Consider the following 50,519-nt stretch of genomic DNA (forward strand, 5'->3'; position numbering starts at 1 on the left):
TCGCAATGACTGATCTCAATGAGACTGTACTCCGTTACAGCGCAAAGCGCTGTAATATTGAAACAATGCAGTACTCAAGTAGCGATCGCCTCCACTCGCTTGAATCACCACAATCATCTGGCCTTGATGTTCTGGACGTTGGGCGACTTGCAGCGCAGCATAAACCGCCGCTCCCGTGGAAATACCGCTGAGAATTCCCTCTTCTTTGGCTAAACGGCGACCCATCTCATAGGCTTGCTCCTCAGAGATGCCCATGACCTCATCAATCAGATCTACCCGCAGCACATCAGGGATAAAGCCCGCACCAATGCCTTGGAGATTATGGATACTGGCTTTTTCTCCACTTAAAACCGCACTGGTTTTCGGCTCGATCGCCACAATTTTAAGCCCTGGTTTCTTTTTTTTCAAATATCGACCCGCTCCCGTTAGGGTTCCTCCTGTGCCCACTCCCACCACCAAGACATCCAGCTTACCTTCAGTATCTGACCACAGTTCCGGCCCTGTGGTTTGGTAGTGGATTTTCGGGTTCGCAGGATTACTAAACTGTTGAGGAGAAAAAGAATTAGGCGTACTCGCCAGTAATTCATTCGCCCGTTGAATGGCTCCAGCCATATCCAAATGATCCGGAGTCAAGACCACCTCTGCACCATAAGCCTTGACCATCTGTTGACGCTCCCGGCTCATATGGTCTGGCATTGTCAAAACTAAGCGATAGTTTTTCGCTGCGCAAACCATGGCTAACCCAATCCCCGTATTGCCAGAGGTCGCCTCAATAATAGTAGACACGCCAGGGGTAATTAATCCCGCTTGCTCGGCTTCGGCGATCATACTCAAGGCAATTCGGTCTTTCACCGATTTAGCCGGATTCATCCCCTCTAGTTTCAGCACAATCTCGGCGTGACCATGCAATTGTTTGGGGAGATGCTGTAATTGGACAAGGGGAGTTGTGCCAATGAGTTCAGTAATGTTTTGATAAATCTGCATGTGAGGGAATAGGGAAATAAGAGAAGAAACGACTGTCAGCTTTTATAAAAGAAGTTGAAAAAAGATGGCAACGAAGCCTGCCATCAATAACAGATGGGGTAGGTTGCTCCAGAACGGACGTTGGGTAATTTTTAACAGGGGATAGAGACTAAAGGCGATCGCCCCCAACAGGGCCAGTCCTTGCAAAAAGACCGCCACATCCGAACTCCAGGTCAGCACAGGCCAACCCTCACCAGAAAAGCCAAACGTACGAGCTGTTACCGGTAACAGTTGGCCCGCTTCCGTCATCGCGGCTGGAATATAATAGGCTAAATTCACCCCCAACGTCATCGGCAAATAGGCATAAATCGTCACCAAATAGGGAGGCATTTCCCGGTCAAAGAGCCGGGCGATCGCATGAACCCCATAGGTTAAACCCCAAGGAATACTCAACAACAGTGCCACCACAGGCAAGGCCATAAACCAAGGTTGCCCCGTAATTAAAGTGCTATCCAGGCCAAAAAAGCTCAACACTTTGTTGGCAGAATGCATAAACACCCCACCAAACAAGAGTAGTAGTAGTGCCACTTCTGCCCAAAAGGGTTGGTGATTTTCCAATAAATCCGTCGCCACGAACCGCACATTTAACTGTACTGAGCGGTTGGGGCAAGCCTTTAAGCAGCTCATGCACAACACGCAATCCCGGTTGTCCCGCAGTTGGGCAGGATGAGAATAGAGGGGACAGCCTTCTGTTGCTTGTCCCTCATTCGGTAGGGAATCCGCAAAGGTAACCGGAGTCGGATCGCTGCCTTTATAACAGCCAAACGTGCTACATTGACTTCCACAAATTTGCTGAGTCGATCGCAGCTCAATCAAGGCCAGTTTGGCAAACATTCCATTCATGCCACCAATGGGACAGAGATACCGACACCACAAACGCCGCTCATAAATCAGGCTACAAATCACTGCACCAGCAGTAATGATCAGCAATAAATCAGAGGACAGATAGGGCGTATGGGGCAGATCGGCAAGTTTCTCCCAGAGATAAATAGCCACAAAACTGCCCCAGAGCAGCCATCTTCCCCAACGATTCATCCATTTTGTGGGCCAAGGGAGCAGTTTACGGGGCCAAATCCATAGGGAGAGGGTTCCGATCCATTCTCCGGTAACCATAAATGGACAAACAGCACACCACAACCGACCAATAAAGGGGAAGAGAAACAGATAAAAGGGCCACCACCAGGCCCAAAAGAGATTCAGAGTCATGTTAGAGTCACGAGTTTGGGGGCCCAGATAACCCATGAGGGTGACGGGGATAAACAGGAGCATGACGACAACCCAGAATCGTTTCGGCCACCAATCACTCAGCAAAAATCGACGCAACCCGGGCAGTTGATTGAGTAAATCGACGCGAAAGGCATTTTTTGGGGATTGAACGGACCAGAGGACTTGTTCGGGAACGATCGCTTGTCCGGGGGGAGTCATCACCACCGCCCGTTTAAGGATGCTTTGCAGTTCGGCCACATTGGCGGGATAGTCGTAGCTGATCAGACGGCGTAAATCTGCTTGATTGAGGCTTAAGGGCGATCGCTGAGTTTCTTGGCAGTATTTGTCTAGAAAATAGCGGGCAAATCCAGGAATATCCAGTTTACGCTGTTTCAGGGACGGAAGTTTGAGGGTATGACAGGGGAACTTACCCAACGAGACGGAGGAAGGACTGCTGAGGATCAGACGCACCCAGGACTGGATCGGGGTGCCCTCTGGGTTGGGGGTGAGGAGGTTAGTGTGCAGATAGCTCAACAGGCGATCGCGGTCTTTTTGGCTTAGAAGCTGACAATTTTCAATTAACAGGGTTCCTCGCTCTAGGAGTTCAATCACTCCCAGTTGTTGACCTGCGCGACCAAAGAGATTATCCGTATTGAGGACTCCACTCTCCTCACGGGGAAGTAGGGCACAGTCGAGTTCAGCCCAGGGATGGTCTTTAATTCCTGAATGGTGATGAATATAGCCAGCCAGAAAGGTTTTTCCCGCTCCCGGAGGGGATTGGAGTTGGATAGGTTTTAAGTCTAGGGTTGCTTGTTCAATCTGTGAGGCGAGTTTTTGGCCGATTTTGCTTTTGCCAATAATCAACCGATCGGTAGGAATCGGTCGGATAAAGGCTTGTAGTCCTTGGATGCGGATTTGTTCAGTCGCGATGCGATCGGCAAAATGCTCTAAGTCTTGCGCTAGAAAGGTATTAAAGGCTTTTTCAATTTGTGGATATTGGGTGGTGAGCTGCTCAAAGTCCGTTTGGCTCAGAAACCAGAATTCACTTTTGGCGATCGCCACGGCATTGGTGCGATAGGTCGCCATCGGTTGGTGGAGGGCTAAGGGAGTATAACCAAAAAGTTCTCCAGCGCTGTAATAGCGAATGTGGGTTTTGCCCACCAGGGAAGAGCGATAAATCTCCACCGAACCCCATTTGATCAGGTATAACCCAATCGGTTCTATGCCTTGGTGATAGATGTCTTGGTTGGGTTCCACTTTCAGCAAACGTAGAGATTGAGCGATCGCCTCAATTACGTTGTCGCTTAATTGTCCCCATACTCGATGAAAGCTTAACCAGTCAATACCGTCTGTAATCTCGGTTTCTTCCAGGGATACCTCTTGCTCTGGATGGGGCCGTAACGGAAGGAGTGAACTAGGAATCATGCTATCTGTGCCCGATGTAGCTCATCTATTATTTTAATATAGTTATGCAGTTATTGAAATTTTGTCTCCCGGTCAAGGTACTGAATTTATCATTTCGATTCCCATTTAATTGTTAATTGATATAACATGAACAGCGATCCCTACAACACCTACTGCCGTGACACGACTAAAATGAGGCAATAGGATTTTGCTTAAATTCACAAATTTCAAGAACCCTAGCGATTTTCTAATGCACTATTTTAGCTGTGTCACGGCACTACTGTGAGATACGCTGTTACCCAAGCATCTATAACAGTTTCATGAAATTTGAAATTCCTACGCCGCTTGGATTTACAGTTAGAACCTCTGAAGAATACTGGCAACGGCTAATCATCAAGCACCCTGATATTGAGGAGTTGGAGAATCTCATCCAATTCGCTCTTTCTGCACCGGATGAGGTTCGACGCAGTAGCCGGGATGCAGAAGTATTATTGTTTTATCGGGTACGGCGAGAAGAACGTTGGGTTGTTGCAGTTGCGCGACGCTTAAATGGAGATGGATTTTTGATCACAGCCTACCAAACGGATGCGATTAAGGAAGGGGAAACAGTATGGCTCAAATAAAGGTGTTTTATGAACCAGAAACGGAGCTATTGAGCGTGTTCTGGCAAGTTCCACGAATGAATCAAATTGCTACTGAGCTTGGAGATGGGGTGATTTTGATCAAGGATGGGATCAGTGGTGAGCCAATTGGCATAGAAGTGCTGTCCTACCGTCCTGGTGACGACCGCTTTGATGCCGTAAGTGTTGAATTAGGGAAAATGAGTTCGATGCAGCTAACCGGGTAACTAGACCATTATATAACGGGGAGTAGGGGCGAAAAATTTTTCGCCCCTACTTAGATTTGGTCTTCAGGAGATCCTGTAGTAGTATTTGCTAATTGTTCCCCGATCGCGAAAGGACAGACCTAGGGTGAAACCTCGCTCAAGCTATTACGATTTAATTCCCTATCTTCGCCAAGAGTGGCAAACGATCGCCCAAGCACTGGTGTGTACTCTTCTATTTACAGGCTTTTGGCCGATTTTAGCCCAACTGGCTGGGGAGATTGCCGAGTTGATAGGTCAAGGTTTGGTGGCGGAAATTGCCCAACTTGCGGCGATCGCGGCTGGGGTTTTTCTCTTGCGAGGCTTGGCACAATATGGACAAGATGCCTTAATGGCCAAAGCAGCTTTTCTCATTGCTCGCGAGCTACGCCAAGAAGTCTATAGCCATTTGCATCGCTTGAGTTTAGATTACTTTGAAACCGCCAAAACAGGGGATTTATCCTATCGCCTCACTGAAGATGTGGACCGCATTGGGGAAGCCATTAACAAGATTTTTCACCAATTTCTTCCCAGTATTCTCCAGTTAATTGTAGTCATTGGTTATATGGTCTACATTAACTGGCAACTGACCCTAGCCGTAGCGATTGTTGCCCCTTTAATGGCCCTCTTGGTGGGATGGTTTGGGGAAAAATTGCTTCAGTATTCTCGCCGCAGTCAAAATCGAGTCTCAGATTTAGCCTCTTTGATTTCTGAGGTTTTGGGAGGTATTCGCCTAGTAAAAGCCTTTGGTGCAGGGGATTATGAAGTCGATCGCTTTAGTGTAGAAGCCGAACGCAATCGCCGCGCCAAGTATAACGCCGAACGATTAAAGGCCATTCAGTTTCCCGTGGTCGGTTTTCTAGAAGCCATGAGCATTATCTTCCTCTTATTCCTGGGAGGATGGCAAATTCAACAAGGAAATTTGACCGGCAATGGATTTTTACGCTATGTAGTCGCCACAGCCATGCTCATCGATCCCATTTCCTTTGCCACGAGTAATTTTAACGAATTTAAGCAAGCTGAAGCTTCTGTAGACCGGGTATTTGAGTTAATGAAAATTGCGCCCCAGGTCGTCGAGAGTGCAGAGGCGATCGCCTTACCCAGGGTTGAAGGAACGGTAGACTATAACCACGTTTATTTTGCTTATGACAGCCAGAAACCCGTCTTACAAGGCTTAAGTTTTCAGGTTAACCCCGGCCAAGTCATTGCCTTAGTGGGGCCTTCAGGAGCAGGGAAAACGACACTGGTTAATCTGCTTTTACGGTTTTACGACGTGCAGAGCGGTGCAATTCTCATTGATGGAGTGGATATCCGCAAAGTTACCTTAAATTCTCTACGGCAACAAATTGGCATCGTGCCCCAAGAAACTATCCTATTTTCCGGCACAGTCGCCCAAAATATTGCCTTTGGTCAAAAAGAATTCAATCTTCAGCAAGTCGAAGCAGCGGCTAAAATTGCCAATGCTCACCCGTTTATCGAGCAACTGCCCGAAGGATATCAGACTTGGATGGGAGAGCGAGGAATGACCTTATCCGGAGGACAACGACAGCGAGTGGCGATCTCCCGTGCCGTCTATCTTAATCCTCGAATCTTAATTCTCGATGAAGCCACATCTGCCTTAGACTCAGAATCAGAGAGTCTAGTACAAGAAGCCCTAGAGCGGGTGATGCACAATCGTACCGTCTTTATTATTGCCCACCGTTTAGCCACCGTGCGCCGAGCCGATCGCATCCTAGTCGTTGAACAAGGTCAAATTGTGGAGTCAGGAACCCATCAGGAACTCTTGGATAAAGGAGATCGGTATGCTCTGTTTCACGCTCGCCAATTCAATTAATGTAGGTAATGGGTAATGGTTTATTCAAGGCTTAGATTTTCAAGATCTGCTAGATCTTGGGTTCGCCCAGAGGCCCGTTTATTTTTCTTCAGATTTTCTAGGTCGATAAATTTGACAGTTATACTATCAATCTCAAGCTCCAACCGCTCTTGATAACAGGTTTTGAAATCAATACCGTCAGGGGTTGTCAGGAGATCAATGCGATTTGGCGGATAACCCAACTGGATGATTTGGTCTGGTTCCAGAAAATCTTCTGGTTTTAGACCGAGTGACCCAAAACCGAAATCGCTTAAGGATTGAATAAGCTTCTGGGCGTTTTCCAGTTCCATTTCAATCCAAATATCAATATCTTTGGTGTAGCGAGGATAACCGTGAGCAGCAACAGCATAGCCTCCAACGATAAGATATCGCACATCATTACTGTTTAATGATTCGATAAACTCTCTGAAGTCGGGGTTGAGCATTGTATTTCCATTGATTATATTCTTGACGGATTTGTTCGAGGGTCGCCAGGCGTTCAGTAGGATGGCGTGTTTGCCAGTAGGTCAAGTCTTTGGGTTGCTGCTTTTGGTTGACTTTGGTATAAGTCATGGAAATGGTGCGTTTTGCTGGTGGGGTCATGGGGATAATTAACAATGAGTGCTGAGGGACTAATTGTAACGTAGTTCGACGGACTTGATTCAAATCATTCCAGTCGCACCATTGCCTTTTGCCTCTTGCCTTACCTACTACAGAGACTCTAAGTAACTCAACAAATCTGCCATCACTTCCGGACTCGGCTGAAACTGGGGCATTGGTGGAGTTCTACCCGTGATGACTTGTTCGATTAAACGGCGCTTAGACCGATGTTCCGATACTCCTTTCAAACTCGGTCCCACTCGGCCATTGGCTTCCAGACCATGGCATCCAGCGCAATTCATTTGGAAAATTGCATGGCCCTGAACCCGATCTCCTTCCAAAGCCAATACTTCCCTCAAGTAGGGGTCGGGCCGATCTAAGTACTGGAGAGCGAAGCCCAGAAGCCCCAGCACCACGACAACCAAGACAACGATGCTCCACCAGCGTTTACTCAAGAGGGAGTCAGAGCTAGGATGATCTAATGTTTTATCACTAAACTGCTTAACCAATGGGTTTAAATAAAGAAGACGGTTTTTGGAGAAATATGAAAATTTAATAACTTACTAATAACATAACTTAAAATTTCGCAACTTCCAAACAGGTCGGGCTTACTCCATTCTGGGTCTTCCCCTGAAAATATTAGAGAAACCTGCCCAGGGAACCGATCTGGTCAAAGTGAAGAGAACACGCTAGGTTATATCTGTCTCTGACGCGATCCGAAAGCACAATTGCCTCCAGGATTACCTCTAAGCCGTGATGATTTCCCAACAAGAGTTTGTATCCAACCCGATCAAAGTCTACGTCCCTAGGGGGTCTTGCTCTATTGATTAAGAGTGGGTTCCGCCAGCGGGCTATTAATGTTTAAGATGAACATATAACGCTGAACCAGCGCAATTTCGCTTATGGAAGGATCATTTCAAATCACTCTCTTAATTATCCTCACGGTTATGGCCGGGATTAGTGCCCAAGTGCTGGCAGATTTTCTGCGCGTACCGGCGATCGTCTTCCTATTGCCCTTTGGTATTTTGTTAGGTCCAGATGGGTTGGGATTGATCGATCCTCAACTACTCGGCATTGGGATTGAAGTGATTGTAGCGCTCTCTGTTGCCCTGATTTTGTTTGAAGGAGGACTGAATCTAGAGCTTCGAGATTTGGGAAAAGTGTCTGGAAGTTTGCGAAATTTAGTGACAATTGGCACATTAATGACGTTGGTGGGTGGGGGGATCTGTGCCCATTATTTGGGCGAGTTTCCTTGGGGAATTGCCTTTCTATATGCCTCGTTAGTAGTCGTGACGGGGCCGACTGTGATTTCTCCTTTACTCAAGCATGTGAAAGTCCAGCGACCCGTCGCTACACTCTTAGAAGGAGAAGGGGTCTTAATCGATCCGGTGGGGGCGATTTTGGCGGTGGTGGTTTTGGATATTATCCTCAATGGAGATGCCGATCCAATCTCCATTATCAGCGGATTGTTACTGCGCCTAGGTATTGGTGGGGCGATCGGTGCTTTGGGGGGCTGGGGGCTGGGTTGGTTTCTCAAGCGCAGTAAGTTTTTATCAGAAGACTTAAAAAATTTAGTGGTTTTGGCAGGGTTGTTAGGCTTGTTTGGTATTGCCCAAACCATCCGCTCGGAGGCTGGATTAATGGCCACCGTTGTCTCTGGGATTGTGCTGCGGGGGTCTTCGCTACCAGAGGAGCGCTTATTACGACGGTTTAAGGGCCAACTAACGATGTTGGCGGTTTCGGTCTTATTTATTTTATTAGCCGCAGATTTATCGATCGCCAGTATTTTCGCCTTGGGTTGGGGCAGTGTCTGGACGGTCTTGATGTTAATGTTCGTCATCCGCCCCCTGAATATTTGGGTCTGTACCTGGACAAGCGATCTAAATTGGCGACAAAAGTTATTTTTAGGTTGGATCGGCCCCAGAGGGATTGTTTCTGCCTCTGTTGCGTCCTTATTTTCGATTTTATTAACTCAACGAGGTATTAACGGGGGAGATTCGATTAAAGCCTTGGTGTTTTTAACCATTATTATGACCGTGTTATGTCAAGGTCTAACGGCAGGATGGTTCGCCAACTGGCTACACATCACCTCAACCAAAGCCACAGGAGCAGTCATTGTGGGGATTAGCCCCTTGAGTCGATTAATGGCTCGCTTGTTTGAGGAACAAGGAGAGTCCGTGGTTCTGATCGATACAAACACGGAAGCGTGCCGTCAAGCAGAAGCGGAAGGACTGCGGGTATTTGTCAGTAGTGCCTTAAATACCGCAGTTTTGGAAGAAGCGGGATTGGCTTCGATGGGGACATTTTTGGCCATGACGAATAATGGCGAGGTCAATTTTGTCTTAGCGCAACGGGCAGTAGAAGAGTTCGATCCACCCAGGGTATATGCCGTTTTTCCCCGTGATTCGCAAGGACAACAACATTCTGCTAGTCCCCAGAAGATTGCCCAGGCGTTTAGTCCAGATTTACCGATTAAGGTTTGGAATCAGTATGTGGATGAGGGTAAGGTGAAGTTGGGGGTAACCACGCTGAAGCCGGAAGGACTAGGGTTTCAACAGGCCCATTTGCAAGCCCTAATTCGCGCTGGAGAGTTGGTTCCTATTTTACTCTCAAGAGATAGCCGCCTAGAAGTGATGCCGGCTTCGGAAGAATGGCGCAGTGGAGATCGAATTATTTATTTGCTCCACGATCCAAGACCTGTTCTGTTAAAGCGTTTGTCAGGCGCTTCTCAAGCAACTCGGTTATCCGTAGAGCGACTCCCGGAAGTAGAAGAAATCCCACTGACGAAAGGACAACCAGGAAAGATATTAGATGTAGTCCCCACTGAATCGAAACCAGATAAGGTATCGGATAAACAGGCTAAGGTCGGATAGGGAGATGGGGAATGGGGATAAATTACCAATTCCCCATTACCGAGCAAAGTGCGGTATCAATGTCAAGAATCATGACAGTTTTATTGATGAATTATTAAATATTTTTTCAAGAATACACCGCCTCTAAGAAGGTTGGGGTTCAATGGAAGGAGTAAGGAATTTACACGAACAAAGGATTGGGCCCATTGCACGTAAGGACTTAAGGCTATGAAACGACCTTCACAACTCACGCGGTTGATTTGGGATTTTTATCGGGAAAATCAACGAGAATTAAGGTCTTTGCTACCTTTGTCTCGATGTCAGGTGTTTAGACGGTGGGGGGTGTTACATATTCGCTGTTTGAATCGAGAGATGGCAGAAGCGATCGCTAAGGTCTATGCTTTGATTCGTGAGCCGGTAATCCAATTGAGGTTAGCCCACACGATTAAAATTCAAGTGGATCAGCGATCGATCGCGGTAGTTGATGTCCCATCTGGAGAATTAATGGCTTGATCTCTCCTGTGGTCTTCCTCAACCTGAAGATGCCTGAACAGATAAAGATGAGAATTTTTCTTGGCGATCGCTAAAACAAATTCTCATCTTTTGAGTATTGACAAAAATTACTGCATCTCATTACGTTAGATTAAACTCTGCTCATCACTCCCCTTTACCGAACTTCACGGTATGTTATTCACTAGCTTTACCTTCCTAGTTTTTGTTCTGATTACCTTTATCCTTTATTACTTACCCATATTCAAGGGGATACAGGTTCTAATTCTCGTTATTGCTAGTTTTATCTTTTATGCCTGGAGCTTCCCGGCTCTCCTGTTGTTACTGATTGTCTCCATTGGCATTAATGTTTTAACCAGCTTCAAAATTTGCCATACAGAAAATCGACAAGTTAGAATTCTCTGGGCAATTTTAGGTGTAGCAGCAAATTTAGCTGTGTTGGGATTATTTAAGTATGGGGCTTTACTCACCAACCTATTTACTAACTTCTTCAATATTAATCCCACTCCAGAAGATGCTCTCATACAAACCCTTTTACATCTACCTCTGCCCATCGGCATCTCCTTCTACACCTTCCAAGGCATTAGTTTAGTTGTCGATGTCCTGCGTCAACAAGATAGTGAATGGGAAGTAAAGAAACATCAAGAGAAATATTTTGTCCATCTCACCCCCATCCGCTATTTACTCAATACGTCTTTTTTTCTGTCCTTCTTCCCTCAACTAGTTGCCGGCCCCATTGTGAGAGCCAATGATTTTTATCCGCAAATTGCGAGAAAATATTTTCAAGATATCTCTTGGGAATTAGTTTTTCGTTCCTTGGTTTCTGGATATTTCTTGAAAATGGCGATCGCGGATAACTTAAAAGACTATACGTTCTGGATTGCCTATCCCTATTATCAAAGTCAAGGAACCTTGACTAACTTGATTTTACTCTTCGGCTATTCCATGCAAATCTTTGCCGACTTTGCCGGATATTCGTTAATTGCGATCGGTTTAGCTGCCTCTTTTGGCTATACCCTCCCACAGAATTTTAATTTTCCCTATATTTCTCGCTCCATTGCGGAATTTTGGAGACGATGGCATATCTCTTTATCCACTTGGTTAAAATATTATTTGTACATTCCCCTAGGAGGAAATCGCCAGAGCAAAGTTAGAACCTATATTAATTTAATGATTGTCATGACTCTAGGAGGACTATGGCATGGAGCGGCTTGGAGTTATGCTGTATGGGGGATATTTCACGGCATGGGATTAGCAATAGAACGCTTTTTCGGCTCAAATAACCTTTTTGTCTCTCCGAAAAATGAACGTCCAGAATGGCAACAGATTTTACTCGATAGTATTCGCATATTGGGAGTCTTTATCTTTGTTACTCTGGGTTGGCTACTGTTTAAACTTCCTGAGTTCAGCCAAGCTATTGATTTTATGGTTACTCTGGTTAATAATATTTCCGTTAAACCCGTCCTGATTCGGATTATTCCTGTTTTGATTTTCTCCACTCCGATTATCCTGTACCATCTGCCTCACTTTCCAGGATTTAGCCGTAGATGGGAGGGATTGATTAGTTCTCGCACGGGTAAAATGACAGAACTACTGAGTTTTACCTTAATGTTGGCCATGATTATTCTCAATAAAGGAAGCTCGAATGCGTTTATCTACTTTCAATTCTAAAGTAATAAAAACAATAAAGATGAACTTTGTTGTGCAGTCGTTTGTTTTGTGCTGCACATTAATGATTGGATATCAAGCCTTTATTTTTGCTGGATTAATTCCTCCCAGTAAAGGAATTCATCAAGCACAAGCCAATATGATTAATGCTGAAAACTATATCTATAAGCAGTCTGTAAATACTGAAATGGTAATGGTTGGTAGTTCTCTGACAGCTACCCTAGATGAAGAGCTTATGGGTTCTAATGTTGTGAATTTATCGATGCGGGGAGGGTGTACTCAAACGGGTTTAGAAGTTGTTAAGGAACAGTCATCACCGCCTAAAATATTACTGGTAGAAATAAATGAAACAATTCAAAGAGAAATGGATCGAGATTTAATTGATTCTCTATATAATCCTTTTCTCTATTTTCTGCGTATGAATTTCCCCATATTTCGACAAGAATACCGGCCGGTGAGTACCTTTGTATATGCTTTAAAACAGTGGTCAAAAGGAAATAGGCAATCCGGACAATCAACGGATTCACCTTTAAGAGAAGCACAAATACAACGAGTTAAGGTTCAATGGGCAATGCCGTTATCTGATGAAAAAAAAGAGTTAATTATTGAACAGGCGAAAATTATTCAAAATCAATTGTCAGAAATTAGCTCTAATGGTTCCCGGATTATCTTGTTCAATATGCCTGGAGAACCTGAATTAGATAATACAGTTCAGAAAAAACAAGTTCGGGAGCTAATGGAAAAGCTTTTTCCGAGCGATCGCTTTGAGTGGTTATCGAATCCTCAGAGAAGTTGGAAAACTAGCGATGGGCTGCATTTAACGGCTGACTATGCTCAAGAGTATGCACTTTATTTGAAAAAACAATTACTCGATTCGATGTCAAGTTAAACCATGCACTCAAGCTCAACTCTCTATTTTATGGGTTATGAATAAAAAGTTAGTGCAATTTTTAGGTCTATTCTGCATTGCCTGCATTACCTGGAGTTGTATGAGTCATTGGGGTTTTCCTTCCCAAGCAGACTACTCTTCAGCTTGTAGGACGCTCCAGATTACCCGTTATCCAGCACTGACTGAAGTTCCGGAAAATAGTGCTCAACTATACCTGAATGGGGTCTGGGATTTTCAACCGGCGATCGCGACCTCTACCACTCCCCCCCAAAGTAATTGGGGCAAAATTCGCGTTCCCGGTGACTGGCGGCTGGAAAATGCCAAATTAGTCCCCAGTTTGCTCTCCCGTGGCACTGGAGCAGTGTGGGAAGGGTATAACGGCAAAACCTTAGATCGGGCTTGGTATCAACACCGAATTGATATTCCTCAAGAGTGGGAGGGACGCAGAATTCTTGTTAGTTTAGAACGAGTGAGTACAGACGCAAAGTTATATGTCAATCAGCAAGCTTGTGGTGAAGTGAATTGGCCCTATGGTACTGTGGATATCACTTCATTAGTTAATCCTGGAGAAGAGAATAACTTGACCCTTTTAGTCAATGCCACTCCAGAACCTGAAAATAATGCTAAAGAAGAAAGTCGTTTAGCCTCTCGTGGATTAATTGGAGAAGTACGGTTGCTCAGTATTCCCCAAGGCGGGTTTATCAGCGATGTCTTTGTCAAACCTTCAACTCGTAAAAAACAGGTACAAGTAGAATTTGAACTCACTGATATTACTCAATCAGGTTCAGTGGAAATTGCGGCAATAATGGTCGACGAACAAGGTAAGATAGAACAAGAGTTTACAGCAAAAAAGAATATTAAAGGACAAGCTGTTCAAACCCTTAATTTAGTCTGGAATTGGCAAAATCCTCGATTGTGGGATGTAGAAAGACCGAATTTATACACTCTACAGTTAAAAGTTAAAGGAACAGGGATTGAAGATACCTACGATCAATCCTTTGGCTTTCGAGAATTCTGGATTGAAGGAGGTAAATTTTACTTAAATGGGACAGAAATACGTCTTCGTCCAATTTACCATGAAGATATGTGGAATGCTTGGCAAGTGGGTATTCCTAAAGTCATGGATCGGATGATTGAGGGGTATCAATGGGCAGGATATAATATAGCTGAACTGTGGCCCTGGAATCATGATAAACGAGGAAGATGGCATTTCCGCGAGTTGTTTTCTGAACGGGCAGATCTAAAAGGATTTCCTATTATGGCTCCTGCTTTGGATGCTGGGAGAAAAGGATATCTTTTTCGATGGCCTTATGCTAAGGGAAAAGTGAAATGGGAACCACGGATGGTTAATGAGTTGCGGCGATATCGCAATCATCCTTCAATTTTGATGTGGGCAACTACCCCTAATTTTTTTGCCCCAAAGGGAGACGATCAGAACCCTCTAAGAATTGGAAAAAAAGAAGTGACAGGAACATTAGGAGAAGTTTGGGATAAACGCTGGCGATCGCGGAAAAAGCCAGGAGAAGATATGGTGGCTACTATTAAGTTTTATGATCCGACTCGGCCGGTTCTAGTCCATAATGGAGGGGCGATCGGTGATGTGTATGCCCTTAATTCTTATCTCAATTTAATTCCTCTCCAAGAGCGGGAAGAATGGATTTCTCACTGGGCAGAACAGGGTGATATGCCTTATATGGTGGTAGAATTTGGAACTCCTCTGCATGGGGCGATGATGCGGGGAAAATATGGCTTACTGGAAGGCTCCCGATTTGAACCCTTGATGACTGAATATACAGCGATTTATTTAGGAGAAGAAGCTTACCAATTAGAAACGCCAGAATATCGATCCAAAATTCCCCAAATGCTCCTGAAAGACCAAGAGTATGAAAGCTGGCATTCTGCTCCAGAGTTGGATTTTGCTCCCGCTTTTCAACAACTGCAATCTCTGTTTAGTCGGCAAACTTGGCGCAGTTGGCGAACTTGGGGCATCACAGGAGGGATGATTCCCTGGAATGATGGTCATGGATGGCAAGAGTCTGAGGAGGGAGAAAAACCAGTTGCTTTGGGTTCATTTACCCTGGGGCTGCGAGGGGTTTATTTAGAGCAAGTTCCGCGAAGATTTCTGAATTATTTACAAGCTCCAGAGTTTACGATTTATCCTGGAGCAGAAGCGCTGTTGGAGAATAACGGGCCCACTTTAGCTTGGATCGCTGGAGAATCGGGTGATTGGGTAGCAAAAGATCGCAGTTATTGGCAGGAAGAAACTCTAAAGAAACAGGTGGTATTGATTAATGATATGCGCCAGAGTCAAGAGTTTTCGGTTCAGTGGGAGGTAAAAATTGAGGGAGCGATCGCAGCAACAGGACATCAAGAAGGACAAATTGACTCCGCAAAGACGCTCTTTTTTCCTATAGATGTTTCTTTGCCTTCTGTCAATCAAAAAGTTGAGGGAGAGATCGCTCTGACGGCAAAGATTGGAGAATATCAACATCAAGATTCCTTTGATTTTCGCGTGTTTCCCTATCCAACTCGGAAGAATTTACCAGCAATCGCCATCCTCGATCCGGTTGGCAAAACCACCGCACTGCTGGAAAAACTGGGTTATCCGGTTATCCCTTGGGATGGATCACAGACGGATGGTTTAGTGGCGATCGCCAGAGAAACCTTATCCAAAAAACGAGGATGGAGAGACAGAACCTTGAAACAACGATTAGCTCAGTTAGAAACCTTTGTTAAAAATGGAGGTAGAGCGTTCATTTTCGCACAAGATCCAGAGTGGATACATGGAACTCTGGGGTTTCGAGTGGCTCCCCATCTCAGTCGTCGAGTATTTCCCGTCAACTCTAAACATCCTGTTGTTCAGGGACTTGATGAGTTAGATCTGCGCGACTGGAGAGGGGAAAGTACCCTCACAGCGGCTTATCCAGACACCACTAGAGGTGAGGTGAAACGCAGTCCTCCCCGTGAGTTGCCGTGGTATGGATGGCATTGGGGGAACCGTGGAGTCGTTAGTAGTGCCCCCATCGAAAAACCCCATCGCAGTTCTTGGCGACCAATTTTGCAATCGGAGTTTGATTTAGCCTATACTCCCTTGATGGAGTTGGATTATGGTCAAGGTCGGTTAATTATAACGACGTTGGATTTTGAGGAGCGCGGAAAGTCCGATCCAGCCGCTAGAATCATCTTAGATCGGGCGATCGCCTATGCCGCTACAGTTCCCTTGTCTGCCAAAGCAAAGAACGTGATTTTTATCGGGAGTGATGCTGAAGCTGCTCAGTTAGATAAATTGGGAGTCATATATCGGCGATCGCAGAAATTAACTTCAGAAACAGAGTTAGCCATTATCGGTTCTCAAGTCCATCTTGAAGATGGAGCGATCCGAGAGTATCTCCATCAAGGGGGACGGTTATTTTTTCTCTCCAGAACAGAAGCCTCACCAACAGTTTTAGGTGTTAAATTCAGTCATGAACAGCAATTCTCTGGATCGTTACAAGTGCCTTCCTGGGAAGAGACACGAGGTGTAAGTGCGTCAGATTTGCGATCGCGAACCAACTACTCAACCCCCTTGATTGTATCAGGGGGAGACATCGGTAGTAACGGTTTATTCAGTCGAATTCAAGTCGGGAAAGGGGTAGCCCTATTTTCTCAATTGAATCCCGCAGGTCTAGATGCCGATAAATTCACCTATTTTCGCTATACACGCTGGCGGCAAACCAGAGCCACGAGCCAAATTTTAGCTAATTTAGGGGCTAGTTTCTGGAGCGATCGTTTAATTTTTGAAAATCTCCAGAAACCCCCACAAAAAACTCATTTATCAGAGCCTGTCCTGAATGAATTTTATCACCCGGACTATCGCACCGATTTTGAGTTAGGTGATGACCCTTATCGCTATTCCTTATGGTGACTTTGGAGAATATCTTCAAAAAGATGAAGATAATTATGACCCACTTGCTCTAAGGTAAATTCCCGCTCTGCTTTTTCCCGACAATAACCTCGTAATTTTTTGTGGCGCTCTTGATTTTCTAGCACCCAGGAAATGCCAGTGGCTAAATCTTCAATCTCATAAGCTTGTGCTAAATAGCCCGTTTTTTGATGTTCGACAATATCTTTTAATCCAGTATCGCTAAAAGCAACTACTGGAGTACCACAAGCCAGAGATTCAGAAGCCGTCTGCCCAAAAGCTTCCTGAAGTGAGGGTACAATCATCACATCAGCAGCACTATAAGCAGTGACTAGAGAAATATCATCATGTAGGCGACCAAGATAGTGAGATTTAAATCCCACATCAACGGGATTATCAGGTCGGGATGCACCAAAAATAACCAATTCTATCTGGTCTTTCCAACTCGACTGACTGAGACGTTGCAAAGCCGGTTGTAGGAGATGAAACCCTTTACGGCGATCGCTATTAGGATACAATGCCCCAAACAAAACCAATTGTTTGTCTTGGGGTAAATTCAGTAATTGCCGGGCTACCTTTTGATCAATCGGTTTATAGATTTGTGTATCCAGACCGTAAGGAATTACCTCTATGCGTCGCTCTTTAAACAGAGAACTTAAGCGAGCGCAATCAGCTAACCAAGTTGATGGCGTTACGATAGTCAGATCGAGATTTTTCCAGGCTTGTGCTTTACGCTTCCACACCCAATGAGATAAATCATCTTGCTGCTTACTGTGTAGAAACAAACATTCTCCACAAGAGTCTTTGTAGCGATCGCAAGTTTGAGTGTAGTTGCATCCTCCTGTAAATGCCCACATATCGTCAAGTGTCCATACTACAGGTTGTTTAAACTGCGCTAAGGTTTCAATTTTAAGAAAGCCTTTACAAATCCAGTGGAGATTAATGATATCAGGGTCAAATGCTTCGACTTTTGGTATTATGCCATCAATCATCCACTGTGCTGAAAAATCTGTGCGATCGCGTTCAGGATACCGTTTCAATGGCACGGCATCTAACTGTTCCTTCACCTTCAACTTGGAAAGTACCTTACCTATTATTCCGCCATCAGTTTTTACTGAAGAATCATCATTGACCTTATATTGCACCAACAACTGAGAGTCTACCCTCAAACGACGTAAGGCTTGATGCGATCGATAAGTCGCCCGACCTGCTCCACCCCCATCAGAATTAGCCAAATGCAAGACTTTTACCATAAAACTTTACCTAACTTAGTGCCAATTTGAATATAATAATATTGTACCAAACTCTTCTAACTCTCCTTTATCAGCACTATGTCGAACTCTCCAGATATTTCTATTATTATTCCAACCTTCAACCGTCATCAACTCTTAATTCAAACCCTGGCATCGGTTCAAAAACAAACTTTTACAAATTGGGAAGTTTGGGTGATTGATGATGCCTCAACAGATGCCACAAAAAGTTATGTAACGGCTTTAGCCAATCGAGACCCAAGAATTCATTACTCCCAATTAGAACCCTCACGTTCTGGTGCTCCTGCTGGTCGGAATCAAGGTGTTGAACTTTCTCACGGAAATTACATTATTTTTCTCGATTCAGATGATTGTCTTGCCCCTAGTACCCTAGGAAATCGTTTTACCAAAATGCAACAACACCCAGAATTAGATTTTGGTATTTTTGGCTGTATCTTATTTCAAGATACACCTGGAGATTTAACCTTATTGTGGAACGGAGATACTGGTGAAGATGACATCAATCGCTTTCTTTCTCAAGATCTGCCTTGGCAAACCACCAGTCCAATTTGGAGAAGAGAAGCACTAAAAAAATTAGGCCCATGGGATGAGACCCTGATTACCGGACAAGATTGGGATCAGCATTTGCGAGCCTTAATTCTTAACCTGAATTATAAGCGATTTCAGCCCCCGGATTGCTATTGGCGGAAACCTCACGGCAAAACTATTGGTTCTCAATCTGTTGCTGGAGAATATCTCGTTTGCAGAGAAAAACTGCTAGAGTTAGCTCATGAAAGGCTAAAAGCATCTCAGTTACTCACTTCTGAGCGAAAAATGATTCTTAGAAAACGCTATTTTGGATTAGCAGATGGCTATATTTATGCTGAGGAAAATAGCGAGGCCTTTCAAGTCTGGAAACGGTGCTATGAACGGAACTTATCAGATCACTCTTTATATCTTCAAGGATTACGCTATCTAAAAATTATTGCAGCTTTACCATCAGGGCTAAAGCGAATCGGACGAAAAGTAATTCGAGAACTAGGAAATTCAGAGGTCATTTTTCGTTGGCCAAAAGGATTTCGCAATACACCATTTACAATTTTACCGCCTGATCAATAGCTTTTTGATTTTTTAATTCTAGCTCGTATACATTTATAGTGGATAAACGATCTAAAATATACTCTTGTTGTTGCCGATCAAATAGTTCATAAAATTTCTTACCATTGGCATTTTTAATAGGAGCAGCTACCGCCATTTTCCAAGTTTCATCAGGTCGCACTACTTGTTTAGCTGTTTCCCCATAAGCAGTTAACATAACCGGATCAAATTCTAACCCTAAGAATTGGCATAAGTGGATTAAAGTCTGCTCTGAATCATTCACCAATTTTTCATAGCGAATTAGAACATGATTAGACTTATGTAAATGAGAACTAGAAAACTTCACCGAATCAATCCAAGTCCCAACACATTTATCAATATCCCAAGGATCTCCCCAAATATCTTGACGCTGATGTTTACGAGAAACATCATATAAGGAAGCTACGACATCGGCACCATTACGAATTAAATGAATAAATTTAGCGCCAGGAAGTAAATGTTCAAACAGTTGGATATAGCGAATATTTTCTGGAGACTTCTCTAACCAAATAGATTTTCCTTGTTCCTGAGTGGCTCGATCAAGTGCGTTCTTAAAGACGGTAACATATTGACTGATAAACCAGGGTTGTGAAGGTAGTTTTGATTGAAATTCAGATTGTCCAATTTCTTCTAAAAACCAGTTTAATTGAGCCTTACCATTTGATGAAGCTAGACCTAGTAAACGACTCCAGTAAGGAATGCGTAATTTCCGGAATAAATGGGATTCAGGAAAAGATGCAATTTTTGGATGAGTTCCCAGGAGACTTTGGAGAAGAGTTGTTCCAGAACGAGGACAACCTCCCAAAAAAACAGATCGAGTAGGGGACATATCCATCAGATCGCTCCTCATTATTTCTATGATTAATTGATAGCAATAACTGGCACTTAACTAAAAAAAAGCCTAAACTATTTAAGTTTACCATATTAAATCAATATCGACCAAAACATTTTTGTTGGTCAATCATCCATTTTATTAGATTTAAAAGATCTAGTCAAATCCAGAATTTGTTTGAATAATTTAGGGCACAATATTCGTATAGCCAGAGTATACGTAATAGGTGCAATAATTAAACAAATTGCTAAAATTGAATAGTGATTTAAATAAGGATATAGAGTTACTTTACTAACCAGAATAATGATTACCATAATTAGTGTAGCAACCCATGGACCTATCAGTTGATTCAAGTAAGTTTTCATGTCGATATTAAGTAACTTTTTAACCATCAAAATCAAGGTGGGTAAAGGAATTAGATACCCACGAACTACAAAAGCTGTTGCAACAGCGACAATCCCCCATGGAACAACAATGGTAAATGCAGTAACATTAGTTACTGCATTGAGGAAGTTAACTTTTAAAGCCCAGTTTGGTTTTCCCAAAGCTAGGATAATATTAGTGTTAATACTGCCTAAAGCATGAACAATACCAATAAGCATTAAAATTTGCATGACGGGTATACTTGCTGTCCATTGGAAACCAAACATGACAGGTATGAGTTCTGGTGCTAAACTAGATAGTCCACAAAATATAGGAAAAGAAATAAGAGCTGTAAATTGGGTCCCTTTATATAAACCTTGACGTAGCTTTTCTGGTTCTGATTGAAGCTTGGAAAAAGCAGGAAGCGCCACTTGGGTCATAGTCGTGATCAGAATAGTTACAGTACGCAACAGACGATAGGCGATTGCATAATATCCTAAAGTCACTGGGCCCAAAAAATATCCAATCAAAAAATCATCTGCTCGTTTATTAAAAAATCCTAGAACTTTAACCCCTAAAATATTCACTCCAAAACTAAATAGCTCTTGAAAGTGTCGTTTAGAAACTTTTAAGCCAGGTTTCCAATCACTCACCCACCATAACACTAAAACTCCAACTATTTGATTAACTAATCGCTGTCCAACTAAGCTCCATACTCCCCAGCCCATGATTGCCATGGTTACCCCTATTATTCCACCAGCTACTTGAGCAACTAAAGAGCGTAAAGATAGCTCTTTAAACAAAAAATTACGAGTAAAGATTGCCTGCTGAATGCTGTTAAGAGCTGACAACATAAATGCAATAGACAGCCAACGAATAATCGGTGCTATATCCGGTTGTTGGAAAGTCACAGCAATCCAATCAGCTCCAGCAAAACTTAACCCTGTAAGACTAATACTAATTCCTAAATTAATCCAAAAAGCTGTATCCAGATGTTCGGAATCTAGGGTTTTACATTGCACAATAGCTTGAGTAAAACCTTGATCCGTAAAAACTTGCATAAATGCTAGAAAAACATCCGCTAACGCAATTAAACCAAAAGATTCAGGTTCTAGCAAACGAGCTAGGGCAAAAAATACAATAAATGAAACAACTTGGTTGCCCAATTTTTCAATGGCTGACCATATAACCCCTTTAATAGTTTGTTTTTTTAGGTTCATGAGTTATTGAAAATTTTTATGGCGATCTAGTTTGCGTAAATTAATAATCTACAATCTTAACATAGCTCTTGAATTTTAACTATTATACTCTCTATTTTCTTCCAACAGGAAGAAAATAGATGTCACCAGTATACAGTTTTTTTGTTTCCAAAATAATTTATCAAGGAAGGTTACCTTAACTTTAAAAAGCTTAATATATTTGCCAAGATATAATGATTTCGAGTATACTTAATAGTAACCCATTGTATACCATATTTCTAAAGATGACTAACAAAACTCTTGAACACACTTCTGAGAGCGTGCTTTTTTTTCTGCATATTCCCAAGACGGCAGGTAGTACATTGCATAAAATCATAGAAAAACAATATTCTGCCAATGAAGTTTTTACCATTCATGGTGTCAACCCTCAAAAACATATTGATGGATTCAAAAATTGGTCTACTTTAGAGAAAAAAAGAATACAAGTTGTTAAAGGACATATGAACTTTGGCTTGCATGAGTCCATTGGAAAACCAGCTACATATATTACTATGTTGCGGCATCCAATTGATCGTGCAATATCTACTTATTATTTTGTTCTGCGCGATCCTCGTCACCATCTTCATGAATACGTTAATTCTAACCAGATTAGTCTTAAAGATTTTGTTTGTGATGGTTTATTTACTGATATGGATAATGGTCAAACGCGGCGGCTATCTGGAGTCTCTGTTGGTAGATTATCTGGCTATAAAGAAGTGAATTTTGGGGAGTGTTACCCTGAGTTGTTAGAACAAGCAAAACATAATATCGATCAATATTTTGCAGTTATTGGTATTCAAGAAAAGTTTGATGAATCATTATTAATAATGAAGAAAAAAATGAATTGGAAAAAATGTTACTATGTTAAACGAAATGTTTCTAATATAAGACTTGATCGGCAAGAAATTAGTGATGATTGCTATTCTGCGATCGCGCAATTCAACGACTTAGATATGAAACTTTATGAATTTGTAAGGGGAAAAATTGAACAAGAGATAATTGATGAAGAATATTCATTTAAAAAAGATTTAAGTGAATTTCAATCTTACAACAAAATCTATGGAAACATAGTTCAGTGTATTTCTATTCCTCGGGATTGCTTAAGAAATCTTAAAAATAAATTAGTTGGATATTAAGTAATTTATTTTAGGGATCGTAATGTTTTTGAACAACATTTATTAGTAGCTTAGGACAAGCATCTGTTCCGTTATAGCCATCGTTTATTTTCTCTCTCTGAAGAGACAAATTTTAATTCTGATTTCCAAGGTCTCGGCTGACTCTAACGTTAATTACTACATAAATAAACCACATCAAGCTAGGTGTAAAAAGACTACTTACTGTGATATTTGGAATGATTATCCAGGTTAGAATCAGTGGAGGTAAAAGTGCTTCAGGCACAGGACTAGAAATCATATATTGAACAGTCATAGATATGGTCACCAAAAAAGAAAAAAGAAATAATAGCAGTCCCACGAATCCAAAATCTAAGAATAGTTCTAAAAAACCATTGTGAGCATGGGGAGGAACCCATCCATTATCAGAGACAATACCATAGGCTGGGTTATCTTCTCCGCGCCAGTCTTGCCAGAAACTGTGATTTCCATGTCCAAAAAACGGTCGATCCATTCCCCGTTCAATAATTTGTGGCCAAACAATCGTTCGACCCGTTAATGTTGGATCTTTATCTAGAGAAACCAAAAGATTATTCCAATTTTCAAGAATAATAAACGCTAAACAAGTGCCTACTAGCATAAAACTTAACACGCCGACAAAAGCCTGTTTATATGGCAGTGTTCTTAAAACTTTTAATGCTCCAAGTAACATCATTAAGAGGATAATGACAATTAAACTGGTTTGAGAATTGGTATTTTCTCGCACATAGAGAGAGAGACCAATAATACCCACTGCGATTGCTCGCTGATTCTTATGATGCATGGCATGAAACAACCAAAGGGTTATATTAAGTGCCAGGACAACACCCAATCTATTTGGGTGTGACATTACTCCTTTCCATCCCTTAAACATTACTCCGATTGAAGGCTGAGTTAAGGCATAAAAGCAACTAAGGGCTGATATTATGCTGGTACTCCATCGTAAGAGACTGATAATTTCGGACCAACTGTATTCTGTTGCAATTTGAGCTGCAAGAAGGGTTATCTGCATCATCATTAATGAATATTTCAATGCATAAACAGGTGTTTCAGACCAAACTATTGACAGCAATGAAATACACAAAAATATTCCCAGAAATATATTATTGAACAATGATATAATTGCAATATCTATTTTTTTAAACCAATGCCTAAGGAATAATACAGAAAAGCTATAATAAGATAAATTAATAAGTAGCTGAATGGGCCCTAAGTCCTTGTTCATAAGCTGAACAGGCCGCAAAATTGAAAGGGGATAAAGAGTGAAGTCACACAATACAAGAATCAATATCACGCTAAACAAATAAATGATTTTTTTTTGAAAAAAGGAGTAGTCAGTCCAGTACAAAAATAATACAAAATAAATTGTAAAGCATACAAAAATTGGCAAAAGCAAAAGAGGATCTAGAATGAGTTCTTTCATTTTTTACATAATAACTTTCTGTTGAGCTATAATTATAATCAATAATATAGACGGTATCGACCCTAATTCAGTAAAAAATTATGATCATCATAGGATACTATACAAAAAAAATAGTACAATTATTCAAATACGGTGGATACTCTCTTCTTCTCATTTTACAACCGGTCATGATTGCTCAAGCACAGGTTAATCAATTTTGGTCTCATCGCCACTCGGAGGGATATAGAGCAGAGGAACTTGAACAATTCTTCCAACCCCTAGCTCAATCATCTTCCCCATTTACTACATATGAACCCATTTATCGTTTGGGAGTTGGCGATCGCATTCAAATTGATATCTTAGAATTTCCCGAATACGGTGGAGAATACCTGATCGGGCCTGATGGCACTATAGATCTCCCGTGGGTGAAAGCAATTTCTGTACTTAATCTTAGTCTAGAACAACTTCGAGAAAAAATAGAAGACCTATATACGCCTATACTCAAGTATCCTCTGACCACTGTGACTTTGACGCAAGTTCGGCCAGTTGCTATCACTGCTACAGGAGAAGTAAACAATCCCGGCATTTATCCCATTGACCTAGATCTCGGTCGAGGAGCAATCCCCCGATTTCGCTATCCTACTATCCCAGAGGTATTGCAGGCTGCAGGAGGGATCACTCTAGCTGCTGATATTAGCCAAATTCAGGTGCATCGCCTCCTTCCCAATAACCAAAAACAGATCATCAAAATCAATGTCCTAGATTGGCTGGATAATGTTGGAAGTAACGCAAATGTTATCCTCCAAGATGGAGACAAAATATTTGTTCCCACTCAAAACGAAACTGACCTCTCAGAAATTCTCCAACTCGCAACCGTTAGCTTTGCCACTCCCTCTGACCAGCCTCGGAACGTTAGCATTCTGGGAGAAGTGGTAAACCCCGGAGAATATGTTCTGATTGGGGGTGACACTCGTGCTCAACTGCGACCAGGTGGTTTACCCACTGTGAGTTGGGCTATTCGACGAGCAGGAGGAATTAAACGAACGGCAGATTTGCGACGAATTCAAATTTACCGACAAACCAAAAGGGGGTCACCCCTGATCCTCAATATCGATCTTTGGGCGTTTTTACAAGGAGAGAAAATCTATCAAAACACGATTCTCCAGAACGGAGACATTATTAGAATTCCATCTGTAGAAACCGTGGATTTAGAGGACGCGATCGCCCTAGGTCAGAGTAGTTTAGCTCCCAGCAAGATACGAGTCTTTATTGTCGGTGAAAAATTTTCAAGAATTGGCATTACTAGAGAGCTAGAAGTTCCGTTAAATACTCCTATGAATCAAGCTTTACTCTCGTCAGATAGCTTTATTGACCGTCGCGTACGCCAGACCTCAGTTGACTTAGTGAGTGTTAATCCGGATGGAAGCATCATCAAACGGCAAATTCCAGTAGATTTAGGAGCAGATCTCAATTATGATACTAACCCTCCCTTGAAAAATGGAGATATCATTATTGTTAGCCGCTCTCACTTGGCCAAATTCCTAGACTTAGTTGACACTGTGGATGGAGTATTAGAATTGACAGAACCCATTCGTGGTATTTTTAATACCCTAGAAGCATTAGGATATATTGGGAATCCAGACAATTAACCTCATCCATAGGCATTACCCTGGTATTGTTTCTCAAAGCCACTCTCTATGAACCTCACTGAATCATCAGATTATTCCCCCAATTCCTTCAATCCAGACCTGAAAGTCTTGAACACTAATGTCAATGATAAAGAAGAGTCCGGCTTTGATTTTAACTGGGTTCTATCAGTATTTACCCGTCGCTTTCCAATCATGGGCATGGTTTTTGCTGGGATGACTGCTGTAATGGGAACTTTGATTATTCAACAGTCTCGCGAGGTCATTCCCATTTATGAAGGCTCATTTCGTTTGCTTGTCGAACCTGTGACCGCAGAATCTAGAGTTGCTCAACTCTCTCTACTGTCTCAAGATCTAGAAGATATCACTAAACAAGGCCGATTAGATATTAGTCTTGTCGATTATGAAAGTTTAATCCGCGTGCTGACGAGTCCGAAGCTGATTACTCCTCTATTAGAACAAATCAATACCAAGTATCCTAACATGACCTATGGTGGGTTAATGAGTAATCTATCGACGACACGGGTAACCTACGAAAAAGATGCGAAAACAGAAGGCACGTCCCTAGTTCGAGTTGGCTATCTTAGCTCAGATATAGAGAAAATTGAGTTTGTTCTGGATATTCTTTCTCAAGGGTATACCGATTACAGTATTGAAGAACGGATGGCCAATACTCAAGAAGGTATAAACTTTATTGAATCTCAGCTTCCCGAACAAGTGACTAGAGTAAAAATATTAGAAGATCGGATTCAATCCCTCAGAGAAGACTACGATCTAATCGATCCACCATCCCAGGGACTACAAATGGCGATCGCTCAACGAGATATTACAGCCGAACGGATCAGAATAGAAGCCCAATTGAATCAACAACAAGTGATCGCTAAAGGAATCAAAGACCAATTTGACCAAGGAAATTATTTTTATTTGCTCAATACTAGCAACTCCGGGAGTATCTATTTAACCTTACTTAAGAATCTTCAACAACTCGATGCTGATATTGCTGCGGCGGCAAGCCGACTCAATGAGAATAGTATCCCCATACTTATCCTAAAAGAACAGCGCGAAGCATTAATGCAGCAAGTTCGCAAAGAAGCAGAAGCCCTGATGATAGATGCACAAAATGAAGTTCAAGGTTTGCAAGATAAGTTAGAGACTCTCATCAAGGGAGAACAAATGATTGAAGAAAAAATAAATATTTGGCCATCGGCGACACGACAATACGATAGACTCCAACGAGAACTAACCTTCGCTATCGATCACTACAAAGAGCTATTAGCCAAACTTGAAACCCTGAAAATTGATGAAGCTCAAATTCAAAGTCCTTGGCAAATTATCGATCCGCCCAAAATTATGACTGACTTCAATGGAGAGCCAGTTTCCAGAGCAGAAAGCGACACTAAGAAAAAATTAGCTCTATTGGTCGTTGTCAGTACCCTATTAAGTATTGGGGTTGGTTTTTTAGTCGAAATTTCTATTCCCGTCTTGCATACTCCTGAAGAAATCAAGTCATCCTTTCCTCTGAAGCTATTGGGATCTATTCCATTAGCCACTACTTTACAACACAAAGAACGGTCTCTGTTGAAAATTCCATCCCTAAAGCGATCTCTATCGGTAGAACTTCCGCCACGGGTGATCCAACCAGAGTATAGCGCTCCCTTCATTGAATCCTTTCGATCGCTCTACAGTAATATTGCCCTGATGGCCAAAAGTCAACCCATCCGATCCCTAGTGGTCACATCCGCGAGTTCTAACGATGGAAAATCAACAGTTGCCCTTAATCTTGCCCATACCGCTGCCTCTATGGGGCAACGGGTGCTCTTAGTTGATGCTAACTTACGATCTCCAAAACTACATAACCTGCTGGGTTTAGACAATAGACGAGGACTTAGCGATATCATTACTGACTATTTAAGTCTCAATGAGGTGATTCAAACTTCACCCACTCAAGAAAATTTACTGTTCCTCAGCGCTGGTCATCTCTCTCCTGACCCTATTCGATTATTATCTTCCCAGAAAATGCCCTACTTAATGGGGCAGCTCAATGGCTTTTTTGACTTAGTTATCTATGACACGCCTCCTTTAGTTGGGTTGGCAGATGCTCATCTGATTGGGAGTCACGCGGATGGCATGTTGTTAGTGGTTCGCCTTAAAAATACGAATCGAGCTGTTATCCAAAAAGCATTAGAAGAGTCTAATATTTCCGGTAGCTCTATCCTGGGTGTTGTGGCTAATATGGCTAAATAAACCAAAAACATTCTCTAATACTGTTTAGTAGAGAATGTTTGGGTATTTTGAGAATGTATCTATAAATTAAGGCTTTTAGGGGAGAAGTAACCTCCTCAATACTACCCCAAGACTAGAAATAAGAGACTAGGATGAACGGCGACGGAGGTTGAATAAACCGGTAAGACCAAGAGCCATCAATCCCAAGGTAGAAGCTGGCTCAGGTACGGCAGCCATGTGTTTTGCGTTACCTTCACCAATATCTACAACGAAGAACACATCATTGTAGTCCATATCGCCACCCCGGAGAATATCTTCCCATCCCATCAGGATATAGCGGTCGTCGAGGACATAAGAAACAACATGCTGTAAATCATCGGGGTTTTCTTCTTTACGAGTGCTGAAAGTATAGTCATTATCCCAAACGTGATTAGTAAAATCAACTTTTTCGCCACTTGCTCTAGTCACCGTTTGATGGCAGTTGGTATTTTGTGGATTATCTAAGCAGTAGCCATCAGCTCTCAGGGCAAAATCGAGTTGGCTTCCAGCCTGAATAGTTCCAAGGCTGACCCAATCTCCTAATAGTAGAGCGCCATCATCTTCCCGGACACGACTTTCAGTGGAGGAGATATCGCCGAAAACTAGACCCTCTCTGTTGGTTGTGCCGGTGGCTTCATAAGATAACTGATTTCTGTATCTTGCCCCTTCATTGATGAAGTGTACTTTGACTTCATGGTCATATTTGAGGAAAAGGCTATCAGGGTCAAACTCATACAGATTGGCGTTATCTAGTTTGACTCTTTCTTCTTGAAAGTATTGTTGAAACTGTTGATGGAACTCAGGGGTTTCTGTATCGTGATGAATCGTGGGCGCTGGGCCGCTGAAAGTGAATGCTGAAGCGGAGGGGGTTAGAGAAAAGAGTCCTGCAACTGTGGTTGCTGCTCCGAGGGCGATCGCCTTAACTGTGCTGTTCATGTCTGCTCTCTTGTCCTAGAACGATTTTGTCTATATCCCCAATCTACGGCTTGGCAGAGGTTTTGACATTGGAAAATCTACTAAATTATTTCTTGAATATTCGGCGAAGCGGAGAAAATACGGAGGTAATATTTCAGGAGATTCCCGGAGCTAACTTTATGAAGATAGGGTAAAGCTCCTGTGGTATCAAAACTGCTAAGAGTCTTCTTCTGTTGACCTAGATAGCCAGAAGTTAGGATTGGCCAACAATCGCCCGCACTCTATAGATGGGGCGGTCTTGAGATTCATGGTAGACTCGCATCAGTAATTCTCCCAGGAGTCCAAAACAGAAGAGCTGTATCCCAGTCAGTAGGAGGACTACTCCTAGAATCAGCAGAGGACGATTACCAATATCTGCACCAAAACCCAACTTCAGAATCGTGAGGTAGATGCCCAACCCAAACCCCAGAAGCATGGACAGCAAGCCCATAGAGCCAAAAATATGCATGGGCCGGGTGAGGAATTTCTTCATAAACCAAACTGTGAGCAAATCCATCAAGACTCGGAAGGTGCGGCCCAGGCCATATTTACTTTTGCCATACTGCCGAGAATAATGATGCACTGGGATTTCAGTAATTCTGGCTCCTTCAATAAAGGCTAGAGCGGGTAAAAAGCGGTGCAGTTCCCCATAGAGGTTCATATCAGCCACCAGTTCAGCACGATAGGCTTTGAGGGAACAGCCATAGTCATGGAGCTTTACTCCGGTGACTGTGCCAATGATCCAATTGGCAATTTTTGAGGGGAGAAGCCGCGTGATGGCATGATCTTGGCGATTTTTGCGCCAACCACTGACCAGATCGTAGCCCTGTTCAAGGGTTTCCAAGAGTAAGGGAATATCAGCAGGGTCATTTTGCAGGTCAGCATCAAGGGTAATGACAATATTGCCTTGGGCATATTTGAAACCAGCAGCCATAGCTGGGGTTTGGCCATAATTGCGACGTAAGATTAGGCCTTTGAGATGGGGAGTATTTTGGGCCAATTCAGTTAAGAGTTCTGTGGAACCATCGGTTGAACCATCGTCAACACAGATTAGTTCGTAGGTATGTTGGGTGGAGATCAGACTTTTGGCGATCGCCTCTACCAGTAAAGGTAAACTTTCGACTTCGTTATAAATTGGAACAACTATGGAAATATCTGGTTTAGGGACATCAAGGAGTTCAGTAGATTGGCAGGCATTCATCGATTCAGCGATCTTAGGACAGTTTAAGGACAATAGCACTAAAATGATCTTAATAGCGATCGCCTCAAGTGCTTCATTCAATCGACTTTGAGAAAGTCACCAGAATTGAAGGCTTGATAAAGCCAGGCGAGTAGAGCGCCGATCGCCTCGGATAATACACTAATTACCCGATATAAAGCGACTCCACTAAGGATAATCGCTGATGGATAGACTCCATCCAAGAGGGCGATCGCTGTGGCTTCAAAAACGCCCAGACCTCCGGGTGCGCCAGGAATCACTAAACCGAGCAACCAGGCACAACTAAACGCACTTAAGAGTTGGGGCACTTGAGCCATTTCTATGGTTGATAGGGCTGCCAGGGCAAATAAAAACCCTAGGCCTCGAATCAATAGAAATCCCATTTCACCCAATAAGGGTTTTAAGGGATAACGTTTTAACTGCGCTGAGGTTTGATCCTGAGCTGCCAGGCCTCCTTTAGCTTTCTTTTTAGAAAGAAAAGTCAGCATAGGATTCAATATCCGAGGATGAACGCCTATCAAGACGATAACTAAAGTTACCCCTTGCAGTAGTCCTCGAGTTTGGAGACTCGTACCTGCGGCTAGAATCAAAGCGGATGCTGCCATCAGTAGGGGTTCCATTAGGGTGCTGAGGATGGCGATCACCTGCGGAACATCAATACTTTGAGCGGCTCGAATGCGACCATAGAAATGCCAGACATTACCCGGCAAATATTTACCAATATTAGTAATTAAGTAGGTTTGAATACTCCAAAGCGCTTTAACTCGTTGGTTAAACTCGGCTAAAATCCATCCCCAGATCCAGCCCGACCAAATATGAGCGGCGATCGTTATCAGAAGGGCGATCGCCAAACTTATCCATCCCCACCCACTGATACGGATCGCCAGCACTTCCTGCCAATGGTCTTTGAATGCTTTCACTAGGAAAAACAATGCTACTCCCACAATCAACCATCGTAGGTAAGGTTTTAAGATTGAGAGGAGACGCTGCACCCAAATTTTCATAAATTCTCTGAATCTTACTGGTAGGAAATAAGCATCAAACCGAGATCCACTTTTTTAGCTTTCTCCTAATCTTTTTGTTATATTTTAGAACCAGACTGTACTGATCTTCTAAAAATAGCCATGCCTTCGCTTGAGTACCAGAAACACCATATTCTAAATTGGCAAACTGCTCCCGAAAGAACGTCATGGGATCTGAATAGGTTTTTGAAGTGAATAACCAAGGTTTAGGACCCGCCCAATGGATCACATAAGCATCGTCATTTTGCACGACTGGTCCAGTTTTAGCGATTGGGAATCTACTTTTCATTTCTTCAACACTAAAATCCTGACCGAGCAGTTGCATATCCACTTGATTTAACCGTAATTTTCCTTCATCTGCACCCTGAAAAATCATCAAATTCAAGAAACTCATTTCACCACCAAAGGAAAACACATCGGGATATTCTTCCACAAAATCTAACATTTCTGTATATTGCTCTAAGGAAAACACATTCCGTCGAGCAAAATAAGTTCCGGTACAAAAGTAGTCGGATCGATGTTTCTGCCAGTCAAAGGTAGGGAAGTGCTGTTCTAAATTCTTAACATGGAAAAAGTATTGGTCGATTGCATCATCAGAGTAAGTATAATTTGGCTTATCTATGATCAGATCAAAATCATCGAAGTTCCCATACTTAAGGACATCTCCCCAAATCAGGGTATCTGAATCGAGAAATAGGAACTTCTCCCAAGGACTTTCCCAGAAGGCAATCATTTTAGTGATTCCCCAACCAAAGCTACGTTTTCTCAGCACATCAGACTGTACGGTTTTGGGGGTAATTGTTTGAATACCGTAGGCACTTTTGAGGGAGTCTACCGAAAAATCGCCATCAATGATTAAGCAGATGGGAACATCTCCTAAAAAATGGCGAATAGAGGCGCAACATCCTTTAACTAAATAATAATCCTGATCGCAGCAGGCAATAATAATCCCAAAATCATCGATCATCGAATTCACTCCCAAATTGTACAAATCTTAGGGTTGGCTTGAGGATGACTGGAGATAGAAAAAGCAAGAGCCAGAAAAAGTGATCGCCGTTTGTTTAGAGCCTATGATATCATCAAATCTACAACAATAGCAACAGTAATGGTCAATTAGTTATGAGTAATCAAACCATTGCAGCCCTTCTCAGTTGCCATAATCGTAAAGCAAAAACCTTAGAGAGTTTACAAAACTTATTACATCAAGATCTACCACCTGGATTTTCTCTAGAGGTCTATTTGGTTGATGATGGAAGTACGGATGGCACTTCAGAGGCGATCGCTGCGACTTATCCGCAAGTGAAGATCTTTAAAGGAAATGGTAGCCTATTTTGGAATGGAGGGATGCGACTGGCCTTTACCGAAGCGATGAAAGACAAGCCCGATTATTATCTCTGGCTCAATGATGATACCGTACTATATCCCTCAGCGCTAGAAACCCTATTGACCACTCATCAACAATTAGCAGCTCAACAGCAAGAAAAGGCAATCGTTACTGGTTCTACTCAAGACCCTGAAAGCCAAGAGTGGACCTATGGAGGTTATCGACAACTAGGCTGGTTTTATCCTCCCTTCAAATGCAAAAAAGTCGTTCCTCAATCAGAGCCACAACCATGCGATTTAATGTGTGGTAACTTTGTCCTCATTCCAAGAAGTGTAGTTGAGGCAGTCGGTAATCTCGATCCTCACTTAACCCATTATGCTGGAGACTGGGATTATGGCTTACGGGCGAAACAAAAGGGGTGTAGCATCTGGGTAGCTCCTGGATACCAAGGAACTTGTGCTCGCAACCCCAAACCGGCTCCTGGAAGCATTCCCACCTGGGAACAAGGATTAAAAAATATTAATCGACCCAAAGGATTGGCTCTAGAGAGTGTTACACTACAGCCCTGGGAAGAATGGAAACTGTTAATGAAACGCCATGGGGGAATTCTGTGGCCGATTTACTCAGTTCTACCCTATCGCAGATTCTTATTGTCTTCTGTTTTTAAATTGAGCAAAAAATAATTGATTAGGACTGCTTTGAGCAATACAAGCAATCGTGTAAATGCTTAAAATTAGGGCTATTATGAGTCAAAGAGTTGCTTTTCTTACCCACTTTATCGCCCCCTACCGGCTACCCCTGTATCAGTCTCTTGCCGCCCAGTTACAGGACTTAAAAATTTTTGTTTCTACTCCCATGGAACCCAATCGTCCTTGGCAGTCAAATTGGGGAGATCTAACGGTTCAAGTGCAACGAAAATTTACGTTGATTCGCACTTGGAATCACCCCCAAGGGTTCGCAGAAACTTTATATGTTCATGTCCCCTATGATACGTTTTGGGTGCTGGGAAGCTACCAGCCAAATATTGTCATTTCCCACGAGCTGGGAATGCGAACGCTGCAAGCAGCTCTGTATTGCAAATGGAGAAAAAAAACCAAGTTTATTATCTGGGCTAAATGTTCTGAGTCTACTGAACAAGGCCGGGGTAAACTGCGGGAAATGTTGCGCCGTTGGCTGATCCCTCAAGCAGATGGTATTGTAGTAAATGGTGATAGTGGAGCCAGATATATTCGCCGATTTGGTATTCCTTTAGAAAAAATTTTTCGAGCTTTTCAATCTACAGATACTTCTAATTTTTCGGGTGTTCGACTGGAAAAAAGCCAGAAAGAAGCCTATCGACTTTTATTTGTAGGTCAGTTAATTGAACGTAAAAATATGCAACGGTTTCTGGGAGAATTGATAAAATGGACAGAAAATCATCCAGAGCGATCGCTGGAATTTTGGTTAGTCGGAGATGGTAGTGAGCGATCACCTCTAGAAACCCAACCCGTACCCGAAAACCTACATCTCAAATTCTTCGGTAACATAGCTTATGACCAACTTCCAGAGCTTTATGCCCAAGCCGGTATGTTTGTTTTTCCTACCTTAGCTGATGAATGGGGGCAAGTGGTAAATGAAGCCATGGCCTCTGGACTTCCCATTCTAGGGAGTTTGGGATCTCAAGCCGTCGAAGAATTATGTACAGAAGGAAAAACGGGTTGGGTATTTCAACCGGATCGCCCCTCAGAAATCTATCAGGCCATCGACCGAGCACTCTCTACTTCCCCAGAAACTTTAGAGCAGATGCGAATACAATCTCGAAAAAGAATTGAGAGTATGACTCCAGAATTTGTGGCCTCAAAATTTGTAGAAGCCATAAACTCAGTCATGGCCAAATAAACCCATTACATAGATTCGCTCTAGGAGTAACTTATGAGTATCGCAATTATTACAGGTTCTGCCGGTTTAATCGGCTCCGAAGCCTCTAAATTCTTTGCCCAGAAAGGCTTAGAAATTGTCGGTATTGACAATGATATGCGCCGGATCTTCTTTGGAGATGATGCCTCCACCACTTGGAACCGCCAGAGATTAGAGAGTTCTTTAGGGAAGCAATACAAACATTTAGATTTAGATATTCGCGACCAAGAGGCGATCGCTAAACTCTTCCAAGACTACAGTAAAGATATTGCCCTCATTGTCCATACCGCCGCCCAACCCTCCCACGACTGGGCTGCTCGCGACCCCCACATGGACTTTACCGTAAACGCGAACGGAACCCTCAACTTACTCCAAGCTACCCGCGACTTTGCGCCCCAAGCACCCTTTATCTTCACTTCTACCAACAAAGTCTACGGCGATACTCCCAACCGTCTGCCTCTCATCGAACAAGAAACCCGATGGGAAATTGACCCCGAACATACCTATCACACTGGTATTCGGGAAGATATGTCCATTGACCAAACTACCCATAGTTTATTTGGTGCGTCTAAAGTCGCAGCCGATGTGTTGGTGCAAGAATATGGTCGCTATTTTCAGATTCCTACAGCCTGTTTTCGGGGCGGATGTCTCACTGGACCTAACCATTCCGGAACCCAACTGCACGGGTTTCTAGCATATTTGATGAAATGTACAGTTACTGGCAAACCCTATACCGTCTTTGGCTATAAGGGTAAGCAAGTTCGGGATAATATCCATAGTGCAGACTTAATTAACGCCTTTGATGCCTTCTTCCACGCGCCACGGGTTGCCGAAGTTTACAATACCGGTGGCGGGCGCTATAGCAACTGTTCCATGCTCGAAGCGATTAAAATTTGTCAGGAAATTACGGGCAAAGCGTTAAATTGGACGTATTCTGAAACCAACCGCATTGGCGACCATATTTGGTGGATTAGTGATAATGCTAAATTTGCCCACCATTATCCCAATTGGAAACACCAGTATGATGTCCCTCAAATCTTGCGGGAAATTTACGAGTTTAATCAAGAGCGCTGGGAAAAGGAGACTATCTAAATGATTGATGCCGGAAAGCGGAATATTTTGGGCGTTCTCATCAATAGTATTGATTATGAGGGAGCCGTTACTCGAATTATCCAAGCCGCAAAAGAAAAACAAGGACTATCAGTGTCTGCCCTAGCTGTTCACGGAGTGATGACGGGAGTTCTCGATAACACCCACCGCTTCCGGCTCAATCATATGGATTTAATTTGTCCTGATGGGCAACCCGTGCGTTGGGCGCTGAATTTTGTTCATAAAGCGGGATTATCCGACCGAGTATATGGTCCGAATTTAACCTTGAGGGTATGCGAGCGAGCCGCTCAGGAGGGGCTACCCATTTACCTGTACGGGTCGCGGCAAGAAGTTTTAGGTGCTTTTTCTCGGAATTTGTGCGATCGCTATCCTCAGCTCAAAATCGCTGGCTCTCAGCCATCTCGCTTCCGGCAAACGACTACAGAAGAAAAACAGGCAATTGCCCAAACCATAAAAGATAGTGGAGCTGCCATTACCTTAGTCGGTTTAGGATGCCCCCGCCAAGAAGTGTGGGCTTATGAATACCGTGATAGCCTTTCCATGCCCCTTTTAGCCGTAGGTGCAGCGTTTGATTTCCATGCAGGACTCTTACCCCAAGCCCCACCCTCTTTACAAGCTGTAGGTTTAGAATGGTTTTATCGCCTTATTCAAGAACCCAAACGACTCTGGAGACGTTATGTGTTCCTGAATCCCTATTATGTTTGGCTATTAAGTTTACAAATTTTGGGCTTGCGTAAATTCGATCCAGAGAGTACAACACCTCCAGAACAAGAATTACGGTATGGTTAATTAATATGCTCCCCTGCGCCCTAAAACCACTTGTACCGTTTTCAATAAAATTTCAAAATCAAGAGCTAACGACCAATTATTGATATAAGACATATCCAACTTAAAGGCATCTTCAAAGTTTGTGATATCTGACCGCCCTGAAACTTGCCAAAGTCCAGTGATTCCAGGTAGAACGTTGTGGCGCATAAAGTGGTGTTCGGCAAATCCTTCAATATCACGCAGGGGGAGAGGACGGGGGCCTACCAAACTCATTTCTCCAATTAAAACATTAACAATTTGTGGTAGTTCATCTAAGCTATAGCGCCGTAAAAATTTACCTACTCTGGTGATTCGGGGGTCATCTTTCATTTTGAATAAAACGCCACCTTTAATTTCATTTTTGGCTTCCAGTTCCTTCATCAAATCATCGGCATTAACCACCATAGTGCGGTATTTCCAGACTTTAAAATGTCTCCCTTTAAGACCCATACGAGTTTGCTTAAAAAAGATTGGGCCAGGGGAGTCCAGTTTAATAGCGATCGCTAGAGCAATAAACAGAGGGCTACCTAAGAGTAAAATCAGCGAAGATATGACTAAATCAAATGCCCGCTTTAACCAAAAATCACTGCCCAATAAACCTGGAGGCTGAAATTGAATACTGGGCATTCCTCCAATCATTTCAATTTTGGGATTGTGATGGGGAACTTCTAGACCAATCGGCACAATTCTTAGCGCAATACCCGCATTTTTCAAACTCCAGTAAAGGGGCATAATATTACCCACTACATTCCATGAACAGAAAAACACTTCTCCAACATCAAGAGATTGAATTTCTTCCAGAACATGAGACCACTGATTGGTCGTTTTCTGTAGAGATAGATCCAGTTGCCCAGCGATAGCAAACTCTCTGTTGCTATCTAATTTCAAGGCAATTTTGGCAATCAGGGTATCTTTGGGATTTCCAATCAGAAAAATGCGCCGAGGGACTCGACCATGGCGACGCAGATTGGTAATGGTAGCTTCAGCAATTAACCGTCCTATACCGACATATAAAATCACGAATAACCAGGAGAGAAAAAACATTGACCGGGAAATAATCAGACCCGGTTGATAGATAAAAGCAATAACAATTAAAACGCCTTGAGCGAAGGTAATACTTCTAAGTAAATTGCTAAATTGGCGACGATTGCGGCGATCGCCATATAATCCTCCTGTTGCGATCATCCCTAGGGTAATCCATAAAATCGGAAACAAAAATCCAGGTTGCTCTGGAGTATAGGCTAATAAGTGAAAAGAGGGAACATGCTTTAACCAATCAACCCGTTCAACAATAACCTTAGCCGTCTTCCAAGCCAAGGCAATCATCACTGTATCTAAGCACAGAAAGGCTAGAATTCTCAGCCAAGCAACGATTAGTCCTCGTCGCAGGCCCACAATGGTGGGAACCCGCAAATCAACATGATTATGGGGTGATTTATGGGTTTTGTAAGGGGTTTGGGGCAGATTATCTGACATAATTTAACCTTTGCTGCCGCGATCGCAGGTAGAATCTTGAATTTCAACCCTGATCGGATCTCTTCCCAGGCTAGAAATAGGGTTACAGTAGATTGGCACTACACCTTGATACTCTCTGAGACTTCAGATGGTCTTCCAGCCTGAAATGGTGCTTACTTCTGATGATATCCGGAAGTGGGTTAATTTTAGCATTCTCCCCATGGGTTGTCCAAAGGTTAAGTATCCCCTGCCCATAATTTGGGTTTTATGTCTATTTTTTATTTACCTCGAAGATAATCTCTGGAAGGCGATCTTGATCCGATCAGAGATCGCCTATTTCAATCTCTTAACGGCAGATCTGTAATTCTGAATATCGGTTATTTTGACACAATTGTTGAAACGACTGAGTAATTTGAGGATACTGCTGGGGATTTTGACCATACATCACCCTCATTTTATGAAACTCTTCTGGAGATAAATTATGCTGTTGTAAAACAGTTTGTGACTGACTACAAAAGCTTTGTAAATGACTAATAATATCTTGAGAAATCCCCGTTGTATTACTTACAGTCCCTGCCTCTAAATTACAATCAAAAATGGGTTTATTTCCTATGGGAACCAATCCTTGAGTATTTTGCAGAGTCGTTTCCCGAGCCAATTCAATCTCCAAAACCGATTGGACAAAATTGGCCATTTGTACAGGAGAATTAAATTGAGCTTGTGCAGTGCTTGCTCCCGCTAACGATCCACATAAAGATAATACACTCGCAATTAACGTCCGGCCGATCCATGGGCAATCCAAACAGAATCCACCAGAAGAGCGCAGTTGAACTTGAAAATTAAATGAATGATTCATGATGGCACGTTAAAGACACAAGACGATCAACTCTTTTGAATTCTTTTAGGAAGATGAAGTTCCATATCTATCTCAGATTGTCGGCTCTACTCGCTTGGCAGTGGTTCCTGGTCAGAGCTAATCGGTAATGGGAGATAATTTCCAATTGTACGTCAATATTTCCGATATAGCTGACAGATTTGGATAATGTGAGTCTGGAGAATTTCCCGTTCAGCTCTTCCTTGCTTGAGTCCCCACTCTAGGGAAAGCAAGAGAGGTAGAGTCTGCTGTAATGAGGTACAAGGGAGCGATCGCACCTGTTGTTTGAGAAAATACACCCGTTTAGGATTAGCCACCTCAGCAGCTTGGGCAATTTGGCGATCGTCACGTTCTCCGCTCTCAATCATCAATTTAACCCATAACCACGTGCGAAACTGACCCACCAGAGTAGCAACAATCCTTAAAGCCGGTTCATTCCTGTGCAATAAACCCTCAATCAAAGTTAAACTCCGGTCTACCTGGCCTTTAGCGATCGCCTGCGCCAATTCTAAACTCGTTTGCGTATTGGAGACCACCAACCGCTCCACATCCTCGTCATTCAAAACCTCACCATCTGGATGATATAACACCAACTTCTGCAACTCATTCACCAACCGACGAGTATCATTACCTACAGACTGACTCAAAACTTCCGCTCCTCGTTTGGTTAATTTCACCCCCTGTTGACTTGCCATTTCCTCAACCCGTTGCAAGAGTAAATCAGTTTTCCAAGGCGGAATTAAAGAAAATTCCCGGAATTCAGCATACTTTTGCATCAGTTTCGTCACTTTCAACCGTTGATCGAGTCTTCCGGCTACCGTTAGTAATAGCACTGATGAGGTTAACAGAACCGGTAAAGTCCGCTCTAACTCAGCCAATAGACTGCCAGATGCCTGCTGAAATAGACCTGTATTCACCAACCAAACCAACCGATTTCCAGAACCAAATGGAGGAGTCATCGCTTCATTTAAAGCTTCCATAACACTCCCCGGCTGATCCGGTAAGACCTCAGTATAATTAAACGAAATCCAATTGGGATCGAGGAGGCGATCGCGTAACTGCTTAACCCCCTGCTGCATAGCAAACTCATCATCTCCCCAATACACATAAATTGGCATTAACCTAAACCATGAAACGTCGAAACCTACTCCATAAAATTGCCCTAGGCGCAGCCAGCACCTATAGTATCACCGCCTGTCAATCCCCGAACCCTCCTCAACCTAACCCCGAACCTACTCCCAGCCAACCCCTCATTCGCTGGCGCATGGCCACCAGTTGGCCCAAATCCCTAGATATCATCTTTGGAGCCGCAGAAATCCTTTGTCGCCGCGTCGAACAAATGACCGAAGGCCGCTTCACGATTACCCCCTATCCTGCCAATGAAATTATTTCTCCCCTACAAATTCTCGATGGTGTAATTGCAGGAACCGTAGAATGTGGCCATAGCAATCTTCTCTATCTCTTTGACCGCAATCCGGCCCTCGGACTCCTTTCGGGTGTCCCCTTTGGCATGAACACTCAACAGCATAATGCCTGGTTTTATTATGGGGGAGGACTAGAGGCCATGGAAAAAATTTATCAAGATTTTGGAGTGAATGTGTTTCCCGCTGGTAACACTGGGCTACAAATGGGAGGATGGTTTAGTCACCAGATTAATACCATTAATGACCTCAAGGGCCTAAAAATGCGAATTCCTGGCCTGGGCGGTAAAATACTGGAACGACTCGGCTGTGAAGTCCAAGTTTTGCCTGGGGAGCAAATTTTTCCAGCATTGGAGCAAGGTACAATAGATGCTGCTGAGTGGATTGGGCCCTATGATGATGAAAAACTTGGACTCAACCGCATTGCTCCTTATTATTATTATCCAGGTTGGTGGGAACCCTCATCTGTACTGATTGCCTTAGTCAATCGAAAGCAATGGGATCAGCTTCCCAAAACATACCAAGAAATTTTTCGTTCTGCTGCTCTTGAAGCTTATTTCTTAACCATCAGTCGATATGATGCCGCTAATGGAGAAGCCTTAGAACGAATGGTCTTAAGTGGTACAGAGTTGCGTCCCTACAGCCAAGACATTTTAGAAAATGCCTACCAAGTGGCCTTAGAACTCTATGAAGAGTATGCCTCAGAAAGTGATGACTTTGCTAGAATCTATCAACAAGGGAAACAATTTCAATCTCGTATTTATAAATGGTATCCAATTAATGACCTAACTTATTCTAATTTTATCTCTGGAATTTCCCCAATTAATTAACTATTTATACATTTATTTTCCCGTGAAAACCCTGAATCCTGGGGCTGTTTCTGTGTAATAAAATACATCTTCGCCTCCCTTCAATCGATCATGTTGAATCCAATTGTCCGATCTTTCAATTCATCAATATCCAATATCCTAAAGATTACAAAAAACAGGAAGATTACCATTAAAAACAAGCTGAACTTAGCTTTTGGTAGTTTGATTGGAGTTACTTTTTTAATTATGGGAGTTAATTATTGGAGTAGCGTCCAAGCCACTTTGAATATTAATCGCACTGAGGAATTGCGAATGCCGATCGCTCTATCGTCTTCAGAAGCACAAAGTAATTTGCTAAAAATGCTCTCTAATGTACGCGGTTATTTGGTAACTGGAGATACTGTATTTCGACAACAATATCAGGAATCTCGACATGCTTTTGAAGAAAATCTTTATGAAATGGAGCAGCTATTTCAACGGTGGAATGTGCCGATACAACTAGAACAGTTGAAAAACTTGCGCCGATTTTATGAAATTTGGTCAGAGTTGCCTCCTTACCTCTTTGACTTAAAAGATGATCGCCTCAAGAGTGAGCCAGGGTTTCGTCTTTGGGAACAAGAAGGAGAACTATTAGCGATTCATATTTTAGCCAATATTGATCAAATAAGCCAAGAGCAAAATCCAAGATTTTCATCCGATCTTGAGTTATTCCAAGAGACGATTAGTTTTAAAATTTTATTTTCCTTATTGGTAGCTGATATCAGGAATTACATTAGTACACGACAGGATGAATATCGTTTCGATTATACAGCACATTATCGGAAGAGTAAAGCCAGCCTAGAAAATCTTCAATCTAGGTCATATTTATTGAGTCAAAGTCAACAAGAATCTTTGAATGATATTATTGAAGGTTTTACTGGAATAGAAGTTATTATAGAAAATACTGTTGAAATTATAGAGAGCGATCGCTATCGAGAAGATCTGTATATATATCAAAGCAAAGCTGAACCGATCGCCAAAGAAATGCTGATTATATTAAATTATATTGTCGAGACCCAAAAACAACAATTTAGATCCGAATTAACATCCGGTGTGTCTAACTTAAATTCTGCTCAATTACAAACCCTAATAGGTTCCCTCTTGATCCTAATTTTAGGGCTTATTATGACGCTAATATTGCAGCGTAAAATCTCCGATCCTATCCAGAGATTAACAGAAGTGACCAATTCAGTAATATCGGGAAATCTTGAGGTCAAAGCTTCAGTGGAGTCTGGGGATGAAATTGGGATTTTAGCCCAGACATTTAATGAGATGACGGATTCTCTTAAGCTTTCTCTGGACACATTAGAAATGTATAATAAAAACCTAGAGTCACTGGTAGAAGAAAGGACTGAAGAACTCCGTGTAAAAAACACAGAGCTGCAATTAACCTTGCATAACTTGAAGCAAACTCAATCTCATCTAATTCAAGCGGAAAAAATGTCAAGCCTGGGACAAATGGTGGCTGGAATTGCCCATGAAATCAACAATCCCATTAGTTTTATTCAATGTAATCTTTCTCCCTTGATTACCTATTGTCAAGATTTACTTGATTTAGTGCAATCTTATCGAGATTTTTATCCAGATGATATGAATATATCCAAAAAGATAGAGGAGATTGATTTAGAATATATTGAGGAAGATTTGCCTAAGCTAGTTGAATCTATGGAGATGGGTGCCAATCGAATTCATGACATTGTCTTATCTTTAAAGAATTTTTCGAGAATCGATCAAGCCAACTTAAAAGAAACGGATATTCATGAAGGTGTTGAAAGCACGTTGTTGATTTTACAACATCGTTTAAAATCGGCTAGTAATCAAGGAAGAATAATTCAGATTAACAAAGAATATGGTGATTTACCTTTGGTGGAATGTTACCCAGGGGAACTCAATCAAGTCCTTATGAATATTTTAGCTAATGGCATAGATGTTTTAGAGTCTAGGGTGGAAGGAGAAAATGGGAATGCAGACTTGGAGGATGGAGTCTTAACGATTCATACTGAATATCAGGAAGAAACGGACAGGATATCCATTCAAATTCAGGATAATGGCCCAGGGATAGATGCCGAAACTGCAAAGAAAATTTTCGATCCGTTTTTCACAACTAAACCGGTGGGTGAAGGCACTGGTTTAGGACTATCGATTAGTTATAAAATTATTACAGAACATCATCAAGGGATGTTAAAATGTTATTCAGAACTAGGTCAAGGCGCTAGGTTTGAAATTGAAATTCCAGCTCATCAAAGCTGGACATCACTCCCCCATGAAGATCAGAGATTGAGTGCATGAAGCCTAGCTGAAAAGGGCGATAGAGAATAGAGGATTAAGATTTAAATTTATGGTTAGTTTTCTCTCAAGAACAACCCCTGAACAGCCGATTTCCGATCGCTTGCAAACCGGATTAAACTCGATCCGCAACCAGTTACGAGACGGGCAAAGACAGATGGCGGACTGGGAAGGGGGAGAGTTGGCGGTTTCGGCTGTACCGGGATCGGGGAAGTCTACGGGGATGGCGGGTGCAGCGGCGATCGCCATTGCCCAAAATCGTCTCCATATTCATCATCAACTGGTGGTAGTGACGTTTACTCGTTCGGCTGCGGCGAGTCTGAAGGGCAAAATTCGCCGCCATCTGCAAACCCTGGGTTTACCGTCCACGGGTTTTGTGGTGCATACGCTCCATGGGTTAGCCCTACAAATTGCAACGCGCCATCCAGAGTTGTCCACCTTGAGTTTAGATGCACTCACACTGATTTCTCCCAACCGATCGCACCAACTGCTGCGCCAAAGTGTCGAACACTGGGCTAATAGCCACCCCAGACTGTACAAAAGACTCTTGGAGGGCAACCAGTCGGACGGAGAAGAAACGGAACGGTTGCGCCGTCAAGGCGTGCTGCGTACTGAAGTTTTACCCCACTTAGGTTATACGGCGATCCACGAAGCTAAAAGCTCTGGTTTATTGCCCTCCGATCTATTTGAACTGGCACAAATTCAGGAGAGTCAAACGTCTGGAGAGCATTACCCGATTTTACGCATTGCGGCGGGACTCTACGAAACCTATCAACAGCAACTGCGATCGCGCTCTTTAATCGATTATGATGACATGATTCTCGGAGCCTTACGAGTTCTCGAAGATGTGGGCGCAAGACGGTTATGGCAAAATCAAGTCTTTGCCGTCTTTGAAGATGAAGCCCAAGACTCGAGTCCTCTACAGGCGAAATTGCTAGAAATTTTAGCCCAAAAGGAGCAGAGTTCCGTAGGGACAAGTTCAGTAGGGGCGGGTTCAGTAGGGGCGGGTTCAGTAGGGGCGGGTTTATCAAAATCTAGGCTTATAGACAAAAATTTAGATAAACCCGCCCCTACTGCTAGCGAAAGTGCCAATAAACCCACCATCAACCTGATCCGAGTGGGAGATCCCAACCAAGCCATTAACTCCACCTTTACCCCAGCCGACCCCATTTATTTTCGCCAATTTTGCGATCGCCTGCGAAACCAAAACCAACTGATCTCCCTTGACTGTGCCGGGCGCTCTAGTCCCATTATTCTCCAAGCAGCTAATTTTATGCTCCAATGGGTAAACCAGCATATTCAACAGCAAAATCAACCCGCCCCCTTACCCTTCAGCCTACAACGGATTCAACCCGTGCCTCCGGAAGACCCCCAACCGGACGCGAACCCAGCCCCTGAAGGCAAAGGTTTAGAACTCTATACTCCCCGTGATGTCTTCCAAAGTGTAGAATGGATCGGCGATCGCATTAAAACCCTATTTACCCAAGACCCCTATCGCAGTGCCGCCGTCCTAGTACGCACCAACGATCAAGGGCGATTTGTTGCCCATCAACTGCGGGAGAAATACGGAACCGAAATTAACCTATTTGAAGTCGCAGAAAGCGATCGCCACTCCCACGTTCCCGCCGAAATACTCAACCTACTTAACTTCCTCGAACGTCCCCATTCTCCCGACACTCTCAAAGCAGCTCTCACCGTCCTCGCCAACCGCCGCCTCATTCCGCCCCAAGACCTCAACGCCCTCGCCAGCTTACCCGAAGTCTTCCTCTACCCCGGTCCTCTCGACTCTCCTGGAAGCGAAACCAGCAAAAGTGCCCGGCGTTACTGTCGCGCCCTCCTGCGAGCCAGATTAGATCTCCCCCCTTACCAACTCATTCCCTTTCTCGGTCTTGCCCTACGCTATACGCAAAACGAACTCGCTACGGCTGATAAATTAGCAGAACGAGTCACCCAGCAAACCCTAGGTGACTCGTCCCTCTCGGCTCTGTTGAGAGTTCTAACTGAAATTGTGCAATCAGAACGATTTGAGCCAGTTCAAGTAGATACTGCCGATGATTCCCCTTATATGCGGCTAGGCCAGCTTACCATTATTACCATGCACAAAGCCAAGGGATTGGACTGGGATTATGTCTTTTTGCCCTTTTTACATAAAAATATGATTCCTGGGAGTTTCTGGACTCCTCCCCAAACCCGATTTCTAGGAGACTTTAGTTTAGCCGAAGTCGCTCGTGCCCAAATTCGCGCTTATTTACACGGCGATCCAATTCCAGAAGGAAATGAAGCTTGGGAAGAAGCGGAACAGTTAAAAACCGCTGAAGAATATCGCTTACTCTATGTAGCCATGACTCGCGCTAAACGCCTCTTATGGATGTCTGCTGCAAACAAAGCGCCGTTTACATGGAGTAAGTTCAATGTCAATCGCCAGATGACGCTTCAATCTCAACCCGTCTGTCCTATTTTTCCTGCCCTAAAGCGCCAATTTCCTGAATCTGGTGTTTCAATTAAACATTAAAATACAGCATTTCCTGACTCAACAGTATAATCAAATAAACTTATTGAGCGCTTTCACCAATTGATGTACAGTTGTTGATGGATTATCTTTAGCTGGATTTACAGGATCGTACTGTTCCAAAAGTTGTTCAGCCCGTTCAATCGCTTTCTTCTGTCTATCACGCAAAAGTTCATACATATTCTTATTGTTTTTTTCATATGCTTTACCCATATATGAAGATAGTTTAGAATCATATTTTTCTGGAGGTATCGCACTATCGCAATAATCAAAATGCAAGAGATACCATAATTCAAACTTTGGGTTAGAGTAGGCAATTTCAAAACCTTTATTTTTAGCGCTAGATAGGGCAGAATTAAAATCTTGTAATGTCCAAGAATCCCGATCGAATACACACCAAACTCGATCGTAATCCCCATCTTCATCATTTAATTGACTTGCATAATCAACCAATTGACTAAGATTTCGTCCCAAACCTTTTACTTTAACCACATCTTTAGGCACACGAAAGCTTCTAAAATAGTTAGGTTCTGTTTTTGTTCCTTCACAAACGATTAGAAATCTTTGTTTAAGTTTTCTGGTATCCTGTTTCCTCTCATATTTAGGGCTGCGGGACTTTCTTTTTTTAGTCATTAGAGTTCATGACATAACTTAGATCGCCAAGATAGGGGATTGCACCATATCTTCCTTTAATATAGTCACTTTCAAACCCAGCATCATTCCGGACTTTATATTCTGCCAGAGAATATAAATCCGTAGCTCCATATCTATTCTTTTCTGTAAACCAAATTTGGTCTCTGCGGAATTTTTTATAGCTCAACAAGTGAGTATCATGGGTGATAAATATAAGTTGAGCATTATTTGGGTTATTATCTTTTGAGTTAAACAGTTCAAAAATCCCCAAGCTAATCAGGGGGTGTAACCTAGCATCAAATTCATCAATAATCAACACTTGACTCTCCTTCAGAGCCATAATTAACCTTCCAGCTAGAGCAAATAACTTCTGTGTACCTTCAGATTCATGATGGTTCAAATTGAATTCTTCGATAGATGTAATATTGCCATTCTGATCAAAGATTGGGTGCTCAGTACCGACATAGACTCTTCGTTTTCCTTTCGCATTATCTGTTTCTATAATATCCTCTATAATACTTCTCAGTAGTAGCTGCTTTACACTTTTTTGTTCCTCATCTACTAAAATATCTCTGGGTTTTATTTTGATAGCATGTATCCCCAAGTCGAGTCTTTTAATCAATCCTTCAATATCATCACTCATTTCCTTATTTTCTAAGCAGCTTAATGTATATCTCATGTCCTCTGTGTCATTCAATCCAGAGACAAGGTTTATTTTTTTACTTAACCATTCTAGTATTTTTTCTGCCAAATCAACATTGAATTGAGAGCAAACAGAAAGATACAAGGCATTGGTTCGAGTTAACTTTTTTAGACTTTGTACTTGATATTTTTTAGATTGTTCTATTTTTTCTAAATCGCGAACAAACAGTTTTGTTTCTTTAACACTAGGAACATAATACAACCATTCAGATATTACTTTATCTTGAGTAACCTCAAAGCCATATCTGTATGTAGTTTTGTCCATAATGAAAACCAACTCAAACAATGATGGCTGTGTTTTCGTTTCCGTGCTGAGTCTAAACGGCTCTACCTTTATTTTTTCAGTACTCTGAGTTTCTTTTGATGAATTGATGATAAACCACTTCATAAAACCTAACGCTTTTACCAGATTACTTTTACCACTAGCGTTAGCTCCATATATTGCTGAACTCTTAAGCAGTTTTAGATTTTTATCGACACTAAAACTATTGTCTTCATTAATTGGTTTGTTTTTAGAGACGAGATTAGCCGCAACCATACTGAACGTGACAGGTTCTTTAAAAGATCTGTAGTTGCCAACACTAAACTCGATAAGCATGGGTGATTCTCGGTACTTCTATCAAAGATTGGAAAAAAAATCTCAAATCTTGTGTACTCACCATATTAGCCTATGAGTGACCTCCTCACCAAAGGAGCAAGGAAGTATAACGTTGCATCTTCTGGGTTTTACCCTATACTCTACGCTATAGCTAAGGCAAAAGGTAATGCCTGGAGGTTTGCTCAACAATGTTGTCATCCCAATCTGAACGCTTGTTGATTGGACAAGTGAAAGCCCAAAGCGGGGTTCCGATCAAGACAATTCGCTATTATGAACAGTTGGGATTGATTGCAGCAGTCGATCGCACAGAAGGCGGATTTCGCCTATTTTCGCCCCAGGTTCTATCTCGGTTGGCATTTATCCGGCGATCGCAGCATTTAGGCTTTAGTCTCCAAGAAATTAAGCAAATTTTACACATTCACGACCAAGGTGAACTTCCCTGCGAGCAAGTACGCCACAATATTAAGGTTAAAGTTACCGAGATTGATCGCCGCATTACCGAATTAAAACAGTTAAAACAAGAATTACTCGATTTAGTCCAAACCTCTCCCCAAGTCGATTCATCAGCAGCCCCCATTATTTGCCCCATTATCCAACAACCTCAAATCCCAGAGAAGAGATCTCCCAGATAAGAGGTGATACCTGTATCAGAACCCCCTATTCCCTATTTCAAGGTCGCTGAATATGGATTAAATTCGACATATTTTCAAACGTATCATCGTGGCTAATCACAAACAATTGCCGGAACGATTTGAGATTCCCAATTGCCTCCGCTAACTGTTGACGGCGCAAGCGATCCATGTTCGTCGTCGGTTCATCAAAAAAGGCAATATCCAAATCCGATAACGTCCGCAAAATAGCCAATCTCACCGCCAGAGCTGCACACATTTGCTCCCCTCCTGATAAGCTCTTAAAGTTGCGCTTATAGCCATCTTCTTGCACCACAATATCATAATCTTCGGTCCATTCCAGTGCTACATTTTGCCGATTCATCAGTTCCCGAAAAATTGAATCTGCTTCTTGGGAAATCTCGGCTAAATAGAATTTCGTAATCCGGGGTGAAGCTTGATTAAAGAAAAATCGAGCATCTTTAATAAATTGCCCGTTTCGTTTGGCTCTTTGCAATTCGACTACGGTTTGCTCTCGCTTCTTAGCAATTTCTCCTTTTTTCACTAAGGATTGACAAATTTCGGTTAATTCTTTGCGCTGGAATGAAAGAGTTGTTTCCAGTTGTGCCAAGCGATTATTCATGTTTTTTAGCTCTTGCTCGACTGGTTGGATTTCTGCTAAACTGTAGGTAGAATTAAGCCGATCCAGCTCAGTTTGTTGTTTCTGTTTAGCGATTTCCAGTTCTTCCAACTTTGCCCTAGTTTCCGCCAATTTCTGTTGTCGCTCTTCTAGGGTTTGCGCTTCTTTATGCGATTGAAGATAGAGCAAATAGCCAGCGGAATGCTCTTGTTTGAGCTGTTCTACTTGGGCGATCTCTGCTTCAAGGGTTTCAAAATTAGCCAGTTTCTCATTGAGTCCATCAATAGCGTGCTGAATCTCTCGTTTTTCCTCTGTCAATTTCTGCCATTGCTGTTCAAAATTGGGGGAACGAGCAAGTTGTTGTTCGAGAATATGACGTTGCGCTCTAGGGTTGGCAAGCTCTTGCAGGCGATCGCCAATTTCATGCGACTCTAAATTCAACGCTTCTTCTCCGTCAATTTTACCCTCTAAGGCGATTAAGCGCGATCGCAGTTCCTGCCCTTCCTGCTTCAATTCCTCTTCCTGTTTGCGCTTATCGGATAAATTTTTAACTTCCGCCCGACATTGATACGCCAGTTCCAATTGCGATCTTAACTGCTCGCATGTTGCCGTTAATTCCTGCTCGTTCACCTGTTGCTGTAAGTCAGCACTCATCTGATGAAGTCGCTCTAAACTCTGATCCTGGCAATGTTTCCCCGCATCAATCACGGTTTGCACGTCTGGATCTAGGGAGGGTAAAATGGGCTGAAGTTGCTGATAATACGATTGTTGTTGTTCCCCTAAATCGATTAACGTCTCAATTTCCTGAGCAAACTGCTCGGCAGCCGCCACCCTACTGAGTTGAGCTTGATACTTTTGCAACTGTCCCTCTAACTGCGGAATTTGAGCCACAGAAGGCTCTAAGGCTTCTAGGCGATCGCCTTCCTGTTTCACCTCATTTAACCGCTCTAAACACTTATATAACTGCTGCTCCGTGCCTTCCTGCTCCCGCCTCCAATCCCGTATCGCTTGCAGTTGAGTTTTCAGGTTTTCCCGTTTCTCTTCTAATCGACTTTGCTCTTCTACCGCAGCCACTAACTCTTCAATTTTCCGTTCGGCAACCTGACAACTCTCCCGTTGCATCTCCACTTTCGTTAACTGATGCTGGACTTTGTACAAATCTTGTCCTTGTTTCTCTTTTTCTCGCAACAGTTTCTGTTGCATTTTCTGCATTTTTACCCGTTCCTTTAACTGAGCTTCTGCTTGTTCATACGCATGATAACTGGCTTGATTTTCCTCACATTTTTGGGCACTCTCTTGGGCTTGCTGATAAGCTTTTTCTCGATGATAGCAATCTTGACCGATCCCTTGAAACTCCGCCTCTAACTGTTGGAGATTGCGGGTACAGTGTTCCACCTGTTGCTGATGTTGCTTAAACTCGCGTTCTTGTTGCTCTAGAGTTTTCAGTCGCTCAATAACCGTCTGTTTCTCTGAGTCCCCTTGCTCTAGCAACTCATTGATCTCTTGATGCCGATCTTGGAGTGTTTGCCAATCTTCCAATTGCAGATCGAATCGCTCTAAATGCT

39 protein-coding genes are annotated in these 50,519 nt (G+C 42.8%); 20 read left to right on the forward strand and 19 right to left on the reverse strand.

From position 1 onward, the window contains the following. Positions 1 to 15 precede the first annotated feature (15 nt). Complete coding sequence (gene cysK / locus AC3A14_RS08620) at positions 16 to 984, reverse strand: cysteine synthase A (RefSeq protein ID WP_318735900.1); 969 nt, start codon at positions 982 to 984, stop codon at positions 16 to 18. A gap of 42 nt (positions 985 to 1,026) precedes the next feature. Further along, on the reverse strand, positions 1,027 to 3,654 hold the full coding sequence (locus AC3A14_RS08625; protein WP_318735902.1) for an AAA-type ATPase lid domain-containing protein: 2,628 nt from the start codon (positions 3,652 to 3,654) through the stop codon (positions 1,027 to 1,029). A 299-nt stretch (positions 3,655 to 3,953) separates the two neighbouring features. On the opposite strand from AC3A14_RS08625, the gene AC3A14_RS08630 reads away from it, so the two are divergent. The 3 genes from AC3A14_RS08630 (at position 3,954) to AC3A14_RS08640 (ending at position 6,329) form a co-directional block, all read left to right on the forward strand. Further along, the gene (locus AC3A14_RS08630) at positions 3,954 to 4,256 is read left to right on the forward strand and encodes a hypothetical protein (RefSeq protein ID WP_271943887.1); all 303 of its coding nucleotides are present in this window, start codon (positions 3,954 to 3,956) and stop codon (positions 4,254 to 4,256) included. Further along, on the forward strand, positions 4,244 to 4,480 hold the full coding sequence (locus AC3A14_RS08635) for a hypothetical protein (RefSeq protein WP_271943890.1): 237 nt from the start codon (positions 4,244 to 4,246) through the stop codon (positions 4,478 to 4,480). The genes AC3A14_RS08630 and AC3A14_RS08635 overlap by 13 nt, the downstream gene beginning before the upstream one ends. 124 nt (positions 4,481 to 4,604) lie before the next feature. Continuing rightward, positions 4,605 to 6,329 (forward strand): ABC transporter ATP-binding protein, encoded by a 1,725-nt coding sequence (locus tag AC3A14_RS08640; protein ID WP_318735542.1) that lies wholly within the window; start codon positions 4,605 to 4,607, stop codon positions 6,327 to 6,329. A gap of 20 nt (positions 6,330 to 6,349) precedes the next feature. Here AC3A14_RS08640 and AC3A14_RS08645 read toward each other — a convergent pair whose 3' ends face one another. The 3 genes from AC3A14_RS08645 to AC3A14_RS08655 form a co-directional block, all read right to left on the reverse strand. Next, on the reverse strand, positions 6,350 to 6,793 hold the full coding sequence (locus AC3A14_RS08645; RefSeq protein WP_318698920.1) for a DUF6036 family nucleotidyltransferase: 444 nt from the start codon (positions 6,791 to 6,793) through the stop codon (positions 6,350 to 6,352). Continuing rightward, positions 6,747 to 6,950, reverse strand: coding sequence for a hypothetical protein (locus tag AC3A14_RS08650; RefSeq protein WP_318698921.1), 204 nt, complete (start codon positions 6,948 to 6,950; stop codon positions 6,747 to 6,749). Before AC3A14_RS08650 ends, AC3A14_RS08645 begins: the two co-directional genes overlap by 47 nt. Positions 6,951 to 7,057: 107 nt before the next feature. Next, positions 7,058 to 7,402, reverse strand: a complete 345-nt coding sequence (locus AC3A14_RS08655; RefSeq protein ID WP_278003187.1) for a c-type cytochrome — start codon at positions 7,400 to 7,402, stop codon at positions 7,058 to 7,060. Positions 7,403 to 7,849: 447 nt separating this feature from the next. On the opposite strand from AC3A14_RS08655, the gene AC3A14_RS08660 reads away from it, so the two are divergent. The 5 genes from AC3A14_RS08660 to AC3A14_RS08680 all read left to right on the forward strand — a co-directional run bounded on the left by AC3A14_RS08660 (position 7,850) and on the right by AC3A14_RS08680 (position 16,770). Beyond that, positions 7,850 to 9,820, forward strand: a complete 1,971-nt coding sequence (locus tag AC3A14_RS08660; RefSeq protein ID WP_318735539.1) for a cation:proton antiporter — start codon at positions 7,850 to 7,852, stop codon at positions 9,818 to 9,820. A gap of 207 nt (positions 9,821 to 10,027) precedes the next feature. Beyond that, entirely contained in the window at positions 10,028 to 10,312 is a 285-nt protein-coding gene (locus AC3A14_RS08665; protein WP_318698924.1) for a hypothetical protein, read from the forward strand. 171 nt (positions 10,313 to 10,483) lie between these two features. Further along, a complete protein-coding gene (locus tag AC3A14_RS08670) occupies positions 10,484 to 11,980 on the forward strand; it encodes an MBOAT family O-acyltransferase (protein ID WP_487778961.1) in 1,497 nt (498 codons plus the stop codon). Beyond that, positions 11,955 to 12,866, forward strand: coding sequence for a hypothetical protein (locus AC3A14_RS08675; protein WP_487778962.1), 912 nt, complete (start codon positions 11,955 to 11,957; stop codon positions 12,864 to 12,866). The genes AC3A14_RS08670 and AC3A14_RS08675 overlap by 26 nt, the downstream gene beginning before the upstream one ends. A gap of 37 nt (positions 12,867 to 12,903) precedes the next feature. Next, on the forward strand, positions 12,904 to 16,770 hold the full coding sequence (locus AC3A14_RS08680; RefSeq protein ID WP_487778963.1) for a glycoside hydrolase family 2 protein: 3,867 nt from the start codon (positions 12,904 to 12,906) through the stop codon (positions 16,768 to 16,770). Here AC3A14_RS08680 and AC3A14_RS08685 read toward each other — a convergent pair. Next, positions 16,755 to 18,020 carry a glycosyltransferase family 4 protein gene (locus tag AC3A14_RS08685; protein WP_487778964.1) on the reverse strand — a complete coding sequence of 422 codons (1,266 nt, stop codon included), beginning with the start codon at positions 18,018 to 18,020 and terminating at the stop codon, positions 16,755 to 16,757. The two genes, AC3A14_RS08680 and AC3A14_RS08685, sit on opposite strands and share 16 nt — an antisense overlap. A gap of 78 nt (positions 18,021 to 18,098) precedes the next feature. Between AC3A14_RS08685 and AC3A14_RS08690 the strand changes: the two genes are divergently transcribed. Beyond that, complete coding sequence (locus tag AC3A14_RS08690; protein ID WP_487778965.1) at positions 18,099 to 19,136, forward strand: glycosyltransferase family 2 protein; 1,038 nt, start codon at positions 18,099 to 18,101, stop codon at positions 19,134 to 19,136. On the opposite strand, the gene AC3A14_RS08695 is transcribed toward AC3A14_RS08690, so the two are convergent. Both AC3A14_RS08695 and AC3A14_RS08700 read right to left on the reverse strand, forming a co-directional pair. Continuing rightward, on the reverse strand, positions 19,111 to 19,989 hold the full coding sequence (locus tag AC3A14_RS08695) for a sulfotransferase family protein (protein ID WP_487778966.1): 879 nt from the start codon (positions 19,987 to 19,989) through the stop codon (positions 19,111 to 19,113). The two genes, AC3A14_RS08690 and AC3A14_RS08695, sit on opposite strands and share 26 nt — an antisense overlap. Before the next feature lie 122 nt (positions 19,990 to 20,111). Beyond that, on the reverse strand, positions 20,112 to 21,569 hold the full coding sequence (locus tag AC3A14_RS08700) for an MOP flippase family protein (protein ID WP_487778967.1): 1,458 nt from the start codon (positions 21,567 to 21,569) through the stop codon (positions 20,112 to 20,114). Between the two features lie 263 nt (positions 21,570 to 21,832). Between AC3A14_RS08700 and AC3A14_RS08705 the strand changes: the two genes are divergently transcribed. Continuing rightward, a complete protein-coding gene (locus AC3A14_RS08705; RefSeq protein ID WP_487778968.1) occupies positions 21,833 to 22,723 on the forward strand; it encodes a sulfotransferase family 2 domain-containing protein in 891 nt (296 codons plus the stop codon). A 112-nt stretch (positions 22,724 to 22,835) separates the two neighbouring features. Here the strand turns inward: AC3A14_RS08705 and AC3A14_RS08710 are convergent, their stop codons facing one another. Continuing rightward, a complete protein-coding gene (locus AC3A14_RS08710; protein ID WP_487778969.1) occupies positions 22,836 to 24,161 on the reverse strand; it encodes an O-antigen ligase family protein in 1,326 nt (441 codons plus the stop codon). Positions 24,162 to 24,328: 167 nt separating this feature from the next. On the opposite strand from AC3A14_RS08710, the gene AC3A14_RS08715 reads away from it, so the two are divergent. Together AC3A14_RS08715 and AC3A14_RS08720 are read left to right on the forward strand one after the other, a co-directional pair. After that, positions 24,329 to 25,789 carry a polysaccharide biosynthesis/export family protein gene (locus AC3A14_RS08715; protein ID WP_487778970.1) on the forward strand — a complete coding sequence of 487 codons (1,461 nt, stop codon included), beginning with the start codon at positions 24,329 to 24,331 and terminating at the stop codon, positions 25,787 to 25,789. Between the two features lie 48 nt (positions 25,790 to 25,837). Next, entirely contained in the window at positions 25,838 to 28,030 is a 2,193-nt protein-coding gene (locus AC3A14_RS08720; protein ID WP_487778971.1) for a GumC family protein, read from the forward strand. Between the two features lie 126 nt (positions 28,031 to 28,156). Here the strand turns inward: AC3A14_RS08720 and AC3A14_RS08725 are convergent, their stop codons facing one another. From AC3A14_RS08725 to AC3A14_RS08740, 4 genes are all read right to left on the reverse strand, one after another. Then, positions 28,157 to 28,984 carry a DUF4114 domain-containing protein gene (locus AC3A14_RS08725; protein WP_487778972.1) on the reverse strand — a complete coding sequence of 276 codons (828 nt, stop codon included), beginning with the start codon at positions 28,982 to 28,984 and terminating at the stop codon, positions 28,157 to 28,159. 232 nt (positions 28,985 to 29,216) lie between these two features. Next, positions 29,217 to 30,203 carry a glycosyltransferase family 2 protein gene (locus tag AC3A14_RS08730; protein WP_413039070.1) on the reverse strand — a complete coding sequence of 329 codons (987 nt, stop codon included), beginning with the start codon at positions 30,201 to 30,203 and terminating at the stop codon, positions 29,217 to 29,219. Between the two features lie 77 nt (positions 30,204 to 30,280). After that, positions 30,281 to 31,225 carry a UPF0104 family protein gene (locus AC3A14_RS08735; protein WP_487778973.1) on the reverse strand — a complete coding sequence of 315 codons (945 nt, stop codon included), beginning with the start codon at positions 31,223 to 31,225 and terminating at the stop codon, positions 30,281 to 30,283. Positions 31,226 to 31,259: 34 nt separating this feature from the next. Then, the gene (locus AC3A14_RS08740; protein WP_487778974.1) at positions 31,260 to 32,210 is read right to left on the reverse strand and encodes a glycosyltransferase family protein; all 951 of its coding nucleotides are present in this window, start codon (positions 32,208 to 32,210) and stop codon (positions 31,260 to 31,262) included. Between the two features lie 152 nt (positions 32,211 to 32,362). On the opposite strand from AC3A14_RS08740, the gene AC3A14_RS08745 reads away from it, so the two are divergent. Genes AC3A14_RS08745 through AC3A14_RS08760 form a run of 4 tightly spaced genes read left to right on the forward strand, consistent with a single transcriptional unit; the run spans position 32,363 to position 36,362 of the window. Beyond that, a complete protein-coding gene (locus tag AC3A14_RS08745) occupies positions 32,363 to 33,250 on the forward strand; it encodes a glycosyltransferase family 2 protein (RefSeq protein ID WP_487778975.1) in 888 nt (295 codons plus the stop codon). A 40-nt stretch (positions 33,251 to 33,290) separates the two neighbouring features. Continuing rightward, positions 33,291 to 34,445, forward strand: a complete 1,155-nt coding sequence (locus tag AC3A14_RS08750; protein ID WP_487778976.1) for a glycosyltransferase family 4 protein — start codon at positions 33,291 to 33,293, stop codon at positions 34,443 to 34,445. Between the two features lie 33 nt (positions 34,446 to 34,478). Further along, positions 34,479 to 35,555, forward strand: a complete 1,077-nt coding sequence (locus AC3A14_RS08755; RefSeq protein ID WP_487778977.1) for an NAD-dependent epimerase/dehydratase family protein — start codon at positions 34,479 to 34,481, stop codon at positions 35,553 to 35,555. After that, entirely contained in the window at positions 35,556 to 36,362 is an 807-nt protein-coding gene (locus AC3A14_RS08760) for a WecB/TagA/CpsF family glycosyltransferase (RefSeq protein WP_318699247.1), read from the forward strand. On the opposite strand, the gene AC3A14_RS08765 is transcribed toward AC3A14_RS08760, so the two are convergent. The 3 genes from AC3A14_RS08765 to holA all read right to left on the reverse strand — a co-directional run bounded on the left by AC3A14_RS08765 (position 36,363) and on the right by holA (position 39,827). After that, entirely contained in the window at positions 36,363 to 37,856 is a 1,494-nt protein-coding gene (locus AC3A14_RS08765) for a sugar transferase (RefSeq protein WP_318732792.1), read from the reverse strand. A 325-nt stretch (positions 37,857 to 38,181) separates the two neighbouring features. After that, positions 38,182 to 38,691 (reverse strand): DUF4168 domain-containing protein, encoded by a 510-nt coding sequence (locus tag AC3A14_RS08770; RefSeq protein WP_318699249.1) that lies wholly within the window; start codon positions 38,689 to 38,691, stop codon positions 38,182 to 38,184. 152 nt (positions 38,692 to 38,843) lie between these two features. After that, positions 38,844 to 39,827, reverse strand: a complete 984-nt coding sequence (gene holA / locus AC3A14_RS08775; protein WP_318732793.1) for a DNA polymerase III subunit delta — start codon at positions 39,825 to 39,827, stop codon at positions 38,844 to 38,846. An 11-nt stretch (positions 39,828 to 39,838) separates the two neighbouring features. Here holA and AC3A14_RS08780 point away from each other — a divergent pair, with 11 nt between their 5' ends. The 3 genes from AC3A14_RS08780 (at position 39,839) to AC3A14_RS08790 (ending at position 45,776) form a co-directional block, all read left to right on the forward strand. Beyond that, the gene (locus tag AC3A14_RS08780) at positions 39,839 to 40,960 is read left to right on the forward strand and encodes a TRAP transporter substrate-binding protein (protein ID WP_487778978.1); all 1,122 of its coding nucleotides are present in this window, start codon (positions 39,839 to 39,841) and stop codon (positions 40,958 to 40,960) included. Positions 40,961 to 41,185: 225 nt separating this feature from the next. After that, the gene (locus tag AC3A14_RS08785) at positions 41,186 to 43,267 is read left to right on the forward strand and encodes an ATP-binding protein (RefSeq protein WP_318732795.1); all 2,082 of its coding nucleotides are present in this window, start codon (positions 41,186 to 41,188) and stop codon (positions 43,265 to 43,267) included. Positions 43,268 to 43,316: 49 nt separating this feature from the next. Then, entirely contained in the window at positions 43,317 to 45,776 is a 2,460-nt protein-coding gene (locus AC3A14_RS08790; protein ID WP_318732796.1) for an ATP-dependent helicase, read from the forward strand. A 30-nt stretch (positions 45,777 to 45,806) separates the two neighbouring features. Here AC3A14_RS08790 and AC3A14_RS08795 read toward each other — a convergent pair whose 3' ends face one another. After that, positions 45,807 to 46,406 carry an RloB family protein gene (locus AC3A14_RS08795; protein ID WP_318732797.1) on the reverse strand — a complete coding sequence of 200 codons (600 nt, stop codon included), beginning with the start codon at positions 46,404 to 46,406 and terminating at the stop codon, positions 45,807 to 45,809. Then, positions 46,399 to 47,706, reverse strand: coding sequence for an AAA family ATPase (locus AC3A14_RS08800; RefSeq protein WP_318732798.1), 1,308 nt, complete (start codon positions 47,704 to 47,706; stop codon positions 46,399 to 46,401). The genes AC3A14_RS08795 and AC3A14_RS08800 overlap by 8 nt, the downstream gene beginning before the upstream one ends. Positions 47,707 to 47,894: 188 nt before the next feature. On the opposite strand from AC3A14_RS08800, the gene AC3A14_RS08805 reads away from it, so the two are divergent. Beyond that, complete coding sequence (locus tag AC3A14_RS08805; protein ID WP_318732799.1) at positions 47,895 to 48,338, forward strand: heavy metal-responsive transcriptional regulator; 444 nt, start codon at positions 47,895 to 47,897, stop codon at positions 48,336 to 48,338. A gap of 37 nt (positions 48,339 to 48,375) precedes the next feature. On the opposite strand, the gene AC3A14_RS08810 is transcribed toward AC3A14_RS08805, so the two are convergent. Then, a partial coding sequence (locus AC3A14_RS08810; protein ID WP_487778979.1) for a hypothetical protein occupies positions 48,376 to 50,519 on the reverse strand: 2,144 nt, incomplete at its 5' end.

Source organism: Roseofilum sp. (genome assembly GCF_982964205.1).

What these genes read in the sequence shown, in the direction of transcription:
- cysK (WP_318735900.1), bottom strand. Translation starts at nt 984, where the DNA reads ATGCAGATTTATCAAAACATTACTGAACTCATTGGCACAACTCCCCTT.
- AC3A14_RS08625 (WP_318735902.1), bottom strand. Translation starts at nt 3,654, where the DNA reads ATGATTCCTAGTTCACTCCTTCCGTTACGGCCCCATCCAGAGCAAGAG.
- AC3A14_RS08630 (WP_271943887.1), top strand. Translation starts at nt 3,954, where the DNA reads ATGAAATTTGAAATTCCTACGCCGCTTGGATTTACAGTTAGAACCTCT.
- AC3A14_RS08635 (WP_271943890.1), top strand. Translation starts at nt 4,244, where the DNA reads ATGGCTCAAATAAAGGTGTTTTATGAACCAGAAACGGAGCTATTGAGC.
- AC3A14_RS08645 (WP_318698920.1), bottom strand. Translation starts at nt 6,793, where the DNA reads ATGCTCAACCCCGACTTCAGAGAGTTTATCGAATCATTAAACAGTAAT.
- AC3A14_RS08650 (WP_318698921.1), bottom strand. Translation starts at nt 6,950, where the DNA reads ATGACCCCACCAGCAAAACGCACCATTTCCATGACTTATACCAAAGTC.
- AC3A14_RS08660 (WP_318735539.1), top strand. Translation starts at nt 7,850, where the DNA reads ATGGAAGGATCATTTCAAATCACTCTCTTAATTATCCTCACGGTTATG.
- AC3A14_RS08665 (WP_318698924.1), top strand. Translation starts at nt 10,028, where the DNA reads ATGAAACGACCTTCACAACTCACGCGGTTGATTTGGGATTTTTATCGG.
- AC3A14_RS08670 (WP_487778961.1), top strand. Translation starts at nt 10,484, where the DNA reads ATGTTATTCACTAGCTTTACCTTCCTAGTTTTTGTTCTGATTACCTTT.
- AC3A14_RS08675 (WP_487778962.1), top strand. Translation starts at nt 11,955, where the DNA reads ATGCGTTTATCTACTTTCAATTCTAAAGTAATAAAAACAATAAAGATG.
- AC3A14_RS08680 (WP_487778963.1), top strand. Translation starts at nt 12,904, where the DNA reads ATGAATAAAAAGTTAGTGCAATTTTTAGGTCTATTCTGCATTGCCTGC.
- AC3A14_RS08685 (WP_487778964.1), bottom strand. Translation starts at nt 18,020, where the DNA reads ATGGTAAAAGTCTTGCATTTGGCTAATTCTGATGGGGGTGGAGCAGGT.
- AC3A14_RS08690 (WP_487778965.1), top strand. Translation starts at nt 18,099, where the DNA reads ATGTCGAACTCTCCAGATATTTCTATTATTATTCCAACCTTCAACCGT.
- AC3A14_RS08695 (WP_487778966.1), bottom strand. Translation starts at nt 19,989, where the DNA reads ATGGATATGTCCCCTACTCGATCTGTTTTTTTGGGAGGTTGTCCTCGT.
- AC3A14_RS08700 (WP_487778967.1), bottom strand. Translation starts at nt 21,569, where the DNA reads ATGAACCTAAAAAAACAAACTATTAAAGGGGTTATATGGTCAGCCATT.
- AC3A14_RS08705 (WP_487778968.1), top strand. Translation starts at nt 21,833, where the DNA reads ATGACTAACAAAACTCTTGAACACACTTCTGAGAGCGTGCTTTTTTTT.
- AC3A14_RS08710 (WP_487778969.1), bottom strand. Translation starts at nt 24,161, where the DNA reads ATGAAAGAACTCATTCTAGATCCTCTTTTGCTTTTGCCAATTTTTGTA.
- AC3A14_RS08715 (WP_487778970.1), top strand. Translation starts at nt 24,329, where the DNA reads ATGATTGCTCAAGCACAGGTTAATCAATTTTGGTCTCATCGCCACTCG.
- AC3A14_RS08720 (WP_487778971.1), top strand. Translation starts at nt 25,838, where the DNA reads ATGAACCTCACTGAATCATCAGATTATTCCCCCAATTCCTTCAATCCA.
- AC3A14_RS08725 (WP_487778972.1), bottom strand. Translation starts at nt 28,984, where the DNA reads ATGAACAGCACAGTTAAGGCGATCGCCCTCGGAGCAGCAACCACAGTT.
- AC3A14_RS08730 (WP_413039070.1), bottom strand. Translation starts at nt 30,203, where the DNA reads ATGAATGCCTGCCAATCTACTGAACTCCTTGATGTCCCTAAACCAGAT.
- AC3A14_RS08735 (WP_487778973.1), bottom strand. Translation starts at nt 31,225, where the DNA reads ATGAAAATTTGGGTGCAGCGTCTCCTCTCAATCTTAAAACCTTACCTA.
- AC3A14_RS08740 (WP_487778974.1), bottom strand. Translation starts at nt 32,210, where the DNA reads ATGATCGATGATTTTGGGATTATTATTGCCTGCTGCGATCAGGATTAT.
- AC3A14_RS08745 (WP_487778975.1), top strand. Translation starts at nt 32,363, where the DNA reads ATGAGTAATCAAACCATTGCAGCCCTTCTCAGTTGCCATAATCGTAAA.
- AC3A14_RS08750 (WP_487778976.1), top strand. Translation starts at nt 33,291, where the DNA reads ATGCTTAAAATTAGGGCTATTATGAGTCAAAGAGTTGCTTTTCTTACC.
- AC3A14_RS08755 (WP_487778977.1), top strand. Translation starts at nt 34,479, where the DNA reads ATGAGTATCGCAATTATTACAGGTTCTGCCGGTTTAATCGGCTCCGAA.
- AC3A14_RS08760 (WP_318699247.1), top strand. Translation starts at nt 35,556, where the DNA reads ATGATTGATGCCGGAAAGCGGAATATTTTGGGCGTTCTCATCAATAGT.
- AC3A14_RS08765 (WP_318732792.1), bottom strand. Translation starts at nt 37,856, where the DNA reads ATGTCAGATAATCTGCCCCAAACCCCTTACAAAACCCATAAATCACCC.
- AC3A14_RS08770 (WP_318699249.1), bottom strand. Translation starts at nt 38,691, where the DNA reads ATGAATCATTCATTTAATTTTCAAGTTCAACTGCGCTCTTCTGGTGGA.
- holA (WP_318732793.1), bottom strand. Translation starts at nt 39,827, where the DNA reads ATGCCAATTTATGTGTATTGGGGAGATGATGAGTTTGCTATGCAGCAG.
- AC3A14_RS08780 (WP_487778978.1), top strand. Translation starts at nt 39,839, where the DNA reads ATGAAACGTCGAAACCTACTCCATAAAATTGCCCTAGGCGCAGCCAGC.
- AC3A14_RS08785 (WP_318732795.1), top strand. Translation starts at nt 41,186, where the DNA reads ATGGGAGTTAATTATTGGAGTAGCGTCCAAGCCACTTTGAATATTAAT.
- AC3A14_RS08790 (WP_318732796.1), top strand. Translation starts at nt 43,317, where the DNA reads ATGGTTAGTTTTCTCTCAAGAACAACCCCTGAACAGCCGATTTCCGAT.
- AC3A14_RS08795 (WP_318732797.1), bottom strand. Translation starts at nt 46,406, where the DNA reads ATGACTAAAAAAAGAAAGTCCCGCAGCCCTAAATATGAGAGGAAACAG.
- AC3A14_RS08800 (WP_318732798.1), bottom strand. Translation starts at nt 47,706, where the DNA reads ATGCTTATCGAGTTTAGTGTTGGCAACTACAGATCTTTTAAAGAACCT.
- AC3A14_RS08805 (WP_318732799.1), top strand. Translation starts at nt 47,895, where the DNA reads ATGTTGTCATCCCAATCTGAACGCTTGTTGATTGGACAAGTGAAAGCC.